Annotated in this window: 51 protein-coding genes, 1 rRNA gene and 3 other annotated features (1 of these 55 running past the window's edge); of the genes, 14 read left to right on the forward strand and 38 right to left on the reverse strand. The window is 34.7% G+C overall.

Annotation, left to right across the window (positions count from 1 at the left end; genetic code table 11):
* The 9 genes from HLK68_RS01260 to HLK68_RS01300 all read right to left on the reverse strand — a co-directional run.
* A 16S ribosomal RNA gene (locus tag HLK68_RS01260) occupies positions 1-614 on the reverse strand (it extends 902 nt beyond the left edge of the window).
* A gap of 318 nt (positions 615-932) precedes the next feature.
* Positions 933-1,634: an N-acetylmuramoyl-L-alanine amidase gene (locus HLK68_RS01265; RefSeq protein WP_006784152.1), complete on the reverse strand. Its 702-nt coding sequence runs from the start codon at positions 1,632-1,634 to the stop codon at positions 933-935.
* Between the two features lie 84 nt (positions 1,635-1,718).
* Positions 1,719-2,222 carry a serine O-acetyltransferase gene (gene cysE / locus HLK68_RS01270; RefSeq protein ID WP_009606588.1) on the reverse strand — a complete coding sequence of 168 codons (504 nt, stop codon included), beginning with the start codon at positions 2,220-2,222 and terminating at the stop codon, positions 1,719-1,721.
* A gap of 425 nt (positions 2,223-2,647) precedes the next feature.
* Positions 2,648-3,487 carry a hypothetical protein gene (locus HLK68_RS01275; protein WP_055166494.1) on the reverse strand — a complete coding sequence of 280 codons (840 nt, stop codon included), beginning with the start codon at positions 3,485-3,487 and terminating at the stop codon, positions 2,648-2,650.
* 391 nt (positions 3,488-3,878) lie between these two features.
* A complete protein-coding gene (locus HLK68_RS01280) occupies positions 3,879-5,231 on the reverse strand; it encodes a glucose-6-phosphate isomerase (RefSeq protein WP_006784149.1) in 1,353 nt (450 codons plus the stop codon).
* 4 nt (positions 5,232-5,235) lie between these two features.
* Entirely contained in the window at positions 5,236-5,607 is a 372-nt protein-coding gene (locus HLK68_RS01285; protein WP_006784148.1) for a CvfD/Ygs/GSP13 family RNA-binding post-transcriptional regulator, read from the reverse strand.
* A gap of 245 nt (positions 5,608-5,852) precedes the next feature.
* Complete coding sequence (locus HLK68_RS01290) at positions 5,853-6,842, reverse strand: NAD(P)/FAD-dependent oxidoreductase (RefSeq protein WP_006784147.1); 990 nt, start codon at positions 6,840-6,842, stop codon at positions 5,853-5,855.
* An 81-nt stretch (positions 6,843-6,923) separates the two neighbouring features.
* Positions 6,924-7,388, reverse strand: a complete 465-nt coding sequence (locus HLK68_RS01295) for a divergent PAP2 family protein (RefSeq protein ID WP_006784146.1) — start codon at positions 7,386-7,388, stop codon at positions 6,924-6,926.
* A gap of 28 nt (positions 7,389-7,416) precedes the next feature.
* Entirely contained in the window at positions 7,417-7,920 is a 504-nt protein-coding gene (locus tag HLK68_RS01300; RefSeq protein WP_006784145.1) for a phosphatidylglycerophosphatase A family protein, read from the reverse strand.
* A 91-nt stretch (positions 7,921-8,011) separates the two neighbouring features.
* Here HLK68_RS01300 and HLK68_RS01305 point away from each other — a divergent pair, with 91 nt between their 5' ends.
* On the forward strand, positions 8,012-8,932 hold the full coding sequence (locus tag HLK68_RS01305; RefSeq protein ID WP_006784144.1) for a hypothetical protein: 921 nt from the start codon (positions 8,012-8,014) through the stop codon (positions 8,930-8,932).
* Between the two features lie 58 nt (positions 8,933-8,990).
* Here the strand turns inward: HLK68_RS01305 and HLK68_RS01310 are convergent, their stop codons facing one another.
* Positions 8,991-9,227 carry a NifU family protein gene (locus tag HLK68_RS01310; RefSeq protein ID WP_006784143.1) on the reverse strand — a complete coding sequence of 79 codons (237 nt, stop codon included), beginning with the start codon at positions 9,225-9,227 and terminating at the stop codon, positions 8,991-8,993.
* Between the two features lie 82 nt (positions 9,228-9,309).
* On the opposite strand from HLK68_RS01310, the gene dapF reads away from it, so the two are divergent.
* On the forward strand, positions 9,310-10,143 hold the full coding sequence (gene dapF / locus HLK68_RS01315) for a diaminopimelate epimerase (RefSeq protein WP_006784142.1): 834 nt from the start codon (positions 9,310-9,312) through the stop codon (positions 10,141-10,143).
* Positions 10,144-10,166: 23 nt separating this feature from the next.
* On the opposite strand, the gene HLK68_RS01320 is transcribed toward dapF, so the two are convergent.
* The 3 genes from HLK68_RS01320 to yunB form a co-directional block, all read right to left on the reverse strand.
* Positions 10,167-10,925: a TIGR01457 family HAD-type hydrolase gene (locus tag HLK68_RS01320; protein WP_006784141.1), complete on the reverse strand. Its 759-nt coding sequence runs from the start codon at positions 10,923-10,925 to the stop codon at positions 10,167-10,169.
* A gap of 29 nt (positions 10,926-10,954) precedes the next feature.
* Positions 10,955-11,251: a YutD family protein gene (locus HLK68_RS01325; RefSeq protein WP_006784140.1), complete on the reverse strand. Its 297-nt coding sequence runs from the start codon at positions 11,249-11,251 to the stop codon at positions 10,955-10,957.
* A gap of 110 nt (positions 11,252-11,361) precedes the next feature.
* Positions 11,362-12,204 carry a sporulation protein YunB gene (gene yunB, locus HLK68_RS01330; protein WP_006784139.1) on the reverse strand — a complete coding sequence of 281 codons (843 nt, stop codon included), beginning with the start codon at positions 12,202-12,204 and terminating at the stop codon, positions 11,362-11,364.
* Between the two features lie 259 nt (positions 12,205-12,463).
* Between yunB and HLK68_RS01335 the strand changes: the two genes are divergently transcribed.
* The 3 genes from HLK68_RS01335 (at position 12,464) to HLK68_RS01345 (ending at position 16,745) form a co-directional block, all read left to right on the forward strand.
* Positions 12,464-14,314: a glycoside hydrolase family 13 protein gene (locus HLK68_RS01335; protein ID WP_006784138.1), complete on the forward strand. Its 1,851-nt coding sequence runs from the start codon at positions 12,464-12,466 to the stop codon at positions 14,312-14,314.
* Positions 14,315-14,338: 24 nt separating this feature from the next.
* The gene (locus HLK68_RS01340) at positions 14,339-15,670 is read left to right on the forward strand and encodes an MATE family efflux transporter (protein ID WP_132943010.1); all 1,332 of its coding nucleotides are present in this window, start codon (positions 14,339-14,341) and stop codon (positions 15,668-15,670) included.
* 94 nt (positions 15,671-15,764) lie between these two features.
* A complete protein-coding gene (locus tag HLK68_RS01345) occupies positions 15,765-16,745 on the forward strand; it encodes a LacI family DNA-binding transcriptional regulator (protein WP_238526649.1) in 981 nt (326 codons plus the stop codon).
* 38 nt (positions 16,746-16,783) lie between these two features.
* On the opposite strand, the gene HLK68_RS01350 is transcribed toward HLK68_RS01345, so the two are convergent.
* From HLK68_RS01350 to HLK68_RS01375, 6 genes are all read right to left on the reverse strand, one after another.
* Positions 16,784-18,457, reverse strand: a complete 1,674-nt coding sequence (locus HLK68_RS01350) for a M14 family metallopeptidase (RefSeq protein ID WP_055164886.1) — start codon at positions 18,455-18,457, stop codon at positions 16,784-16,786.
* Between the two features lie 10 nt (positions 18,458-18,467).
* The gene (locus tag HLK68_RS01355; protein WP_009606816.1) at positions 18,468-19,190 is read right to left on the reverse strand and encodes an amino acid ABC transporter ATP-binding protein; all 723 of its coding nucleotides are present in this window, start codon (positions 19,188-19,190) and stop codon (positions 18,468-18,470) included.
* Positions 19,183-19,845: an amino acid ABC transporter permease gene (locus tag HLK68_RS01360; RefSeq protein WP_006784133.1), complete on the reverse strand. Its 663-nt coding sequence runs from the start codon at positions 19,843-19,845 to the stop codon at positions 19,183-19,185. The genes HLK68_RS01355 and HLK68_RS01360 overlap by 8 nt, the downstream gene beginning before the upstream one ends.
* A gap of 26 nt (positions 19,846-19,871) precedes the next feature.
* Complete coding sequence (locus HLK68_RS01365; RefSeq protein ID WP_006784132.1) at positions 19,872-20,702, reverse strand: transporter substrate-binding domain-containing protein; 831 nt, start codon at positions 20,700-20,702, stop codon at positions 19,872-19,874.
* 87 nt (positions 20,703-20,789) lie between these two features.
* Positions 20,790-21,005: a binding site (T-box leader), on the reverse strand.
* 102 nt (positions 21,006-21,107) lie between these two features.
* Positions 21,108-21,320 (reverse strand) — a binding site (T-box leader).
* Positions 21,321-21,513: 193 nt separating this feature from the next.
* Positions 21,514-22,614: an ABC transporter ATP-binding protein gene (locus HLK68_RS01370; protein WP_006784131.1), complete on the reverse strand. Its 1,101-nt coding sequence runs from the start codon at positions 22,612-22,614 to the stop codon at positions 21,514-21,516.
* A gap of 285 nt (positions 22,615-22,899) precedes the next feature.
* The gene (locus tag HLK68_RS01375; protein ID WP_006784130.1) at positions 22,900-23,775 is read right to left on the reverse strand and encodes a helix-turn-helix domain-containing protein; all 876 of its coding nucleotides are present in this window, start codon (positions 23,773-23,775) and stop codon (positions 22,900-22,902) included.
* 132 nt (positions 23,776-23,907) lie between these two features.
* Between HLK68_RS01375 and HLK68_RS01380 the strand changes: the two genes are divergently transcribed.
* Positions 23,908-24,207, forward strand: coding sequence for a rhodanese-like domain-containing protein (locus HLK68_RS01380; protein ID WP_040763862.1), 300 nt, complete (start codon positions 23,908-23,910; stop codon positions 24,205-24,207).
* 47 nt (positions 24,208-24,254) lie between these two features.
* Here HLK68_RS01380 and HLK68_RS01385 read toward each other — a convergent pair whose 3' ends face one another.
* The 5 genes from HLK68_RS01385 to HLK68_RS01405 all read right to left on the reverse strand — a co-directional run bounded on the left by HLK68_RS01385 (position 24,255) and on the right by HLK68_RS01405 (position 28,175).
* Complete coding sequence (locus tag HLK68_RS01385; protein ID WP_129821811.1) at positions 24,255-25,145, reverse strand: IS3 family transposase; 891 nt, start codon at positions 25,143-25,145, stop codon at positions 24,255-24,257.
* The gene (locus tag HLK68_RS01390) at positions 25,100-25,633 is read right to left on the reverse strand and encodes a helix-turn-helix domain-containing protein (RefSeq protein WP_170837656.1); all 534 of its coding nucleotides are present in this window, start codon (positions 25,631-25,633) and stop codon (positions 25,100-25,102) included. Before HLK68_RS01390 ends, HLK68_RS01385 begins: the two co-directional genes overlap by 46 nt.
* A gap of 58 nt (positions 25,634-25,691) precedes the next feature.
* On the reverse strand, positions 25,692-26,585 hold the full coding sequence (locus tag HLK68_RS01395; protein ID WP_132942874.1) for an RluA family pseudouridine synthase: 894 nt from the start codon (positions 26,583-26,585) through the stop codon (positions 25,692-25,694).
* A gap of 110 nt (positions 26,586-26,695) precedes the next feature.
* The gene (locus tag HLK68_RS01400) at positions 26,696-27,481 is read right to left on the reverse strand and encodes an NAD kinase (RefSeq protein WP_006783748.1); all 786 of its coding nucleotides are present in this window, start codon (positions 27,479-27,481) and stop codon (positions 26,696-26,698) included.
* A 1-nt stretch (position 27,482) separates the two neighbouring features.
* A complete protein-coding gene (locus HLK68_RS01405; protein WP_006783749.1) occupies positions 27,483-28,175 on the reverse strand; it encodes a GTP pyrophosphokinase in 693 nt (230 codons plus the stop codon).
* Positions 28,176-28,319: 144 nt separating this feature from the next.
* Here HLK68_RS01405 and HLK68_RS01410 point away from each other — a divergent pair, with 144 nt between their 5' ends.
* Positions 28,320-28,904 (forward strand): CYTH domain-containing protein, encoded by a 585-nt coding sequence (locus HLK68_RS01410; RefSeq protein WP_006783750.1) that lies wholly within the window; start codon positions 28,320-28,322, stop codon positions 28,902-28,904.
* A 7-nt stretch (positions 28,905-28,911) separates the two neighbouring features.
* On the opposite strand, the gene HLK68_RS01415 is transcribed toward HLK68_RS01410, so the two are convergent.
* From HLK68_RS01415 to HLK68_RS01450, 8 genes are all read right to left on the reverse strand, one after another.
* On the reverse strand, positions 28,912-30,042 hold the full coding sequence (locus HLK68_RS01415) for a competence protein CoiA (protein ID WP_006783751.1): 1,131 nt from the start codon (positions 30,040-30,042) through the stop codon (positions 28,912-28,914).
* Between the two features lie 45 nt (positions 30,043-30,087).
* The gene (locus HLK68_RS01420; RefSeq protein WP_006783752.1) at positions 30,088-30,903 is read right to left on the reverse strand and encodes a DUF4037 domain-containing protein; all 816 of its coding nucleotides are present in this window, start codon (positions 30,901-30,903) and stop codon (positions 30,088-30,090) included.
* 218 nt (positions 30,904-31,121) lie between these two features.
* A complete protein-coding gene (locus HLK68_RS01425; RefSeq protein WP_006784306.1) occupies positions 31,122-31,583 on the reverse strand; it encodes a Spx/MgsR family RNA polymerase-binding regulatory protein in 462 nt (153 codons plus the stop codon).
* A gap of 640 nt (positions 31,584-32,223) precedes the next feature.
* The gene (locus HLK68_RS01430) at positions 32,224-33,156 is read right to left on the reverse strand and encodes an ABC transporter ATP-binding protein (RefSeq protein WP_006784305.1); all 933 of its coding nucleotides are present in this window, start codon (positions 33,154-33,156) and stop codon (positions 32,224-32,226) included.
* Positions 33,149-34,198, reverse strand: coding sequence for an ABC transporter ATP-binding protein (locus HLK68_RS01435; protein WP_006784304.1), 1,050 nt, complete (start codon positions 34,196-34,198; stop codon positions 33,149-33,151). The genes HLK68_RS01430 and HLK68_RS01435 overlap by 8 nt, the downstream gene beginning before the upstream one ends.
* A gap of 20 nt (positions 34,199-34,218) precedes the next feature.
* Complete coding sequence (locus tag HLK68_RS01440; protein ID WP_006784303.1) at positions 34,219-35,658, reverse strand: ABC transporter permease; 1,440 nt, start codon at positions 35,656-35,658, stop codon at positions 34,219-34,221.
* Positions 35,658-36,617: an ABC transporter permease gene (locus HLK68_RS01445; RefSeq protein WP_006784302.1), complete on the reverse strand. Its 960-nt coding sequence runs from the start codon at positions 36,615-36,617 to the stop codon at positions 35,658-35,660. The genes HLK68_RS01440 and HLK68_RS01445 overlap by 1 nt, the downstream gene beginning before the upstream one ends.
* 297 nt (positions 36,618-36,914) lie before the next feature.
* Positions 36,915-38,870, reverse strand: a complete 1,956-nt coding sequence (locus HLK68_RS01450; RefSeq protein ID WP_009606821.1) for a peptide ABC transporter substrate-binding protein — start codon at positions 38,868-38,870, stop codon at positions 36,915-36,917.
* Positions 38,871-39,158: 288 nt separating this feature from the next.
* Between HLK68_RS01450 and HLK68_RS01455 the strand changes: the two genes are divergently transcribed.
* Positions 39,159-39,683: a DUF3899 domain-containing protein gene (locus tag HLK68_RS01455; protein ID WP_006784300.1), complete on the forward strand. Its 525-nt coding sequence runs from the start codon at positions 39,159-39,161 to the stop codon at positions 39,681-39,683.
* A 204-nt stretch (positions 39,684-39,887) separates the two neighbouring features.
* Here HLK68_RS01455 and HLK68_RS01460 read toward each other — a convergent pair whose 3' ends face one another.
* The 4 genes from HLK68_RS01460 to clpB form a co-directional block, all read right to left on the reverse strand.
* A complete protein-coding gene (locus HLK68_RS01460; protein WP_132942875.1) occupies positions 39,888-41,693 on the reverse strand; it encodes an ABC transporter ATP-binding protein in 1,806 nt (601 codons plus the stop codon).
* A gap of 2 nt (positions 41,694-41,695) precedes the next feature.
* Complete coding sequence (locus tag HLK68_RS01465) at positions 41,696-43,501, reverse strand: ABC transporter ATP-binding protein (RefSeq protein WP_009606834.1); 1,806 nt, start codon at positions 43,499-43,501, stop codon at positions 41,696-41,698.
* Positions 43,502-43,756: 255 nt separating this feature from the next.
* The gene (locus HLK68_RS01470; protein ID WP_055164896.1) at positions 43,757-44,128 is read right to left on the reverse strand and encodes a hypothetical protein; all 372 of its coding nucleotides are present in this window, start codon (positions 44,126-44,128) and stop codon (positions 43,757-43,759) included.
* Positions 44,129-44,416: 288 nt separating this feature from the next.
* Positions 44,417-47,002, reverse strand: a complete 2,586-nt coding sequence (clpB, locus tag HLK68_RS01475; protein WP_006784296.1) for an ATP-dependent chaperone ClpB — start codon at positions 47,000-47,002, stop codon at positions 44,417-44,419.
* Positions 47,003-47,234: 232 nt separating this feature from the next.
* Here clpB and HLK68_RS01480 point away from each other — a divergent pair, with 232 nt between their 5' ends.
* Positions 47,235-48,053: a Cof-type HAD-IIB family hydrolase gene (locus HLK68_RS01480; protein ID WP_006784295.1), complete on the forward strand. Its 819-nt coding sequence runs from the start codon at positions 47,235-47,237 to the stop codon at positions 48,051-48,053.
* Positions 48,054-48,229: 176 nt separating this feature from the next.
* On the opposite strand, the gene leuS is transcribed toward HLK68_RS01480, so the two are convergent.
* Positions 48,230-50,665 carry a leucine--tRNA ligase gene (gene leuS / locus HLK68_RS01485; protein WP_006783417.1) on the reverse strand — a complete coding sequence of 812 codons (2,436 nt, stop codon included), beginning with the start codon at positions 50,663-50,665 and terminating at the stop codon, positions 48,230-48,232.
* Between the two features lie 262 nt (positions 50,666-50,927).
* Positions 50,928-51,142, reverse strand: a binding site (T-box leader).
* A gap of 224 nt (positions 51,143-51,366) precedes the next feature.
* On the opposite strand from leuS, the gene HLK68_RS01490 reads away from it, so the two are divergent.
* Entirely contained in the window at positions 51,367-52,320 is a 954-nt protein-coding gene (locus HLK68_RS01490; RefSeq protein ID WP_006783418.1) for a TIGR01212 family radical SAM protein, read from the forward strand.
* Positions 52,320-52,883, forward strand: coding sequence for a tRNA (mnm(5)s(2)U34)-methyltransferase (locus HLK68_RS01495; protein WP_006783419.1), 564 nt, complete (start codon positions 52,320-52,322; stop codon positions 52,881-52,883). Before HLK68_RS01490 ends, HLK68_RS01495 begins: the two co-directional genes overlap by 1 nt.
* A gap of 10 nt (positions 52,884-52,893) precedes the next feature.
* Here the strand turns inward: HLK68_RS01495 and HLK68_RS01500 are convergent, their stop codons facing one another.
* Positions 52,894-53,931, reverse strand: a complete 1,038-nt coding sequence (locus HLK68_RS01500; RefSeq protein WP_129821483.1) for a DUF2600 family protein — start codon at positions 53,929-53,931, stop codon at positions 52,894-52,896.
* Positions 53,932-54,336: 405 nt separating this feature from the next.
* On the opposite strand from HLK68_RS01500, the gene HLK68_RS01505 reads away from it, so the two are divergent.
* The 3 genes from HLK68_RS01505 to HLK68_RS01515 all read left to right on the forward strand — a co-directional run bounded on the left by HLK68_RS01505 (position 54,337) and on the right by HLK68_RS01515 (position 57,525).
* Entirely contained in the window at positions 54,337-56,463 is a 2,127-nt protein-coding gene (locus HLK68_RS01505; RefSeq protein WP_006783421.1) for an alpha-amylase family protein, read from the forward strand.
* Positions 56,464-56,527: 64 nt separating this feature from the next.
* Entirely contained in the window at positions 56,528-56,944 is a 417-nt protein-coding gene (locus tag HLK68_RS01510) for a YrvL family regulatory protein (RefSeq protein ID WP_006783422.1), read from the forward strand.
* A 122-nt stretch (positions 56,945-57,066) separates the two neighbouring features.
* A complete protein-coding gene (locus HLK68_RS01515; RefSeq protein WP_006783423.1) occupies positions 57,067-57,525 on the forward strand; it encodes a universal stress protein in 459 nt (152 codons plus the stop codon).
* Positions 57,526-57,671: the final 146 nt, after the last annotated feature.

The following is a 57,671-nucleotide window of genomic DNA, read 5'->3' on the forward strand; positions in this document are numbered from 1 at the left end:
CAATGACCCTCCACGGTTAAGCCGTGGGCTTTCACATCAGACTTAATCAACCACCTGCGCGCTCTTTACGCCCAATAATTCCGGATAACGCTCGCCACCTACGTATTACCGCGGCTGCTGGCACGTAGTTAGCCGTGGCTTTCTCATAAGGTACCGTCACACTCTAGCCATTTCCTACTAGAGCCATTCTTCCCTTATAACAGAATTTTACAACCCGAAGGCCTTCATCATTCACGCGGCGTTGCTCGGTCAGGCTTTCGCCCATTGCCGAAGATTCCCTACTGCTGCCTCCCGTAGGAGTCTGGGCCGTGTCTCAGTCCCAGTGTGGCCGTTCACCCTCTCAGGTCGGCTACGCATCGTCGCCTTGGTAGGCCTTTACCCTACCAACTAGCTAATGCGCCGCAGGCTCATCCATCAGTGGTGCCGAAGCACCTTTAAACTTTCGTCCTATCCGGTATTAGCGATCGTTTCCAATCGTTGTCCCCGTCTGATGGGCAGATAACCTACGTGTTACTCACCCGTTCGCCGCTCACCACCGAAGTGGTTCGCTCGACTTGCATGTATTAGGCACGCCGCCAGCGTTCATCCTGAGCCAGGATCAAACTCTCCATAATAGTTTGTTTATATCCTAAGCTTCTTTTAAGAAACTTATTTTCTTAAAGTAATGTTTGTTGACGTTCTGTTTAGTTTTCAAAGAACTTCTTTGTCACTTGTTTTAGCGACTTAATTATCTTATCATGTTTAACTCTTTCTGTCAAACACTTTTTTGAAGTTTTTTTCGAATTCTTTCGATTTCAAGTTGTCATCCCTGACGACTTCTTAATATTAACATATCTGTCGAAACATGTCAAATACATTTTTGTTTTTTTTTATTTATTCTATTACAAATAAAAAAAGACTTGGTTTAACCAAATCTTTAATAAATCTATTCACTACTCAACAATCATATTAGGATTATCAATATAATATAATATTCCTTCATAAATGGAATAGGCAATTTGATCTTGATAACTTTCAGTATTCAGCAAATCCGCCTCTTCAGGATTAGAAAGGAACCCAATCTCTACTAATGCAGTAGGAATATTTGAGTTTTTTAAAATAAATAAACTCGAAATTGATTTTGGTTCACGAGTCGTTGTTCCTTCTAAATTAGACTTCATACTCATCATAATGGCAGTTGCCAATTTTTTATTTTCAACCTTTTTCGGATCATAAAAGGTTTGAGCCCCAGTCCACTTACTATTTGTAATAGCATTAGCATGAATTGAAATAGCAATGGCATTTGAATTTTCATTCATAATTTGAACTCTTTTATTCAAATCTTGTTGCTTACGCTTCTTAGCATCGGTAGCAGCCAAATCATAATCTCCATCTCTGGTTAGAATAACATTAAATCCTTGCAATTTCAAATAGTCTTCGACCTTTTTTGTAACAGATAGTACAATTTCTTTTTCAACTATACCGCTAGCAGACAATGCTCCTCCATCTTTCCCACCATGTCCCGCATCCAAAATAATGGTTAGTTTCCCTTCACTTCCTCCATCAATATCACTATTATACTTCCCCATTATGACTGGAATAAAACTTAGAAATAAAACTAGTATAAAGAGCATTAGTAAAATACTTTTCTTCATCCTCATCACCTTTACTATTTTTTTAAAATTCTATGAGGACTTTTTTTAAAATATAATACAAAGATCAAATTTAGCTGTTTATTCCTATTTTTTGATAACACTTGGAATTCCAACTGAAGTCGAATAAGGTGGTACATCTTTTAACACAACAGCATTCGCTCCTATAATACATCCTTCTCCTAATGTAATATCACCTAAAATTTTAGCACCTGCCCCAATTGTTACACCATCTTCAACCGTTGGATGCCTTTTTCCATTAATCCCTCCTCGTCCGACTCCTCCTAATGTTACTCCATGATACATTGTCACGTCATTTCCAATTATACTTGTAGCTCCAATTACCACGCCCGTTCCATGATCAATAAACAATCTTTTTCCAATTATTGCAGCTGGATGAATCTCAATGTTTATCGTACATCTTACACAAAACATAATCCATTCCGCTACTAATTTAAAGTGATGCGTATATATGAAATGAGCAATTCGATACCAAAAAACTGCATGAACACCCGGATAAGTCAAAATAATTTGCAAAATGTTTCTTGCCGCTGGATCTCGCTTCTTAATTGACTGAAAATACTCCCTCATACTTTCTATCCCTCCTATGCTTAAGAAGATACCATAATCTATTATTATCTTATGCCTAAAATAAAAATACGTTCTGTTCTAATCTGGATAACAAACGTTATATTATTTTATAATCTTTATATAAAAAGAAATAAGCTAATTTAGATTACGTCCCTTTAAAGATAATTCTCTTTTCAGTTTTCAAAATGATGATGTTTAAAAATAAACTATGAAAAATAGGTGTACGAATTACTTAAAACCTCAAAGTTTCAAAATAAATTTCACTCATAGATATCTGCTTATTTGGAAAGGTCACCTTCTCAATTCCTATTTTAAACTTTCTCTAAATGTTCAGATATTTTACATACAATAATCAATAATAAAAAAATGATACAAACGGTATTATTCACATAAATAATGTCGTTTGTATCACTGTTTTATAGCTTCTATTTTTTACGATTTGATAGTTCAATAATTTGTTGATATTGTTGTTCTACTTGTTGCTTTAACTTTTGATTATCTTTTATTAACTTTTCAGTCACTTCATTTAATTTTTCAATCTCATGATTTTGTTGTTCTATCATTTGCTTCACTTGTTCACGATGATCTGAATCTACTAAAGCAGCTAACGCTTCTTTTAAATTATCCGCTCTCTGATTTTCTAGATACCAAACAACGTCTTTCGCACGCACTCTATAAATGTCTGGAAGAACTGTTTTTTCATCTAATAAAACTTCAAGTTGTTGGATTTTTAGTTCTAACTGTTTCATTTCTTGTTTGATATGTTTTGCGATTAATGAATCAGAAATGTGAAGATATTCCGTACTCGTTTTAACTTCCGCTATAACCTCATCTAAAGTCGATAATGGTTTTGGTTTTTTGGCTTTCAAATAATATTTGATAATTTGATCATAAATTAGGTATACCAGTATAGGAACAGTAATCCAAAATAACATGACGTACATTAATTTTACATCTTGCATAATAAATAAATATCCCAACAAGATGCAAATAATTAAATCAATCAAAATTACAATCCCTTTTAAATGTTTCATACGATCAATTAAATCATCATAGGTTTGATGTGCTTGATATAATTCACTTTTCGTATAGTTTTCTTTAACAGTTTTCAAATATTCTTGTTCTGTTGATTGGATAGTGGATTCAAGTGAAACCCTTTTTTTCTCGATTTCATCTTTGATAATCTCTATTTCGCTCATAATTTCATCAGTTAACCATAAATTCGAAATTAACTCATCTTTTGTTAATGTTGTTGGATCTACCATGTATATCTCTCCCTTCTCTAAAAAAATCGACAAAATACGCTATTGTTGGAATTATAACAATGTTTGAATTAGAATTCAACATTTGAAAACCTAACTTATTCATCCTCATTTTACGCTTTTATTTATAATATGGTTTTTTCTTATAATTTATAAACAGACGTTTTACATTATATCAAAACCATTACTAACCTAGCTACTAAATCCCAATTTTGGTTATTTCATCACTTCAATATCTAGAGTGACTATAAAAAATTTCTGCGTACGCCTTTCATTTGCGAATTAGTGGCTTTGCATCACTTATGAGGTAATCCAATAAAACTTTCTACTTATAGGAGCTTATAAAGACAAAAAAAACTTAGGGATAACATGACCCCTAAGTTTGAAAGTTTGATTATTTTAAACGAGCTTCTAACTGAGCTTTTAATTCTTCGTTACCTGGTTTTCCGAGTAAAGCAAACATATTTTTCTTGTACGCTTCTACTCCTGGTTGATCAAATGGATTAACACCTAAGATATATCCACTCATTGCACAAGCTTTTTCAAAGAAGTAAACTAAGTATCCAAAACTATATGCTGATAATTCAGGAACATCAACAATTAAATTTGGAACTCCACCATCAACATGAGCTAATAATGTTCCTTGGAATGCTTTTTTATTAACGAAGTCGATTGTTTTTCCTGATAAATAGTTTAATCCATCTAAATCTGTTTCTTCAGCTTCAAGTGTTACTTCAAATTTCGGCTTAGCAACATTGATAACTGTTTCAAAGATATCGCGACGTCCTTCTTGAATATATTGTCCCATTGAATGTAAATCTGTTGAGAATGACGCTGCAGCAGGGAAAATACCTTTTTGATCTTTACCTTCAGATTCTCCGAATAATTGTTTCCACCATTCATTGAAGTATAATAATGATGGTTCATAGTTAATTAACATCTCAATTGTTTTACCTTTTGAGTATAATGCATTACGAATAACAGCATATTGATATGCTTCATTTTCAGCTAAATTTGGATTAGCATATTCAACACGCGCATCATTTGCTCCACGCATCATTTCTTCAATGTTAACACCACTTACAGCAATTGGTAATAAACCTACAGCTGTTAAAACTGAGAAACGTCCACCAACATTATCTGGAACGATGAATGACTCATATCCTTCGCTCGTCGCTAAAGTTTTTAAAGCACCTTTAGCTGCATCAGTTGTTGCGTAAATACGCTTATTTGCTTCTTCACGTCCAACTTTTTCAATTAATAATTTTTTAAATACGCGGAAAGCGATAGCAGGTTCAGTTGTTGTACCAGATTTAGAAATAACATTAATTGAGAAAGTTTTATCTTGTAAGTAATCCACTAACTCTTGAACATACGTTGAAGAAATATGATGTCCAACAAAAATGATTTGTGGAGCTTTACGTTCTTCTTTATTTTGTAAATTATAGAAATGGTTGTTTAATGCTTCAATTGCAGCGCGCGCTCCAAGGTAAGATCCACCGATTCCGATAACTAATAAAACATCTGAATCAGATTGAATTTTAGCTGCTGCTTGTTGAATACGAGCAAACTCATCTTTATCATAATTTTCAGGTAAGTCAACCCATCCTAAAAAATCATTTCCTGCACCTGTTTGTTCATGAATACGATTGTGTAATACTTGTACTAATTCTTTTGCATATTCTAATTCATGTGATGCAACGAATGAAGATGCATTTTCATAGTTAAATGATAAGAATTTTCCCATTGTGCTAATCCTCCTTGTTAACCCTTGCAATTTTCTCGAGTGAATCTCGAATCCAAATGGGTAATTGTTGTGCTAGTGGTGCAAATCCATTTGATGTCTCAAAGTCAGATGCCTTCATACGATTATACCGGTAATTATTATTAGCAACACCTCTTAAACTTAATCGTGCTTGTAAAGATTCAGAATTAAATTTAAGAACTTTTACATCAATAAATTCCCCAATATGAACAAAATCACGAATATCTTTAACATATCCGTCCGACAACTCCGAGATATGAATTAAACCATTACAATCTTCACTCAATTGAACGAACGCTCCATAAGGCTGGATACCTGTAACTTTTCCTCGTACGATACTCCCTTCCTTGATTTTCATCATTTACACCTCAGTTCATACATACCCTTACATTATATCATAAACTTTTTTCCAGAAAATCGCTTTGTGAAATTTTTTAAATGAAAAGGACAAAAAAATATTCAATAAAATTAAAAATCTCTACTAACCCATGACAACATTCAAAAAATCTTATATATTGATAATAATTTGAATGATTATTAATTTTTTGTCTATCACCCCTATCATCTAATTAAATAAAAAAAACGTCCAATCGGACGTTTTTTTTATTTAACAAGAGCTGAGCTATGTTTATGACGATGAACTTTTTCTGGATAAGCATATTGGATAGCAGCATTAATAGCAACTACCATTTCGCCAAATCCAGTGGTAATCATTTTAATTTTTCCATCGAACGTACAAGCATCTCCCGCTGCATAAATTCCTGAAACACTTGTCTGCTGACGATGATTAACACATAAAGCATTTTTATCAAGTTCTAAATCCCAATCTTTAATTGGTCCAAGTGACGAAATAAATCCAAATAAAACAATGACTTCATTTGCATTTACTTTTTCTGTTGCATTTGTTGTCAAGTTTGTTAACTCAACAGCAGTTACTTGATTATTTTCACCTAGTAAACTTTTTGCAACATATGGCGTTAAAATCTCAACCGTAGATGATTTTAATCGATCAACACTAGCAGCATGGGCTCTAAAATCATCACGACGGTGTACAATTTTTACTGTTTTTGCAACACCCTCAAGCATTAAGGCCCAATCTACTGCCGAATCGCCACCACCAAAAATGATGACATCTTTCCCTTTAAAACGATCCATACTTGAAACAAAATAATGAATATTATTAAAATCATCTGCATTTGGTACATCTAATTGACGTGGTGTAAAGGCTCCGTTTCCAGCTGTGATAATCACAGAGCGTGAATAATGGCACTCTTGATTCGTACAAATTTTAAATGTTCCATCTTCTAATTTTTCAACTGTTTCTACTGTCGTGTTTGTTACAATATCAATTTTATCTTGGTATTGATTCATCTGAGTTAATAATTGTTCTACCATTTCTCCTGCTTTAATTTTAGGATGACCTGGTAAATCATAGATGTATTTTTCAGGATATAATGCCGCTAATTGCCCCCCAAGCTCAGGAAGTGCATCTATAATTTTAATGCTCATTCCATGCATCCCAGCATAAAAGGCTCCATAAATTCCAACCGGTCCTCCACCGATAATTGTTAAATCAAAAATTTGTTCTGCCATCTGATTCACCTCTCTTTTAAAATCGTACTTAAATTATAACTAAAAGTTGTGTCACAAACAACTTTTATACAAATTATTTTATTAAATAATACCTATCATCATAGCGTATACAAAAGCAATAAAAATCCCAAATAATGTTCCCGCAAATGTTTCAAGAGGCTCATGTCCCAGTAACTCTTTGAATCTTTTTTGGTAACTTGGATTTTGAAAAATTGAAAAATCACCATTTTTCATTAAATCATCTAATAACTGATTTAACATAGCAGCATGTTGACCCGCATGGCGACGAATTCCCATGGCATCAAAAATAACCACAGCTGCAAAACAAAATGAGATAGCAAATGTTGTGGAATGTATACCGTCTGTCACTCCAACTGCCGTTGCTAAGGCAGACACAAATGCTGAATGTGAACTTGGCATACCACCTGTTGAGATTAATAAGCGTGGACTCCATTCTTTTTTCGTAAGAACACGAATTGGTACTTTGACGATTTGTGCCAATAAATTAGCTAATATGGCTGCTTCGAGTGCATAATTGAACCACACAATAATCTCTCCCCTCTAAATCAATTGATTATTCAACTTCAGCTTTTCCTACCCGACGATGCGCGATACGACTAGCCGCTGCCGCTGCAATCGCTCCTATTAAATCATCCATAAATGTTTGACAACATCCTTCACCTTTTCCCTTAGCATCAATTTCTCCTAAAATACCTGGTTTTAATTTATCAATATATCCATAATTAGTAAAACCAATTGAACCATAGACATTTAAAATAGAGAAGGCTAAAATTTCATCAATTCCGTACAAGGAGTAATCTGTATCAACCATTTCTTGTAGCGGTCCTTCTAATAATTTCATCTCTGCTAATTCATCTAGACGAATTCCTGTTAAAACAGCGTTTTGAACTTCACGTTTTCCTAAAACAGCCTTAACATTTTCAAGACATTCTTCTAATGTTAATTCTTTACAGTAAGAGACTTGTAAAAAGTGTGTAAGCTCTGCAATTTGTTCTAATGTAACGCCTCTATCTTTAATTCTTTGAATAGTTAAATCTGTTAATTGTTTTTGATCCATTTTATTTTCATCCCTTCAATTATCATATTTATATATCACACTAGCATAGATATAGATTAGATACCTATCTTAAAATTAGAGGATGATTCGAATGAAGGAGCTAATTAATTGGTACTATCAACTCCATATCGATCATTTAGAACAGTTGAATGATATCTATTATACAAACTTTGGTGACCGATATATATATATTATATCAGTTGGAAAAGAGAAGAATACAGTTTTTTTCCATCTTCTACAACTTTTACAATATAGTTCAACTCAACGTGTGCTACTCTCTAAAGAAAATACAACGACTGTTCTATTTGAAAATCAGCATTACTATGTCTTAGAATCTATGACACCCTTACATGAATATGTCGATATTAAAACATTGAATATTCCTGTCATTTATCCTAAACCCTATCCATTAGCGAGCGAATTAAAGCAAAGGTGGTTAGCCAAAACACAACTTCATGAAGAACAACTAAATGTTTTAATTGATCAGCTACCACCTGAGAATCGCTCTTTATTTTTTGATTTAGCTACGTATTATATTCATTTAAATGAGCAAGCTTATACTTTTATAAATGAAATCGCAACAACAGAATATTTGGTTTCGCTTTGCCATATGCGTCTCACACCGACAACCTATAAATATGAATTTTTTTCTCCACAGTTAGTGACACTTGATAATAAGGCAAGATGCTATTGCGAATATATTCGTCATCTTTACTTAATGAATCTCGATTTGAATCAAGTTCGTACCTTTGTTCAAATTATAAATCAGGTTAATCCATTGACTAAAGAAGAATGGCAACTTCTTTATGCACGGCTTTATTTTCCGACTCAGTTTTATGACGCCCTGTATAACCTAAGAGCCGATGAAGAAATTGATGTTCCGGCCTTATATGAGCAAGCCATGCAATATAGTAAACTTCTCTATCAACTTCCTTATGAGGTTTACCAAAGTACACTCATCGAACTAAGGGTACCAGAATGGGTGCAACGTGAAGCAAAATATTCAAATTAATGTAAAAAAGAGGCCCCTATTGAATAAGAATAATAGAGGACCTCTTTTTTATATTGAATTAAAATTCATCTACATTTTCAACGCCGATAACACCAGGAACTTCTTCTAATAAAATTTGCTCAATTCCATCTTTTAATGTTGAATCCATTGAAGCACATCCAACACATGCTCCTAGCATTCGAACATAAACGATTCCATCTTCAAATTTAATGTATTCAACATCGCCACCATCACGTTGTAAATAGGGTCTTAACTTTTCAAGAATCTCAACGATTTGTTTTTCTGTTTCGTTCACTGCTATCACCTCATTATGAATTAGTTAAATTATAAAACGGGTAAGTGAAAAAGTAAACAGATATACTTAAGGAGGAATCAATTTGGCTACCTTTTTTTTTACTAAGCTATCTACACTAGGTAATAACTACCTCATTATCAACCTGCTAGAACAACCTAAAAGTAATATGGACTGGTCACAATTAGCACTTAAAATAACGGATGCAAGTACCGGAATTTTATCGGACGGTATCATCATTTTAACCCCCTCTGATATAGCAGATGTAAAAATGATGATTTATAATAAAGATGGATCTAGAGCTAAAACATGCGGAAATGGATTACGGCTCATAGGTCGATATTTAATGGAAATTGACCGTTTTAATCAAGATCAAATCTTAGTCGAAACAGATGCTAATATTTCCACGTTAACACATGATAAAGATGTCATCACAGTAGACTTAGGACTTGCACATATGTTAACTGAACCTTATGAACCACTGAGCCTTAAAAGTGATGTCACAAAGTATTGTAAAGAAATTGAAACATCATTCGGCATTTGGATGGTGGATATGATTTCGATGGGAAATCCTCATTTTATTATATACACGGATGAAGATCATCATACCTTTTACGAGGAAATGGGGCGCTTATCAAAGCGTTACGATGTCAATGTTGGAATGTTAACTGTCATAAATGATCACGAATTAAAATTAACAACTTATGAGCGTGGAGCTGGTTTTACAGGCGCGTGTGGAACGAATACGGCTGCTGCGGTTGCGAGTGCCGTTGTTAGACGACAAGTGCTTCCTAATGAAATCATCAAGGTGTACTTACCTGGTGGAATTTTAGAAGTTAAGTGGGATTTAAACGATCATCTTTTGGCATCAGGAAAAACAACGAAGGTCTGCTGTGGAACTTATTTTGATGAAGACTAAAAAAAAGGCCCTTGGGCCTTTTTTTAAATATTAAATTCTGATAGGTCTTTTAAAATATGGGTTGGCTTAGCGTCGTAACTCATGACTTCTTCACGAAGTGAAACGCCCCCTTCAATATAGATGGTTGGAATATTAGCATTAATTCCAGCTAAAATGTCTGTAAAATAGTTATCACCAATCATGGCCACTTCTTGCCTTGGAACCTTAATCATCTCAAGGGCTTTTTCCATGATGATACGCTCTGGCTTCCCAATAAAAATAGGATCAACACCCGTAGAAACGGTAATAACAGATGTTAAGGCACCATTACCTGGCATCAATCCACGCTCAGTTGGAATGGCAACATCGCCATTCGTTGAAATGAAGGTTGCCCCTTGTCGAATTCCAAGACAAGCTAATCCATACTTTTCATAGTTAATGTCACGATCAAGTCCAATAACAACATAGTCTGGTTGCTCAGATGTTAACGTCAGTCCTTTTTCAAGCAAAGCTGTTTCAAGACCAATTTCACCAATCATATAAACCTTGGCATTTGGATTTTGCTCATAAATATATTGAGCCGTTGCCATAGATGGTGTGTAAATCTGCTCTTTTGTGACAGGATAACCATGTTTTTGTAAGACGTCTGCCACCATGTCTGGTGTTTTAGAACTGTTATTTGTTAAAAATAAATACGGAATTTGCTTTTCATGAAGTTTTTTTACAAATTGTAACGTTTCGTTTATGACCTCACATCCTCGGTAAGCTGTTCCATCTAAGTCGATTAAATATCCTTTATACATGCTATCTTCCTCGTTGTCTATCTCATTTATTATTCAGTTGCAGTTTCAGGTTGAACGGTGATTTTTTCTAATACATAATAGGGGCATCCATAAACGCAATATTCTGTTAAATATTCTGGAATCGTGATACATTTTAATTCCAGTGGAACATTTTTGCGCTCGTTATAATAGAAGCCTTTTAAACGTAATTGGCCTCCTGAAAAATCCCCCACAATTACATCGTATTTTTCTAAAATTTCAGTTAATTTTTGATAAAATAATTCTTCTTCAAATTCCACTAGATGGGATTTCACTAATTTATAACGATATCGGCTCACTTTTTTCACCTCACTACCTCCTAGTCTATTAATAGTTATTTTATCATAAATCATGATTAAAGTTAATTTTTATGTCAGAAGCCGTATTTTTTCAGTTTAAAAATACGGCTTTTGTTAGGTTATTCTAATAAAAGGTTTTCCATTCCCTCTGCTACACTTTGTTCAGGTGATGGATTTGGTACTGGTGTTTGCGTATTTGAGTTGCTAGATGAAGTATCTGTACTACCCGAAATTGGATTCATTGGTGATGCCGAACTATTTCCAATGTAATAGTATTGTGGTGTTTGTCCCGTAATCATTTTTAATACCAGTGGACTTGAAACTGAGACAGTGACTTCATCCGATTTAAACGGTAATAAGACCTCTAATTTGACATCTACTTTTAATAAAATTTCAAGTAAGGCATTATTGATTCCGTATGGTTTAACTTCTGTTACAATGTCAGTTACAGTACTTCCATTTAGCTTAACACTCACCGGAAAACTTGGACCAATATCATGAAACAGCGACAAATTAAAGGCCGCCGCCCATGGAATATTAATCAAGACGCCATCTTCATAAGGTCCCCCATAGATAGCATCCAAACCAAGTTCAGTTAAGTCACCACTCTCCACGAGCAGTAATTTCTCTTCTATTTGCTGGGTAGTTGAAACGAGCAAGCGATTCAAAACAGGTGTATTGACGATGATGCTACTGACGAGTCCCTCATCATTTTCTTTAAATTTAATGACTTCATCTATTTTGAAGTTGACGAGTTCGCTTTGCGCAATGCCTTCCTTAATAATTAAGGTGGCGATATTTGTCGTTTGAGCCTTCGCATAAGTCATGACAACGGGATATAGATTCTGATACATAAAGGTTAAACTAACATAAATTCCCCATCCAACTAAAACCGCGATGCCTATTCTTCTCCATTTTTTTAGATTAATATAATATCGTTTTCTTCTTCGACGTCGCCTCATATTTTACTTCTTTTCCTCCCTTAGTTCATTGTGTCGTTAATTGTCACTTCCTGAATTTTATTGTTTCCAATTTAGAAAACCGGTTACACAGGTGAAACGTTTCAAAAACTCATTGAAATTCAATTGCTAAGGTGGCATAATGAAAACGTAGCCAATAAAATGGATGCGATTTAATAACTGAATTCAATGATTATTAAATATATATTCAATTGAGGGGATAACATTGAACAGTTTTATAATAAAAAGGAGTGAAATTTTAATGAACTATCATGCAATTTATCATCGACCAAAACAAAACTATGCTTACGCATACGATAAAAAGACCATTCACCTTCGTATTCGTACGGCTAAAGATGAAGTAGAACGCGCAGAGGTTATTTTCGGAGATCCTTATCACTGGGTTGCTGGTGGTGGTGGCGGAAACTTAAACGCTGAAGGTGCTAGTGGTTGGATGTCAAAAACCGTTGAAATGAAAAAAGAAGCATCAACTGAATTATTTGATTATTGGATTGCGGCTGTCAGCCCAGAGTTTAGACGTATGCGTTATGCTTTCGTTTTAGAGTCAGATAAAGAACAAATTTTATTTGGGGAAAAGAAAATTGTTAATTTAACTAATAAAGCAAAAGATTCAGATATGACTGAGGAAAAAACACACTTTGAAAACTTAGGAAACTTCTTCTGCTTCCCATTCTTAAATGGTATTGATGTTTTCAATGCTCCTGCTTGGGTAAAAGAAACCGTATGGTATCAAATCTTCCCTGAACGTTTTGCAAATGGAGATGCTTCAATTGATCCTAAAAATGTAGTCGAATGGGGATCTGTTGATCCAAAATACGATACGTTCTTTGGAGGCGATATTCAAGGAATTATCGATCACTTAGATCATATTGAGGATTTAGGAATTACAGGAATCTACTTCTGCCCGATTTTTAAATCACCATCAACTCACAAATATGATACGGAAGATTACTTTGAAATTGATCCTCAATTTGGAACAAAAGAATTATTCAAACAATTTGTTGAGTTAGCACATGCCCGTGGGATTCGTATTATGTTAGATGCTGTCTTCAATCACTGCGGTTGGAATTTCCCACAATGGCAAGATGTTGTGAAAAATGGTGAAAAATCAGAATACAAAGACTGGTTCCATATTCGTAAGTTCCCATTAATTGAAGAAGATTTTGATGAAATTTTACAACCTAATGGATTAAATTATGATGCTTTCGCATTTTGTGAGAATATGCCAAAGTTAAATACAGAAAATCCAGAAGTGTTAGATTATTTCTTAGAAGTTGGGCGTTATTGGGTTCGTGAATTTGACATTGATGGATGGCGTTTAGATGTGTCTAATGAAGTCGATCATGCATTCTGGCGTGAATTTAGAAAAGCGGTTCGTGAAATCAAGGATGATGTCTATATCTTAGGTGAGATTTGGCATGATTCTCAACCTTGGTTAAATGGTGATCAATTTGATGCCGTTATGAATTATCCATTAACAGACGCGATGCTCGAGTTTATTGCAAAAGATCGAATGAAGCCATCTGAGTTTAAAGTAGCGATTAATAAGATTTATACAGACTACGCTCACAATGTAAATGAAGTGGCTTTTAATTTACTAGATAGTCACGATACAACGCGTTTATTAACGACTTGCGAAGGTAATAAAGCAAAAGCGTTATTAGCTTATACCTTCCAAATGACACAAACCGGTTCACCTTGTATTTATTATGGTGGCGAAATTGGTTTAGATGGTGGAGCGGATCCACTATGCCGTCGTTGTATGATTTGGGATGAAGAAAAACAAGATCGTGAAATGTATGATTATTTAAAACAATTAATTCGCATTCGTAAAAACTATCCGGCGATGCGTTCTCATGAATTACAGTGGATTGAAACAAATGATAAAGAGAATGTGATCATCTTCAAAAAAGTTTTCAAAGACGAAGAAATCTATGTGATTTTAAATAATCAAGATGAGGCAAAATCAGTTAGTGTTCCAACTACGATGAATCAAATGTATCGTAACCTTATGACTGATGAGGAAATGATCATTAAAAATAGGGTAAAAATAGCACCTCTTTCTGCCCTATTATTAGTGCCAGTTAAATAGTAACTGGCTTTAGGGGGGAAAGTTATGTCATTTGAAAAAAAATCATTATTTCAATTATCGTGGCCTATTTTCATTGAGTTGACACTGTTCATGCTTATGGGAATGGTCGATACCTTCATGTTAAGCGCCTATTCGGATAATGCAGTAGCCGCTGTTGGAATGTCGAATCAAGTCATTAACTTGATTGGGGTGATGTTCAACTTTGTGGCAGCGGGAACGATTATCTTAGTATCACAAAATTTAGGAGCCAAAAATCAAACGAAGGCATGCGAGGTCTCAATCGTTTCGATTGGGGCCAACTTTTTGATTGGTATTATTTTAAGTGTTGTGATGATTACGTGTTCAAAATATATTTTAACATTCATGAATACGCCACTTGAAATTATGGATATAACGCTTAATTATACGAAAATTATTGGAAGCTTTTTATTTTTAATGGCCATTCAACCGGTCTTAAGTGGCATCTTACGAAGCTTTGGGTATACGAAACATTCCATGATTATTACGTTAATTGCCAATCTGATTAATATTTGTGGGAATGCCCTATTTATCTATGGATTGTTTGGGGTCCCAGAACTAGGACCGGTTGGAGTCGCTATTTCAACGGTATTTAGTCGATTCGTAACGGTTGTCTTGATTGCTGTGATTATTTATCGTAAAATTGAGTTCAAATTTTCAACACACTTCTTCAAATCTTGGCCACTTCAAGATGTTAAAAATATTTTAAAAATCGGAGTCCCATCAGCTCTTGAACAACTTGCTTATTCAACATCACAAGTCATTATTATTTCCTTTGTTTCCATGCTTGGAACACTAGCGATTACAACGCGTGTTTATACGGGGAATATTTCGATGTTTGTTTATTTATTCAGTTTAGCAATTGCTCAAGGAAATCAAGTGTTAGTAGGCTATTTGATTGGTGAGAAAAAAACAGATGAGGTTTCGCATCAGACATTTAAAACGCAGAGATTAGCCGTATCCGTCTCACTTGGACTTTCAATTATTTGTTACTTAGGCAGTGATTTTTTATTTGGAATTTTTACAAGTGATGCAAATATTCTAAGTCTTGGACACACGCTTTTATTAATTAATGTATTCTTAGAAATTGGTCGTGCAACAAATCTTGTCTTAACGAATGCTTTAAAAGCAGCGGGAGATATTAATTATCCATTTATTTTAGGGATTGTTGGGATGTGGGTCATTTGTATTCCAGTCGCTTATGTTCTTGGGATTTGGTTTGGTCTTGGATTAGCTGGTATTTGGATTGCATTTGCAGTGGATGAGTGTTTCCGAGGACTGGTCTTCACCATTCGTTGGAAGTCCCAAAAATGGGTAAATAAGTCGTTTATTTCCTAATTTTAGCGTTTTACATCGAGACGATGATTGACATTAACAGCTCACGTCTTTATAATTAAGGGATAGGTTAACGATTACATAAATAGTTTTAGGGGTGGCAAATTTGGCAAATATTAAAGACGTAGCAAAGCTTGCGAATGTATCAGTCGCGACCGTTTCTCGTGTTATTAATAGTAAAGGTTACGTTAATGAACATACAAAAGAGCTTGTAATGAAGGCAATCGAAGAATTAAATTACGTTCCAAATGAAATTGCCCGTTCACTTTATCGAAAATCATCAAAAATTATTGGAGTTATTATTCCTGATTTAAAGAATGAATTTTTCAACGACATGATTTCAGGGATGGAAGAGGTTATTTTACATCATGGCTATAAAACAATGCTATGTACTTCAAAGGAGAGTATTGATCGTGAAAAAGAATATTTACAAATATTCTCAACCAATAAAATTGATGGTCTAATTTTATGCTCAAATTCACCGGATATCGCTTCTTATACTAATTTAGATATTCCAATTGTCGCACTGGATCGTATTATCAGTAAAGATATCCCATCTGTTACAGCCGATAATTATATGGGAGGAATTTTAGCAGCCAATCGACTCATGTCACTCGGATGTAAAAATATCGTTCAATTCCGAGGTCCATCAACAGTTGCACCTGCGAATGAACGTTGTAATGGCTTTTTAGAGACGATGAACCGTGATCCCTATATTCGTGTCCATACGGTAGAGCTTGATTTTTCAACAGATAATACCTCAGAAATTTATAAATTTTTAATTACGCATCCTCAAATTGATGGAATCTTTGCTGGAAGTGACATCATTGCAGCGCGTGCGATGCGTTGTTTAAAAAAATTAGGACGTTCAGTCCCAGAAGATGTTCAAATTGTTGGATATGATAACATCAGCATCTGTGAATTTACCGATCCAACGATTACAACTATTGCCCAACCGATTCAATCAATGGGAGAAATCGCTGCTGAAACCTTATTTAAGTTAATTAAAAAGGAACCGATTGAACAATTACATATTACATTACCTGTTGAACTCATCGAACGTGAGTCAACAAAATAAAAAATACCGTGAGGCGCTGCTTCACGGTATTTTTTATTCTATAAGGACATGCTTTTTTCAATTCGTCCTGCTTTAGGTTGAGTAGCTATTAAGGTAACGGTGGTCCCTGTCTTAGCTTGAATCAACCACGTTACTTTTTTCAAAATAGGGGCATGATTCTCGGTCTGAATTCCATCATAGCTATACTCTGTTTTAATTCCTGAAAATCCTTCTAGATGGCCGATGGTCTGAGTTTCTTCACTGTTTATCAATTTAACTTCTCCAACACATGAAACAGTGACTGGTTGATCAACTTTCACCGTTTTAGCTTGTTCACAAACATAGGTTGGAAGATAGCCTTGATTTGAAACAACGACTTCCATTTGATAAAGATTGGGAGCTACTTGAATCACCTCTACAGATGCAAAAACTAATTTTGGAAGCGTCGCAATTTGACGCAACATAAATTTGGTGTTGTTTTCTATCTCGGTCTGAAGTAGATGTGGCGGACAGTTTTGCATCGTATATTTGAAATCACATCCACCTATTTCAACTTCACCGAGTTGCGGATGATTAATCTTTGTCCATTCCTTAAATCCTGCTTCTTTTGAAACATTCGTATCAATCCACGCCAGTTGCTTTTTATAATCTTCCAGCTCTTTTTCAACCTCTTGATGGGCAATGCGTGGCCAAGTATGGGAAATTCCGGCGTGCTTTTTCATATCCCATAGTTCAACGGTATAAGTTAAAATTCCTTGGGTAAAGTAGCACCAATCATCAAAGGCACCTGATGAATAATTAACAGTATCTGTCAAGAAAGCATCAAAAATGTTGTAGCATGGATACGTTGTTTCATCTGTTCCCATTTTTCCAATCGTTTTATATAACTTCATATCAAAGGGATGAGCTTTTTTTTCAGGATGTATCCCAGGTGGATAGATAATCATTCCTCCACTCGTATGAAGCGTTGAAGCTAAGCTAATATTCGAATGGTTAATAATAAAGTCAGCCACCGCTTTATTTTCAGGATTTGAAAGTGGATATTTCCCTGAACCCGGTTGACGGGCATCTGGGAACCATCCAAATGGATAATTTCGATTAAAATCAAGCCCCCATTTATTTTTAGCTAGTTTAATATTGATCCCATCAAATCCAACAATTTCCCCTTCAGGATAAACGTTATAAAAATCTCCATTCACCTCATCCGGCTGGCGCTTAATCATGATTCGTGAATCATCACTTGAAATTTTCCAAGCACCATACGGTGATTTAACACGCATTAAACGAATGACACCATCACCATCTAGATCACTAGGATGCAATCCCGCTTCTTTTTCCTCATACGGATAATTTCGATTCACTGAGCGAAGTTTCTCTGCACTGGTTAAATAGGCTTCCGCTCCATCTGGTGACATACGTGGAATAACATATACCGTATAATCATTTAGTAATGGGCTTTCATTTGTCACTAGATAATCAATCGTATGCATCGCGGCCATGGAACCTGTTACTTCACCTGCATGATGATTACCATCCATATAAAAGGCAGGCTTCGTATGTGGCGCCCCTGTGTTTTGATTCGTGAGCGTCACGGCAAAGACTTGTTTTTGTTCATCTGTTTCACAAATGGATTCGACACTCATTAAATGAGGATATTTATCTTGTAATATCTTAAGACAATCTTTTAATTCATCATATAAATAATAATGATCATATTTAAACGTCGTTAACATTAAATCCCCCCTATAGCACTTTACTTAAAAAGGCTTGCGTACGTGGATGTTGTGGGTTATCAAAAATTTGCTGTGGCGTTCCTTGTTCGCAAATATTGCCCCCATCCATAAATAGCACACGATCACTAATTTGTTTAGCAAATCCCATCTCATGCGTCACAATGACAATCGTCATTCCATTCACGGCTAAATCTTTAATCACCTCAAGGACTTCTTTTACCATCTCAGGATCGAGTGCACTCGTTGGTTCATCAAATAAAATGACATCTGGGTCCATCGCAAGGGCACGAACAATTGCTAGACGTTGTTTTTGTCCCCCTGATAATTTTCGTGGGTATTCATTTGCTTTTTCTTCAAGCCCAACTTTTTTTAATAATCCTAATGCTTTGGCTTCAATTTCTGCTTTTGGAACTTTCTTTTCAAGCCTTGGCGTAATCGTAATATTTTCAAGGACAGTTAAATGAGGAAAGACGTTAAAATGTTGAAAGACCATCCCAATTTTTTGACGGTGTAAATCGATGTTTACTTTTTTATCTGTTATATCGGTTCCTTCAAAGATAACGCGCCCACTACTCGGCTTTTCAAGTAGATTTAAGCAACGTAAAAATGTACTTTTTCCACTGCCGCTCGGACCTATGATGGATACCACTTCCCCTTGATGAATTTCTTCGGTAATTTCATCTAATACTTTTAAATCTCCAAATGATTTACTTAATTTTTCAACTTTAATCACTGACACTCAATCTCCCTTCCATCGCTTTAACTACTTTTGATAAGCTAAATGTGACAATAAAATAGATGACCGCGGTAATCATAAGTGGTGCAATCGGTTTGAATGTGGCCGATTTTATCATTTGATACGAGGTCATTAAATCGTTGATAAAGAAGACTGATGCGAGTGATGTTTCTTTGACCATCATGATAAATTCATTCCCAAGCGCTGGTAAAATATTTTTAACGGCTTGTGGGAAGATGATGCGAGTCATCATATGGACATCACTCATTCCAAGACTTTTAGCAGCCTCCATCTGTCCTTTGTCAACCGCTTGAATTCCGGCACGGATAATTTCGGCAACATAGGCACTGCTGTTAATAACTAAGGCAATGACAATACAAGTCCAATCTGAGATTTCAAATGGTAAGTATTTCGGCAAAAATAACCAAAAGAAATAAAGTTGTAACAGTAAAGGTGTTCCCCTAATAATTTCGATATAAGCGGTTGAAATGAATTGAACAATTTTTGATTTTGATAACTTAATGATGGCAAGAACTGCCCCGAAAATCATTCCAAAGAAAACCGTGATAGCAGCTAGACTTAACGTTCCCCCTAGCCCTTCTAAAAAGACATACCAGTACTGATCTAAAATTTTAATCATATCTTGAACCATGTTCTCACACTCCTCCTTAATGCGTCTTATTCAATTCCTAAGCTTTTAGCATAGGCTATATACGCCTCTTCCCATTGTTGATATAATCCTTGTTCTTTTACCTCTTGGATGATTTCATTGATGGCTTCGACTAATTCTGTTTCCCCTTTAACAATTCCAATCATGGTTCCTTCTGAATCATTTCCTTCAAACAAGACAGAACTCATGACTAAATCTTTATTGGCGTTCACATACTGCTCTCCTGTTGAATATGAGATAGCTAACGCGTCTGACTTTCCACTTTGAACACGTAAGACACCATCTGAAAGAGAGGCAATGGTATTAATTTGGGCATTTGGTAATTGGTCTTTAACATATCCTTCTTGTAATGAAGCACTTTGAGCTGCAATACTAACTCCATTAAAATCTTCTAATGTTTTATATTTTTCGACATCTTCTGCACGAATTAAAAATCCATCACCGTCTCCATCTTCAGATGTATTATAGGCCTCACTAAACTCCATTGCTTCTGCACGTTCAGGCTTATATCCTAGTCCTGAAATCGCCATATCAGCTTTTCCCTCACTAATGGCAGCTAAAACAGCACTAAAATCCATAATCTTCAATTCTAATTCAACACCTAATTTTTGTGCGATATATTTTCCAAGTTCAATGTCTGCTCCTACATATTGTTCCGATCCTGACTTTGTTGGATCAATAAATTCATAAGGTGCATAATCTGGGCTTGTCGCCATGGTTATTTTTTTAGTTTCTTTTATTTTATCGAATCGACTCGTTTCATTTGAACTTTGTGCACATCCACCCAGTACTGATAAGCATATTCCTATAAAGACTAAACCTTTAATCATTTTTTTCATTGTTCATCTCTCCCTTAAGTTCATCTTTTTGTTTTTTTATCTTCAGGGCCCTTGAAGAATAAAAAAAATCGTCTCTAGACTATTAATTCTAGAGACGATTAAGACCGCGGTACCACTCCAGTTAAACATATAACAAAATATGTTTCCCTTTAACCTTTAACGCAGGCAGGCGTCTTATCCTACTTTTTGGTTCAGATAAGCTCTCACAAGTGCGCTTCAGAATAGATGTTCCTGTAGGCTTTCACCATTCCCTACTCGCTGTTAAGTTCCCTCTACCCTTACTCTCTTGATCATCGATTTTTTTAAGTTATTACTAACATACAGGATTCACCTCTGTTTGTCAACCAAATATTTCCATTTGTTGTTTTATTAATAAAATAAAAAAAACGCCTCTAGACTATTAATTCTAGAGACGATTAAGACCGCGGTACCACTCCAGTTAAACATATAACAAAATATGTTTCCCTCTAACCCTTAACGCAGGTAGGCGTCTTATCCTACTCTTAGTTCAGATAAACTCTCACAAGTGCGCTTCAAAATAGAATCACTTTTAGGCTCTCATCCCCCTACTCGCTGTTAGATATGCTCTACTTCTACTCTCTTGATCATTGATTATTTTAAGTTAATAATAATGTACAAGATAAATCAATCAAATTCTCCCACCATTTTCTAATCAAAACTTCATTCTATCAGAAGATATTTTCAATCCTTTAAAAGTCCGATTAGATTTAGGATGAAGAGACAAAAAAAGCTGTATCTTATTCAAGATACAGCTTTAAAGTGTGTGTATATATTATTTTTTAAACTTCGATTAACGAATAGCTTTTTCAGTGTCAACATCGAAGAAGTGACATTTGTTCATATCTAAAGCAACTTCTAATTTATCTCCCATACGGATATCTGAACGAGCATCTACTTTAGCAACTAATTGTTGTCCCGCTAAATTAGTGTAAAGGATTGATTCATGTCCAAGTAACTCAGCAACTTCGATTTCAGCAATATATTTTGCTTCTTCGTAAGTATCAGTTACGATTGGCTCATCATGAATATCTTCTGGACGAATACCGAAGATGATTTCTTTATTATCGTATCCTTTTTGTTTTAACATATTGTATTTTCCTTCAGGAATACGGAATTTTTGGTTGTCAGCTACGAAATATCCGTTAGCTACTTTACCGTGGATGAAGTTCATAGCAGGTGAACCGATGAATCCTCCAACGAATACAGTTGCTGGGTTATCGTAGATTTCTTTTGGAGAACCGATTTGTTGGATAACTCCGTCTTTCATAACAACGATACGAGACGCCATTGTCATCGCTTCTGTTTGGTCATGTGTTACGTAGATAGTAGTTGTTGCTAAACGCTCATGTAATTTAATGATTTCTGAACGCATGGCAACACGTAATTTAGCATCTAAGTTTGATAATGGCTCATCCATTAAGAATACTTTTGCATCACGAACGATTGCACGCCCTAAAGCAACACGTTGACGTTGTCCCCCTGATAACGCCTTTGGTTTACGATCTAAATATTGTTCAAGACCTAAGATTCGAGCAGCATCTTTAACTCGACGGTCGATTTCATCTTTAGGAATTTTACGTAATTTTAATCCGAATGCCATGTTATCATATACATTCATATGTGGATATAACGCGTAAGATTGGAATACCATCGCGATATCACGATCTTTTGGTGCTACGTCATTCATTAACACACCATCAATATAGAATTCCCCTTTAGAAATTTCTTCTAACCCTGCGATCATACGTAAAGTAGTAGATTTCCCACATCCAGATGGTCCAACGAATACGATAAATTCGCGGTCCGCGATATCTAAATTGAAGTCAGTTACCGATGGATTTGGATTGTTCTCATAGATTTTGTAAATATTTTTTAATTTAATTTCAGCCATTTTTAATTCCTCCCTCATGTGATAGTTAAATTATAGAATGAAAACGATTTTTTATCAATAAACAAACTGCACATAAAACGCATACATAAATTGTGCAAAGTGTATAAGGGGCTCTAAACCTTTAATTTTACATCGCAAATTAAAAGCTAAGCTATTCCTTGATGTCGTCGAACACACTATTAAATCTCGATTCTATGATCTATGACATCAACGGGATTCTAGACAACTAAAAGCTTCTCATCTACTCCAAATTTGATGAAAAAAACCGTCATACAAGATGACAGTTTAAGTGTTTTTTTCCATTTGATTAATGATGACATAGGCAATCAAAGCATCATGGAATTCTTTAATATTGAGTCCACTTAATTGGATAAATCGTTCAAGTTTGTTCATGAACGTATTGCGATGCATATAGATCATCTTGGCACCAACGGATATATTAAAGTTGTTTTCCATATAAACTTTAGCAACTTCTAATAAGTCATAGGGGATTTTGTTAAACTTCTCGACAAAATGGGAATAGCCTTCGTATAGATTTAAATTTTGAATCATATATTGTAGTAGTAAATCGTGTGAACTAACCGTCAACTTAGTCGTATTTCGATATTTTTTATAAAGTTCATATTCATTCAAAAAGGCCTGCGAAATGTTTGAATCAACTAAATAACAGTCTGATTGATAAAAATTAATGTTGTGATAGAAGTCTTGTTGAATCGCTTGTGCGAGTTCTTCTAGATTATGTTCTTCTTTTGTTTGAAAATCGATAATGACACCAAACTCACGGCTTAAAAAGAGGACAATACATTTTTCATTTAATTCTTTGATAAGTTCATCAAACTCTAGTTTAGTATCACCATCAAAATGGTGGGCAAAGAAGATAAATCTAATTTCATTTCCGTCTTTTTGAATCATGTCTAATAAACTTTTTTTATTGTGTAACAGTAATTCTAGCCACAATAATTTGATTTGTTGATTAAAATCAACGCCTACAACCTCTTCAAGCATAACCCCTAGTAATTTTTTCTCTTGTTTTGAGATCCCTTTTTTGATACCGATGAGGTGATTTTGATCATCTTTATACCAATAATAGTCATTTGGATAGTCTGGAATTTCGTCAACGATACATTGTTCCCCGTATAATTGTTTTAATTGTAAAAGCATATGACACCCTCACCCTTCCCCTCATAATATATACAGTAAGTATATCATTTTTTAAATTCCTATAAAATAGCAGTTTAACGGATGAGGGTATTAAAAAAGATTTACTAGAAACTTATAAAGGAGGATAAAAAGATGCCTAAAATAATTAGTCCTAGTCAGCTTTCTCAACTTATGGGTAGTAGTAAGCAAAAACCAATTGTCATTGATATAAGATCTCCCTATGAATTTTCGGAGTTTCATATTCCTGGTGCAGTTAATATTCCATATCAATCGATTGTCATGTACCCCGAAAAATTTTTAACGCTGAATTCAACCTACTTTTTAATTTGCGATAGTGGGAGTGAAAGTTATCGAGCCTGTATGATGCTAGAACCTTTGGGGTACCGGGTAGTCTCTGTGCAAGGTGGTTATGCTAATATGCGATTCAGATAAAAAAAGGGACAAGAGTGTGTAGTGACCCCAAAAAGTTGAACTAAATATTAAGCAGCCAATTGGCTGGTATGAATTCGGTATTGAACTGGACTCATGCCAGCCAATTTTCTTTTGATTCGTTTATGATTATAGTAGTCAATATATTCTTCAATTGCTTCTTTTAGCTCCTCATATGTTTTGAATGTTTTACCATAATATTTTTCTTGTTTAAGAATCCCGAAGAAATTTTCCATAGGAGAATGATCTAAACAGTTTCCTTTACGAGACATACTTTGAAATATGTTATTCTGTTTTAATGTTTGAACCCATTGTCTATGTTGATAGTGCCAACCTTGATCAGAATGAATCGTTGTTCGATATTTAGCTTGTTCAAGAATTGGAAGAACTTGATATAATGATTCCATGACAAAGTTTAAATCAGGTTTATGGCTAATTGAAAAAGATAAAATTTCACCCGTTGCCATATCCATTATAGGGCTCAAATATAATTTCTTTCCTTCTTGTGTTTTAAACTCCGTCACATCTGTTGTTAACTTTTGATAAGGATACGGTGTATTAAAACGGCGATTAATTCGATTCTTAGCCACTGTTCCAACAGTCCCTTTGTATGAGCGATATTGACGTGATTTACGACCAAACTTGACACACATTATCCCAAGCTTTTTCATGAGACGATATACTTTTTTATGATTGATTCTAATTCCTCTATTATAAAGCTCATCTTGAATTCGACGATAGCCGTAAGTCTCATCACTCTCTTTAAAAATAATTAAAATCAGCTCTTCAAGCTCTTGATCAGGATTTACTTGTTTCATCTTATTGACCCAATAGTGATAGGTTGATTTAGGAAACTTTGTGACCTTTAAAATGTCACTTAATTTAAAATTAGCCGTTAATTCTTGGATGATTCTTGTTTCGATTTGATTCTTTGGCTCCATGGCGTAATTCCATGGGCGTGACACTTTTTTAAGTATTCATTCTCGATTCTCAATAATTTAAGTTCTTCTTCTAATTGTTGTTCACGAGTTAAAGTTTTTGGTTGTTTAGATGCTTTTAATTTAGTCATAGGATTTTGAGGCCTTCCTTTCGATTTAAAGAATGCCCCTGCACCGTCTTTTAGAAAGTCTGCCTTCCAATTGGCAATCGTTCCTATCTCTGATAATCCAAAATGGATAGCAGTTTGACTATATGAAGCACCTGTTGTTTTCATATAGTTTAATACATTTAATTTAAATTCTCCAGTATATTCTTGTTTTTCTTTTCGTTGAACTCCACTTCTTCCAGTTTGTTTATATTGTCTAACCCACGTTTCAATTTGTGATTTACTTGGTATGTGATATTTTTTAGCGAGCAAACGGTAACCTAAAGTTCCCTGCAAATACTCGTTAACAACATGCAACTTAAATTCTGAGCTATATTTAGCCATAGAAAAACACCCCTAACATTAGATTTTTAAGTCTAACATTTGGGGTGCACTACAGTGTTTAACATTCTTGTCCCTTTTTTAAGGCTTTAAAACGTTTAGGTAAATCTGTTTGAAAAAGATGTCTCTCTTTTGTAATCGGATGAGTAAAGCTTAGTTCATAGCTATGTAAGAGATGTCCCTCTTCTAGCTCTAACGCGAATTCATCATACAGTGTATCCCCAACTAAGGGATGACCTAAATAATTCATATGGACCCGAATTTGATGTGTTCGTCCTGTTTCAAGTTCACACTCGACAAGCGTCGATTTTTCCCATACTTCAAGCACCTGATAATGGGTAATTGAATCATCACCATCTGCACGAACACAACGTCGCACATTTCCTTCGGATTCTCTTGCAATCGGCGCATGAACAGTCCCTGAATTTTTTCCCATCACTCCCTTGACAAGCGTATAATACTTGCGCTTAATCTGCTTCACATCTTTCGTTAGCAAATGGTGAATGTGGCGGTACTTAGCGACCATTAAAAGCCCGGACGTATCACGGTCTAACCGATTGACAAAGTGAATCGTCGAGGCAATCTCATGCTCATTGTAATAATGAATGAGAGCGTTGGCGAGCGTTTTTTCTGGGTGACGTAAAGAGGGTATCGTTGGAATGCCTGCTGGTTTGTTGATGACCAGTAAATACTCGTCTTCGTACACTACATCAAGCGGCATCTCATACGGAGTCAGCCCTGTACTTCTCTCTTCTTCAGGAAATGTAATCACTAAGACATCTCCCTCTTTTAAAAGATAGCGAACATTTTGATGCTCACCATTCACTTCCATATTTCCACCACGATGTTTCGTCGCAACAATGGCTTTTTTAGAAATGTCTTGTTTTTTCAAAAAATTAAGCAGTAAGGTTTGATCATCTGCTGCTTTGATTTCATAGGTTAATGTTAAACTCATAGATTCCACCTTAACTTTTAATTCTGATAGATAAGTCCAGATAAATTTTATCAAGACTTTTTAATATCTGCCCCAATATTGAAAGGTCCTTTCAAAACATTTCAATTTTTCTATAGAAAATGATCTTTTACACGTCCCCAAAATGGTACATCATGACGTTTAATAAATTTGACGTTACGATCAGAAAGCGTCACTTTAACACGATTAATATGCTTATAAGTGGCATACAAATGATCTCTTGTAATTGTAATATCCTCAAAGTTTTCTGACTCTAAGATGACCATTTGTTCTTTTGGAATAATCAACGGTGATCCAATCGTACGATACACATTATTATTAATTGATCCAATCTCTGTCATTTGAAAAGCAGATAAACTCGGATATAAAATAGCTCCCCCTAATGATTTATTATAGGCGGTACTTCCGGTTGGTGTTGAAAGACAGAGACCAGTCCCTCTAAATGATTCAAAAAACAAATCACCAATCGTGACGTTAAAGTGTTGAGTTCGAAACGCATTTAAGATCGTCATCTCATTAAACGCATATAACTGATGACAGTCCCTTTCATCATAGCAGAGTTTAATTGACAGTAATGGGTATTCACTAATTTTTTGTGCATCTTGATGGATAAAGGTAATTAAATCATCTAATTCTGTTGGCAGCCAGTCCGTGTAATATCCAAGGTGCCCCGTATGAATTCCAATAAATTTAACTGTTTCAATTAAGTATAAATAATGATGGACGGCATGTAAAACCGTTCCATCTCCACCAATGGTAAAGACGATATCTGGATACTCATCATCTATTTCAACCGAAGCAGCTTGAAGCCTTTTTAAAAGCTGTGCTTTTACTTCTTGAGAATTTTCGCGTTCATTTGCGTAAATCGAAACTTTCATATTAGTCACCTTTTTGTTGTTTAATTACATAGTCTTCATTCACATTGACAAGACTTGTGGGTGGTTCAATAATACGGTATTCATCTGTTTTTCGTTTTTCAAATGTTTTCTGTGCTTCAGCGATTTCATCGCGAATCTCTGACATTTGTCGATCAAGCCATCCAGCTGCTTCAGCCGCTTGTTTTAAGCGATCTTTAATTTGATCTGGAATTTGACCATCGTATTTATAGTTTAAAGAATGCTCAATACTTGCCCAGAAATTCATCGCAAGCGTTCGAATTTGGAACTCAACTAATACTTTTTTCATCCCATCAATGGTTTCTAGATGATAGTAAGCATGAATGTGATACGAGCGATAACCGCTGTCGCGTTGATTTAAAATGTAATCTCTCGTTTCTACAATTTCAAGATCGTGACGTTTTGTCAATAAATCGACGACCATGTAAATATCTTCGACAAACTGACAGTTAATTCGAATTCCCGCAATATCATACACTTCATCTATTGCATTAATAGATAACCCCATTCGTTCAAGCTTATCTAAAATACTTGAGATAGTTTTAACCCTCCCATCGACAAATTCAATGGGTGAATGGAGCCCTTTTGTTTTATATTGTTGCCTAATTCCCCTTAAATTGATTTTTAATTCTTGTAATGCTAATTCATAAGGCTCAAAAAAACTTAACCAATCCATTAAACATTCACCTCTAATTCCTCTCTTTTACGTTTACTTTCAAATGGTTTTCATATACTTTTTTTCAAGTTAGTGACAATTATAACTATCTATTATTGATTATAACACGAGGATACGTCATAATAAAATATAGAGGTGATTTTAATGGCAACAAATCTTGAAATTGAGTTCAAGAATATGCTAACTGAACAAGAATATCAACAACTTTTAAATAAGTTTTCGATTAACGAAGAACAACTGTGGACGCAAAAAAATGTGTACTTTGATACGCCGACAGGACAGTTAAAAAAACTTGAAGCGGCTCTTCGTATCCGTGTTAAAAACAGTACTTATGAATTAACCTTAAAAACAAAACAAGCCGTCGGTTTACTTGAAACGAATCAAATGATTACCAAACAAGATTATCAAGCTTTAAAATACGATAAAGTTTTAGTGAAAGGTCCCGTGTATGAGGCCTTACAATCTTTATCCGTTGATGTTAATCATCTTCTAGTCATCACTGACTTAACAACCAAACGTGCTGAAGTGCCTTATAAAGAAGGTCTTCTTGTGTTAGATAAGAGCTTTTACTCTGATGTGATTGACTATGAATTAGAATATGAAGTCACTGACTATGAAGTGGGATTACGTCATTTCAATGACCTTTTAAAACAATATCATATCCCAACGCGTGAAACTGAAAATAAAATTAAACGTGCAACCAATGCGATGAATAAAAAGAAAAACTAGCCTAAGGCTAGTTTTTTTGTTTTAATAAATTGCCAACTTTTCTATCCTCTTCTAACACTTCTTCTAACTGATGATAAACACGGGGATACTTTAACACTTCATAATACCCCTTGTGATTGGATATAATCTGTAAACGAGCTAAAATCAAAAGATAAGCCTTCAAAGCTTTAATGGCATATTGATCAATTTTTAAGTGATAGTGACCTTTTAATCTATTAACTAAATCCGTCAGGTTAAAAAAACTTCCAATCTCTTTCGACATAATGAAACCAATTAAGACATACGCTTGCCAAATAAAAAGTGGTTTGGTAAATCCCTGATGATTCGCAATGGGCCATCCAACTTCAGATGGCATAAGCGAGAGTGTTAGACGATGCCCATAGCAAAGTCTAACCAACTCTCTTTCACTTTTGATGTATTGTTGCCATTTAATACATCTAAATTCTTTTTTTATCGCTAACCATTGTGTTAAATTAACACCTTCACACGCTTCTTGATCATTTAGCAAATCGGTCATCTGTAAATTTTTTAAATATACTCGATTTGCCTGTGCTTTAACCTCTTTTGGGTTAAGCCAAATAATTTGATTAAAGAGAGTAACTTCTTCGGTCATAATATTTAGATGAATCAGTGGATGATGTTTATTTAAAGCCATGACTTTATTTATTAAATAGGTTTGAGGCTTTTCCTTCAAATCTCCAATAAAAACCCATAGGACCTCAATTCCTTTTGAACGATAGTCTTGAACTCGCGATTCAAACAAGCTTTGACTTATAGCACTTTTTTGAATTTCAATAACATAAGCTTGATGATTCCATTCAAAATAAAGATCGGCAATTCGTAAGATATCTTGAAATCTTTTTTCAATCCTGATAGAGGTTGCCCCTTGACGTTCTAGGTACGAGGCAAGTAAAAATTTTGAAATTCTATGCTCCTCACTTTCAGATTCAGAACATTGATATTCACATGGCACTTTATGAGCAAAATGAGCTCTTTTTTTCATCCCATACTTTAATATCATGTCCCCCTCGCAATGTGGGCATATGTAAGGTAAGTGGTTTTGATGCTTTTGTATAATTTCGTTTCGACTAAGTCCTGTTAAATCAATGAGTTGATTGTTTAATTTTGCTGTTAACATGTTATCACCTAACATGATATACGCTTATTTTAACGATTATCTTTTTCAAGAAGCAGTATTTTGCTCATTTAAAACTTCTTCAAGTCCTCTAATCATCTCATCCATGATATCTAAAAATTGAATATCACCTTGTGCGGCATAGCCCATTAGTTGTTTAACTTTTTCATTCAAATTGGTCGGATAAATATCGCAACTATCTTCCATGATTTGAATAAGACGCTTTTCCCCCGGATGATAAACTTCATTTATCGCAAAAATGATATCAAAATAACTCGCTAAAAACTTGCTGACTCTTGGTGGAATACTCAACGTGTCTTGGCGAATAATCGCTTGTTCAAGTTGATGATAATAAGAAGAGAAACTATCTTTTAATAGAGGAAAATTTAAATCAATAATATTTTCCTTTAGTTGCTTGGGATAAGTAGTTGCGTACTTTTCATACAACGCTTTTAGGCGTCCCCCTTTATCAAACAAAATGGTGGAATCCATAAAATTACGAATAAAACACGTCGTATAGCCTACCTTTGCTACATGACGTTCCATTACATCATATAATTCCTGCTCAAGTTCTGACAAAATAATAAACGAAACCGTAATCTCAACTGGAAAATCACTCAAGAGAAAATGATCACTTGTGACGAAGGATGGATAATTCATCTCTATTTTTGTCGCATATTTTAAAATTATTTGTCGTCTTTTTTCTTCCGTCAAAGGATTTACTAAATAAACATCTAAATTAATATCCGATAAATCATCTTGTAAACTTGCTGCTTTAGAACCAGCCATCGTTAAACCAACAACTTCTCCTAATTCAGAATAGTCGGCAACAAGTCGATGCAGTATTTCATTTAAATTAATCATCTCTTCCCCTCCATCACTTTGATTTAGATACCCTGACATCTCTTAACATTCATTTTGTTTCTTATAAAAAAACAACTAGTTTCAAGTAGCTGTTTGGATTATTAGTCATTGTAAGAACTCAATTCATTCTATTCTTTATTCCTACTCTTTATGTCCATTTTTGTTTTTTTGCATAAAAAAAAAACAGTATTGAAGTAGAATGCTACTTCAATACTGTTTTACTTAACTTCTGTTTGTTCAATAAAATTATCACTTAACGCACGTTCTAATGCTTTGACATATGAACAATTACAGTTATCACAATTATTACAATACATGACATTGCGTAACTCACGCGGTAAGAAACAACGAATTTCTTCATCGTTATATCCAATTTGAAGACGATGTTTATCGACAATAATCGGGCGTCTTAAAACACTTGGATTCGCAACGATAAAATCTAATAACTCATTAATTGTCATTTCATCTGCATCTAAATTGTTTTCTTTAAATGCTTTTGAGCGAGTTGAAATAATATCTTCAAAACCATTTTCCGTTTTTTCTAAAATATTTTTTATATCTTCTCTTGTAATCTTTGTGACAAAAAGATTTTTTTCAATATATTTAATCCCGTATTCATCTAGCCATTTTTTAGCTTTACGGCATGAAGAACAACTTGGCGATGTATAAATTTCAATCATTTATTATCCCTCCACGATAGTCAAGCACTATCTTCTCTATTGTACAATACACATTAAAGACTGACAACGTATAATATTTAATATTATTAGTTTTACTCCAGCTAGAACTGTTATACATGTCCTATTTCTACCTATTTGTCAAATGATATGATTTATTTCTTTAAAATTGTATCGAACTCATAAGGAAAATACAAGTAAAATATAAAAAATAAATTTAGTTATAAAATAATAAATATTGTTAATCCACATCAAACAACATTTTTCCCAGATAAATACAATTCAACGAACTAAAAAAGGATACATCGATTGTTCTAGATAAGTTTTTCACATTTAGAAAACTTTTACTTTACCTAGCAATTGCCTGTGGCAATCTACGCTTCAACTACTAGATTCATCCACAAAACATCGGATTTCTTCCTTTATATCCAAACAGTTGAGAAAAGTTCAGAGCTCGTTTTACTCGCTACTTAACCTCCGAATCTAATGTCCATCCTTTTATCATGATGCGTTAAAACTCCTTAAAAGGGGCACCATCTACTAATGGCTTGAAGACTAAGTCTGATTATAAAATGATGACGCTTTTCCCGTTTGTATATAGTAAAAAGATGTATCTAATTCGATACATCTTTTTATGATTAAGTTATCGTTCGTTTTGCCAAGTTTTAATTTCTTCAGCTGTTCCAAGGACAAAGTGTCCAGGACTAACTTCTGTCCACTCTCCTGCATAGTAATCCACTTTAGATTTATCATAGACAATACGTTGACGATTACGTTCATAATTTGGATCTGGTAAAGGAATTGCTGATAATAATGAACGAGTATAGGGATGAATCGCACGCTCATAAATATCTTCTGCACTTCCAAGTTCAACTAAGCGTCCTAAGTGCATAACACCAATACGGTCTGAAATATATTTAACCATTGATAGGTCATGCGCAATAAATAAATACGTTAATCCAAATTCTTTTTTAAGCAAGTTCATTAAGTTAACAACCTGTGCTTGAATTGAAACGTCAAGCGCTGAAATTGGCTCATCCGCAATAATAAACTCTGGATTTGTCACTAAGGCACGAGCAATCCCAATACGTTGACGTTGCCCACCTGAAAATTCATGAGGATAACGTCCAGCATGATCTTTACTTAATCCAACTGCTTCTAAAATTCGATAAACTTTTTCTTCACGTTCTTGTTTTGTTTTAGCTAATTTATGAATGTCAATTCCCTCGGCAATAATGTCGATCACACGCATACGAGGATTTAAACATGCCATTGGATCCTGAAAAATCATTTGCATTTTTTGACATACTTCAGCTTTCTCAGCTTTCGATAATTTTTTTGCAATGTTTTTTCCTTTAAAGATAACTTCTCCAGCTGTTGGTTGATATAAACGAATAATACTACGTCCAGTTGTTGATTTTCCTGAACCTGATTCTCCAACTAAACCAAATGTTTCACCTTTATAAATTTTAAATGAAATATCATCAATGGCTTTAACTGTGATATGACGATTAATTTTAAAATACTGTTTTAAATTTTTAACTTCTAATAAAACTTCACGTTCTTGATTACTCATGATCATATCCCCCTTTAGCACGAAGACGTAAAACAGCAGCTGGTGGTGTTACTTTAGGAGCTTGTTCATGTAATAACCAAGTTGCTGCATAATGAGTATCACTTACTTTAAACATGGGTGGTTGTTCCTCAAAATCAATCTTTAAAGCATACTCACTACGAAGTGCAAAAGCATCTCCCTTTGGCGGCGTTAAAAGGTTAGGAGGTGTTCCTGGAATGGCGTATAATAACTCCTCTTTTGTATCTAAATCAGGCATTGACGCCAATAATCCCCAAGTATATGGGTGACAAGAATTATAGAAAATTTCATCACTAGTTCCAATTTCACAAACACGTCCTGCATACATAACAGCGACACGGTCTGCTACATTCGCCACCACTCCTAAGTCGTGCGTGATGAAAATAACAGCAACATTTGTTTTAGCTTGAATTTCTTTAATCAATTCTAAAATCTGTGCTTGGATGGTTACATCAAGAGCTGTGGTTGGCTCATCACAGATTAAAATACGAGGATTACATGCTAAGGCAACTGCAATAACGATACGTTGACGCATCCCTCCTGAGAATTGATGAGGATATTGCTTCATACGCTTGTCTGCATCACTAATTCCAACTAAACTAATTAATTCTTCTGCACGTTTTTTTGCCTCTGCTTTCGAACATTTTTGATGTTTAATAATCGGTTCCATGATTTGTTTTCCAATCGTCATCGTTGGATTTAATGACGTCATTGGATCTTGGAATACCATGGCAATCTCTTTACCACGAACTTGATGATATTCACGCTCTGTTAATTTGGCTAAATCAATTTGTTCCCCTGATTCTTTTGTATATAAGATCGATCCATCTGTTACTTTACCATTTTCAGCAAGAATCCCCATAATGGCTTTTGATGCAACTGATTTCCCTGATCCTGATTCTCCAACGATCGCTAGAGTTTCGCCCTCATGTAGAGTAAAACTCACACCACGAACTGCAGAGACAGGACCTGCAAATGTATCGAATGTAATAGTTAAATCTTCAACATCTAAGATTTTCTTCATGTATTCGTCACCGTCCCTTTCTATTTACCGCGTAAACGTGGGTCTAACGCATCGCGAAGACCATTCGCTAATAAGTTAATCGCAAGCATTAAATACACCATAAAGAATGATGGAATAATCATTAAATATGGATAACTTGTCATAACTTTATTACCGTTACTTAATAATACCCCAAGTGATGACATTGGAATTGGAAGACCTAAACCAATGAATGATAACATCGCCTCAGTTGCAATAGCTCCTGGAATCGAGAAAGTTGCCATAACAACTAATTGTCCGATAATATTTGGGAATAGGTGTTTGAAAATAATACGAGTACTACTTGCTCCAAGTGTTGTTGAAGCCATAACGAACTCTTGATCTTTTAATTTTAAATATTGAGCACGAACGACACGAGCAACTGAAATCCATCCTGTTAAACTCATGGCGATAATTAACGTAATAAATGATGCCTGTACATTAGATAATTTTAAATGTAATAAGCTCTCTATCCCATCAATGAATGGATCTCGAATGGTAATAAAGATAATTAAAACAACGGTTGTTGGAATACTTCCCAAAATTTCTGTAATACGCATCATAACGTTATCAATAGCAGTTCCTCCATAGAATCCAGCGATTGATCCGTATAAAATACCAATTGTAAAGTCAATAATTAATGATAAGAATCCAATTAATAAAGAAACTTGAACCCCTGTCCATAAACGAGTCCAAACATCAAAGCCTAACTCATCTGTACCAAAATAGAAGTATAAATGTTCAATATTGTTTTTAACATAGACATTGACTTTAACTTTTAGCATCTGAACACCATATTGGTCAACGCTACTACTAATAAATTCAAATGAATCTAAATCACTGTACGAAGAGTATTCACTCATTAACTCACTAACAGGTACCGTTTCAGTTGTGCTTGACCCCGTTAACTGAATGGTTACTTCTTTATTTTCTCCCTCACCTGTCCATGAAATAATTTGATAATCATATGGATGATATTTAATTCCTAAGGCTTCAACAAACTCAGCTTTTGTTAAAGGTGAATTTAATTTACTAATGTCTTCAGGTAAATTACTTCCGACCATTAATTCTAGGTTTGTTAAGTCTTTTTTCATTGTTCCATCCGCAATTCCAAGTTTTTCAATTCCTGGAATACGAGGCGGTAAATAATTCAAACGACCTTTTTCAATTGCAACGCCAGTCGATTCTTCAATAATGATTGGAGTTTGATCATAACGAACAGCATTTCCATTTGAGTGTTTTGGTCCAATCATTTGTGCTAAGAATGAAACAACAACTAAAAGAATAATCGCATATAAAGAAATAATTGATGGCTTATTTTGGCGTAAACGGCGGAAAGCATCTTGCCAGAAGTTTAAACTTTCTGTCTTGATTTCATCCCCTTTTGCATGATTTAACTGCGCACGCTCAAATAATTCTGGATCAAATTTCTTAGAAATCATTATTTTCCACCTCCTGCAAGACGAATACGAGGGTCAATAATTCCGTATAAAATATCGATAATTAAGATGACAACAACGTATAAGAAACTATAGAAGAAAGCAATTCCAAGTGTTAAGAAATAGTCATTCATTGTAACCGCATCTAACATTAACTTACTTAATCCTGGTACTCCAAAGAATTGTTCAATAACTAAACTTCCTGTCATAATCGAAATTAACATCGGTCCAATAACTGTAATAACCGGAATTAAGGCATTACGTAAAGCATGACGTGTAATGACTTGTGATTTTGTTAATCCTTTTGCACGTGCTAAAAGAATATAATCTGTATTTAATACTTCAATTAATTCACTTCGCATATATCGCATTAATGATGCAATAACTGGTACTGCTAACGATAAGGATGGTAAAATTAATGATTTAAATTCTGCTAAACGTGTTACCCCACGAATTGGGTCGTATGATTGGTAAAGATAAGGTAACCAACCAAGTTTATTACAAATAAAATATTGTAAGAAAGATGCTAAAACGAAGGATGGAATCGAAACCCCTAGTACAGCAATAATCGTAATTAAATGATCCCAAACCGTGTTTCGGTTCATTGCGGCAATGGCTCCAAGGATAATTCCGACTGTTACCCCAACTACTAAGGCAATAGCCCCTGGTTTAATCGTATATGGAATACGAGATAAAACTAAATCCGATACTTCTTGGTTCTGTAACTTGAATGATGTCCCAAAATCTCCTTTTAACACACCTGTCATATAGCGTGTATATTGCACTGGAACTGGATCATTTAATCCGTATTTATTTTCAAGAATTGTCTTTTGTGCATCTGATAACTTTGGATCTTCAAAAGGTCCACCAGGCATCAGCTGTAATAACAGGAAGTTAACCGTTAAAACTAAAAATAGTGTGATGACGATATAACCAATACGTTTAATAATATATTTAAACATATTTTAACTCTCCCCTTTCTTTTTTAAGTTCAATATGTCTCCCACAACTAGCTATCATAATTTTTTGATTCTTATTAAAAAATAGATTTAAAAAGATTAATACGCATTAACTTTTTTTTAAATCTATTTTTTAAGCTAATTGATTTTAAATAAGCATAAGACTAAATGATTAGCCTTATGCTTGCTATTTGCTATTGAATAAATAGAATTTTTCATTTATTCAATAGCTGTTTTCATGTTTTAAAACTTAAAATTTAATTCACTGAGCTAGAATGATGACTTTTTTAAGCGTCATTTTTACTCAGCAATATCTGTCCACTTGAAGAAGTAGTCAGGTCCTACTTGTTGTGGCCAGTAATTTAATAATTTAGGATCGCGTAATCCAACACTTCCTCGTTGATATAAAGGAATGAAGGCTTGATCTTCACCTAATAAGATTTCTTCTGCATCTGCTAATGCTTTAAAACGTGCTTCTAAATCAGTTACTAAATCACCTGTTTTAGCTGCAGCGATTAATGCATCATATTCTTCATTAGAATAACCTAATTTATTTTGACCATTTCCAGTTGTAAACATATCTAAGAATGTCATTGGATCTGCATAATCAGGAGACCATCCAGACCATACCATATGGTAATCACCTGAAGTCGAACGAGCTAACTTTTCAGCAAATGGTAAAACTGATAACTTGATTGTTAAGTTCTCGTCACCTAAATTAGCCTCTAAGTCATTTTTAATAGCTGCCCCAACTTGAGCGGCACTATCACCTTCGAAGATAATGATTTCTAATTCTAATGCTTGTGTAACCCCTGTCGCTTCACGAGCTGCTGCCCATAATTTTGCTGCTTCTTCAGGATTATAAGAGTTGTATCCATTTGCATTTTCTTCATTTACATTACGGAAATCTACACCTTCATAAGCTGTATCTGCTGGTCCGTAAACAAAGTTTTTAGGTACAAAGTAATCTGCTGGTAATGAACCATTTGCGAATACATTGTCTGTGATAAATGCTTTGTTAATTGCCATATTAATTGCTTTACGAGCATCAGTGTTAGCAAGTAATGTTTTCTCAGGAGTCATAGCACCTTTACCGTTGTTAACTTCTAAGTAGAACATTCCAGTGTCCCCATAAGCAACGGCATCTGGACGTGAACCATAAGTTTGAACGTTAGCACCTGATAAACCAATTGATTGGATTGATCCTTCTAAGTATAATCCAACCGCTGTATTGTTATCGATACCTGGTACAACACGGAAATCTACACCATCTAATGCTACATTTTCACTATCCCAGTAGTTAACATTTTTCTCAATGTAGAAACGTTCAGAAATTTTCCAATCTTTAAATACAAATGGACCATTGTAAATAAAGTTATTAACATTTGTACCAAATTTATCTTCAGTTACTTCATTAACGAACGCTTCATTTACTGGATAGAATGAAGGGAATGCCATTAATGATAAGAAGTATGGCGTTGGAGTTTCTAACTCTACTTTTAATGTGTACTCATCAACTGCCGTTACACCTAATGCATCAATTAATTCAGACATATCAGTACGTGCTGCATCAACTGATGCAAAACCTAATGCTAAAATTGCTTCTTCAGCTGAAGCCATTTTCACTTCTAAGTCAGCTTTAGCTTCATCATATTGAGCTTGTGCTGTTTGTGTATCATTATCTTTATAATCGCTTAATTTTAAAGCTTCTAAATCTGATTTATATGTATCGTAAGATACGATTGATTCTGCTAATCCTAAAGCATCATTAGCTCCTTTGATTCCTGCAGTTTGAATCATGAAGTTATATTGAGCACCACTTGTTGGGTCAATTAGTTTTTTCCAAGAATAAACAAAGTCATTTGCTGTTACAGGAGCATAAACTGATCCATCAGCTTTAACCCAATTTGAATCTTCACGTAATTTGAATGTGTAAGTTAAACCGTCTTCAGAGATTTCCCAAGACTCTGCAGCTCCCGGTTCAATTGATCCGTTTTCTCCAAATACTACTAATCCTTCTAAGATATTTCCAAGCATTAAGAATGAAGCTGAATCTGTTGCAGCCCATGGTACTAATGATGGAATGTTAGAAGTTTGTAATAGTTTTAACACTTTTTTAGACGTTGAGTCTGTTGTTTGTGATTGAGTCGTACTCTCAGTACTCGGTGTTTCAGTTGCATTTTTATCAGATGAACATGCAACTAATCCGAAGGCACAGAAAGCAGCAGCAAACACAGTTAATAATTTCTTATTCATGTTACTTCCCCCTTCAATTTTGTTTCCAAAATTGGAATATTTTGTACCATATTTTGATACTTGTTACTATTTTATAATCGACTCCCCCATTTGTAAATCCCTTTTTCTGGTTTGAAAGCGTTATTTGTTAATAAAAAATAAATATACTGTATAAATTCACTAAAAATACCCAAAATATAAGTTTAAATTTTATAAATTAAATAAAAATGTCCTGAGTTATCTTTACTTTCATACACATTACTGTAAATATCTGTTATAATAGTCTAAAAATTTCAGAGGTGATGAGCTATGACACAAAGATATTCAGTATTTTTTAAATCCATTGCATGGATGCTTGGCATAACGACCTTCTTCTTAATGACACAAAGCATCGTGCGTTTTAACATTTTGGGGGAAATTAAAAGTTTATTTAATCATTTTTCAGTAACAGACTTATCGTTAATTTTCAAACAATTTGTTAGCCACTTTTCACTAATCAATATGATTAACACATTATTCCTAGTTGCACTACTATTTTTCTGCATCTACTGCTTTAAATGGATTTTAGATCAAGGTGCTTTCTATACGTTCCAATATTCATGGCAAAAAACAAAACGTTATGTCCTCTTTTTCTTACCAAAATATTGGCCAACGAAAAAAAATATCGATAAACAAAACGACTATGATGAAGAAACGGGTGAAAAAATTTTTCATACCTTCGAAGAATTCTATGAACATAAACAGGCCTCAAAATGGGAAGACATCAATCAACTCCTTCTTTCCTCAATCGTTTTAGTTATTTTTACAACTATCATTTCATTCATGATTATCTAAAATCACCACAAATAGCGTTACAACTCGACAAAACTTTTTGTTTTAGAATAAGTTCAGATAGATTTTCATGTTTGAATAACTCTTTCTTCACATATGTCTTCAAGGATAGGAGACCCAGTATTAAATATTAAATTGATTGACATTAAAGACATTTCTATTTCCATATAAAAAAGGTGAAGCGACATTAATCGCTTCACCTTTTTACTATTTTATTTTTTCAAATTGTCCCATATAAAGTTGATAGTAATCACCTTTTTGTGCAATCAACTGTGCATGCGTTCCTTTTTCAGAAATCTCACCATTTTTAAGTAATAAGATTTCATCCGCATTGACAATCGTTGATAAACGATGGGCAATAATGAAACTTGTTCGATCTTTTAGTAAAGTCTGAATCGCATCTTGAATAAGCTTTTCTGTTTCAATATCAATTGAAGCTGTCGTCTCGTCTAAGATTAAAATGGCTGGATCAGCAATCAAGGCTCTAGCAAATGAAATTAATTGTTTTTGCCCCGTTGATAAACCTGAACCGCCCTCACCAATGACAGTGTCATAACCATCAGCTGACTCCATAATAAACTCATGTGCATTGACAAGTTTTGCTGCTTCAATGATTTCTTCATCTGTTGCATCCAGCTTTCCATAACGAATATTTTCTTTAATACTTCCACTAAATAGTTGTGGCGTTTGTAGCACATATCCTAAATGAGAATGTAGCCATTCTTGAGATCTTTCGCGATAATCGACACCATCAATTAAAATTTGACCACTCGTTGGTTCATAGAAACGGCAAATCAAGTTAACGATCGTACTTTTTCCAGCACCTGTGGGTCCAACAATCGCTACACTGCTACCAGCTTTCACCTTAAGATTCATATGTTCCATTACTGTTTCACCAGATTTATATTTAAATCCAACATCAATCAGTTCAATATCTCCGTGAAGGGGTTCCCAGTTTTCTTTTTTTAGATTTCCAATTTGCCCATATTTTTTGATAACATCAGGTCGATCAATAATATCAGAGTCCGTGTTAATTAATGAGATAACACGCTCAGCTGATGCTTGAGCATCTTGAAAACGAGTTAATAAGTTGGCAAGTGTTCGAATCGGATCATAAAACAACGTTGAGTAAGAAATAAAGATGACTAAATCTCCGTATGACAATTTTCCATTAAACACGTCGAACCCACCTTTATATAAAATCAAGGCAATTCCTACGCTACCAAGAGCCACGATAATTGGATAATAAACTGCATTAATGATTGACGCTCTAACAGAACCATCGCGCATCTCTTTTGTCAAATGACTAAACTCATCTAAGTTATCATCTTCCGTTACTAATGTTTTCGTTGTCACCGCTCCCGTAATTCCCTCATTAAACGCACCCGTAATTTTAGAGTTCATTTTACGAACACGGCGATATTGTTTTAAAATGCGTGTTTGAAAGAAGTAACTCACAAGCGCTAGAATTGGTAACACGGCAATCGTAATAAGTGCTAATTGCCAGTTCATAATAAACATCGCAATCATGACGAAAATCATGACCATAGTTCCCCAAACAGCGTCCGTTAACCCCCAAGATAAAATTCCGCCAATTCGATTTGTATCTGAAGTTAAACGAGACATCAGCCATCCCACAGATGACGTGTCATAAAATGAAAAAGATAACTCCTGTAATTTCTTAAACGCATCTTGACGAATTCGATAACTAATATGTAATTGTAATCGGTCAGATAACATAATAAATGACCAAACAATAAATCCAAATAGCATAATGACAAGTAAATATAAAATTCCAAATCCTTTTAATCCATCTAAATTCCCCGTTAAAACATATTCATCAATCACCATCCCATTTAATTGAGGAATGGTTGTATCTAAAACAGCAAGTGTAATTGCCGTGATGAATAACAAGATGACATCTCGCTTCGCATCACTCATGTATGAGAGGACCTGTTTCCACGTTTTAAAATCGGCCTTTGTATACTCAGCTTCTTCAAACTCTTTCGCCATTATTACACCCCACTTTCTTCATTCATCAAGTTCAGAACTTCAGCTTCTTTTTGATTTTGAATTTCCCAGAAAGTTTGATATAAGCCTTCTTGATGAATAAGTTCTTCATGTGTTCCTCGTTGAATAATGTGTCCCTTATCTAGCACAATAATTTGATCGGCATCTTTTACCGTGCTGACACGATGCGCAATAATAAAAGTCGTCACATCTTTTGATCGCTCATTTAAGGCGCGACGAATTTCAATATCAGTTTCGGTATCGACTGCACTTAATGAATCATCGAAGATTAAAATAGGACATTCATTAATTAAAGCACGTGCAATTCCAACACGTTGTTTTTGTCCCCCTGATAAAGTAACCCCACGCTCTCCAACGATGGTATCATATCCATTTTCAAAATCTTCAATGACGTGATGAACAGATGCCAGTTTGGCAACGGATTGAATTTCATCTTCATGTGCATCTTTTTTAGCAATGGCAATATTTTGTTTAATTGTTTTTGAATATAAGAATAACTCCTGTAAAACAGCCCCAATATGAGCACGCATCCATTTATGATCGATTTTTTTTAGTTCAACGCCATCAATTTTAATTGAACCTTCCGTATAATCATATAAGCGTAACAATAAGTTCATTAGCGTTGTTTTTCCTGAACCTGTTCGCCCAATAATCGCAATAGTCTGACCTTTTTCGACTTTAAAGCTAATATCTTTTAAAATACGGTCATGATCTTCATATTCAAATCCAACGTGATCAAATTCGATAGATCCCGTGATTTGAGGTTTTTGAAGACCTTCTTCAAATTCAATCGGCTCATTTAATACTTCATTAATCCTTTTGACCGATATCGTCGTTTTTCCAAGATCGGTTAACACGCGTCCAAGTTGTCGAACCGGCCAAATAATCATCGATTCATACGAGATAAAGGCTTGGAGTGTCCCGAGGGTAATTTCACCTTTGATTGTAATATATGCTCCATAGATAATGACGACAGCAATTTGTAAGAAACTTAAAAAGTCTGAACTTGACCAAAAGAGTGCATTTAGTTTGGTCATGACGTAGCTTTTCTCTTTTAACTCTTGATTACGTTTTTCAAATTGTTTAATTTCATATTCTTGGTTGCAGTAAGCTCTGACCACTCGAACCCCCGTTAAGTTTTCTTGTAACGTCGTTGAAAGTCTCGCTTCCGATTCATCGGCTTCTTTAAATGATTGCTTTACTTTTTTAAAGAAGATAAAGCAAAATCCAAATAAAACTGGCGTTAAGCAGACACTGACTAACGCAAACTTGACATTTAAAGATAACATAAACGAGAAGATAATAATAAAAATTAAAACGGCATATCCCATCTCCACAAGTTGAGAGGATAAAAATAGGCGTATCGTGTCAATATCTGATGTACAACGTTGAATTAAGTCCCCTGTTTCAACGCGCTTATGATACATAAAAGATAATTGTTGGATATGATGATACATTTTATCTTTTAAATTTTTCGCTAAATTTTCTGAAGCTTCTGCTGACCATTTTGCCTTTAAAAAGTTAAATAAGGCATTAATCACTGTAAATATCATAATTAAAGCTCCACACATTAATAACTGTCCTTTAAAACTTGAGACAGATAAAACAATATCCGATATAAAGGTTGGATTCCCTTCAGTTGTTTGTTTAATAACCATGTCAATCGCTGTTTGGCTGACCAGTGGAATTAACGTTGAAAACACAATTCCAAATGCAGTTGCCATTAAGGCTCCGACTACTTTTAGTCGTTGCCCTTCCATCCATTTAAAAATACTTTTAAACTCTTGCATCTTCCTCACCTGACTTTCTTAAACTACTTATGCAAGACTCCCTCTAAACTTTTAATGTAAAACCACTTTAAAATCATTTAATTTATTCATTATGATCGCCCCTTAATTATTCAAAATAACCATCATTTACCCATTATACACACTTTACTAAAATATGGAAGATGTTAATTCAAACATTTTCATTATTTTTAAAATCACATAGATTAAACAAAAAAAAGAGGTCTCAGAAGACCTCCTTTAATTATCATTTCTATTTTATTGTTCTAACATAATATCTTGAGTTTCTACAACGACCTCTGCTGTTTCAATTTCGTCATTTTCTACTAATGGCGTGACTTCCTCAATCAATTGTGAAGGCATTGGCACCGTATTAACAAAAGCGCACACTTTTTGAATTAAAAAACCAAGTCCCCCTAGACAACTTGCGTAAAAAGCATATGGTGTGACATTTGCCATATAATAATTCACAACATCTGATAAACTATCAGATATCACAAATCCCTGCTCCACAATTGAAGCCACATAAGCATAACAAGCATACACTTGATAAGCTCCAAATCCAAGCATAATAATCGCTAATAAATATAAGACAACTGACACCTTCGAAACTTTTTTAATATTTTTCATTGTATAAAACCCTTCTTATATTTTTGCTACCCCTTAAGACTCTATTCTATATAAGTCCAGATAAGTTTTTCACACTTGTAAAAATTTTAACTGGACTATAGTGACGCCTAAGTGTCAAAAAGACTTCAGTACTAATACTGAGACTCATTTATAATAGTGAAATACATTTCTGTTTGTATATATATAACGAACTATTTTTTAGTATACGTGATAACCCTTAAATTTATCTTAAAGTTTAAATAATGAAAAAACTCATAAAATCAATTTGATTTCATGAGTTTTTTGAATTTATTTTTCGAATTTTAAAACAATTTCTCCATCTTGTACATCAACAACCACCGTTGTATCCATTTCAATCTGACCTGCGATTAAAGCACGTGCTAATTTTGTTTCAATCGTACGTTGAATGAATCGTTTTAATGGACGTGCTCCGTACACAGAGTCAAATCCAGCACTTGCAACATACTCATGAGCAGCATCCGTTAACACGACATGAATTCGTTGCTCTGTTAAACGGGCATTTAACTGTGCAATAAATTTATCCACGATTTGATAAATAATAGATGATGATAATGGATTAAATGTAATGATTTCATCAATTCGGTTTAATAATTCTGGTTTAAAGTATTCACGTAAAACGTCAAGCACTTGTTCTTGAGCCTGTTCAAAGTCAGGATTTTCAAGCAAGATATGTGATCCAATATTTGATGTCATAATAATGATTGTATTTTTAAAGTCAACTGTTCGTCCTTGTGAGTCTGTAATACGTCCATCGTCAAGGATTTGAAGAAGAATATTGAAGACATCTGGATGTGCTTTTTCAATTTCATCAAGTAAAACAATTGAATAAGGTTTACGACGAACTGCTTCTGTTAATTGTCCACCTTCTTCATAACCAACATAACCTGGAGGAGCTCCGACTAAACGAGAGACAGCATGTTTTTCCATGTATTCACTCATATCAATTCGCACAATATGCTCTTCACTATCAAATAAGAATTCAGCTAAAGCTTTTGCAATCTCAGTTTTACCAACCCCAGTAGGTCCAAGGAATAAGAATGAACCGATTGGACGATGTGGATCTTTGATTCCGGCACGCGCACGAATAATGGCATCTCCTACTAAATCAATCGCCGCATCTTGTCCCATAACACGACGTCTTAAATCCTCTTTTAAATTTAATAATTTTTCACGTTCTCCTTGCACAAGTTTCGCAACTGGAATACCTGTCCAACGAGAAATAATTTCACCAATCTCTTCTTCTGTGACATTTTCACGAAGTAATCGATTTTCTTTTCCAGCCTCATCTTGTTGCATGGCTTCTACTTCAGCAATTTGTTTTTCAAGTCCTGGAATTTTACCATATTGTAATTCCGCTGCTTTTTCATATTCACCACGAGCTTGAGCATCTTCTAATTGACGGCGAGCAAGTTCAAGTTCTTTTTTCAAATCGGCAACCCCATGAATCGCTTGTTTTTCTTTTTCCCATTGTAATTTTAAAACATTTAATTCATCTTTTAAGTCCGCTAATTCTTTTTGAAGGGTATGAAGACGTTGTTTACTGAATTCGTCTGTTTCTTTTTTTAACGCTGCTTCTTCAATTTCTAACTGCATGACACGACGGTTAATGCGATCAAGTTCTTCTGGTAATGAGTCAATCTCAGTACGAATTGTTGCACAAGCCTCATCAATTAAATCAATTGCTTTATCTGGTAAAAAGCGGTCAGTTATGTAACGATCTGATAGCGTAGCGGCTGCTACAATAGCACGGTCTGAAATACTCACACGATGATGTACTTCAAAACGATCTTTTAATCCACGTAAAATCGAAACAGTATCTTCAACCGTTGGTTCATTAACTTGAACTTTTTGGAATCGGCGTTCAAGTGCCGGATCTTTTTCGATGTATTCACGATATTCTTTTAATGTTGTCGCCCCAATGCAGTGTAATTCACCACGAGCAAGTAATGGTTTTAATAAATTTCCTGCATCCATTGCTCCATCTGTACGACCTGCACCGACAATGGTATGAATTTCATCAATAAATAAAATGATACGTCCATCGCTATTTTTCACTTCATTTAAGACAGCTTTTAAACGTTCCTCAAACTCACCACGGTACTTAGCTCCCGCTACTAAGGCAGCTAAATCAAGTTCAAAAATCACTTTATCTTTTAAACTTTCGGGAACATCTTGGCGAACAATACGTTGAGCAAGACCTTCGACAATTGCTGTTTTCCCAACCCCAGGTTCACCAATTAAAACTGGGTTATTTTTAGTTTTACGAGAAAGAATACGAATCGCACGACGAATTTCTTCATCACGTCCAATAACCGGATCAATTTTTCCTGATTTCACATCTTCAACTAAATCGCGTCCGTATTTTTCTAACACTTCATAAGTTGCTTCTGGATTTTGTGTCATCACTCGTGAATTCCCCCTTATCTGTGAAATAACTTCTTTTAATTGTTTTTCATTTAAATTATATTTTTTAATGAGCTGTTTCATCTCATAATCTTTCGATTCAAGCATTGCTAGTAACACATGTTCAACTGATAAATAATCATCTTTCCATGCACGAGCATAATCATCTGCTTTTAAAAGAGCGCGATTCAAATCAGCTGATACATACGGTTCGGCTGAACTTCCTGTTACACTTGGTTTTTTATTTAAAATCTGTTTTAAATCTTTTACAATCTCTTGAACGGGATACCCTAGCTTCACAAATACACGTGAGGCTAACCCTTCAGAATCTTGTAATAAAGAACTTAGTAAATGCGCTGTATCAATCTCTTGGTGGTTTAATGAAGTTGCAAGAGACTGAGCATTAACTAAACCCTGTTGTAACTTTTCAGTCATTTTATTAATATTCATAATTCTTCACTCCATTCTTCATAGTCATTATATGCTGACATCATTATCATATCACAACTTTAGCACTCGTTCAATAAGAGTGCTAATAATTTTATGCGTTATGTTTAGGAATTTATGTATACTAAAGGATAAAACTTCATAATTTAGGAAAAGTGGCTGATGATGAAACCTACTGTCGTTTTGAAATTCGATTAATCTATGCTATTATATTAACTAAGCCGGAGGTGTTAAAATGGAGAACAAAAAATTAATCGTAACAGATTTGGATGGGACTGCTTTACAAAGCTGGGAATCACTCGATCCTAAAACAAAAGAAGCTTTAATGAAAGCTAAAGAAGAAGGTCATATCGTTGTCATTGCAACAGGACGACCAGCTCGTGCTTCATTACATTTTTATAAAGAATTAGGTCTCGATACACCTATTATTAACTTTAATGGAGCATATATACATCATCCTGAAGATGATTCATTTGAAGATATCTTAGCTCAAATTCCAACAGAAGTTATTATTACATTATTCGATTCAGAATTACAAAATTACATCGTCAATGCATTTTGTGAATACAAAGATCACTTATATGTTTTACATCAAGGTGATACAATCCGTGATTGGTTCCATATTGACACCTGTACGTCAGTTAAATTTGGACCATTTAAAGAAACATTAGATGAGCATCCAAATGGCTTCTTACTTGAAACGAAAAAAGGAATGGCAGAAGAAGTCATGGCCTTTTTACGTGAACATTACTCTGATATCATTACATGCCGTAACTGGGACGGAGACAATGATAATATTATCGAAGTCTTTAAATCAGATACGAATAAAGCAACAGCAATTGAAAAACTAGCAAAATATTATAATATTGAGCCAAAAGATATCATCGCCTTTGGAGATGGAGATAACGATATTGAAATGTTAATGTATGCCGGAGTTGGGGTTGCCATGGACAATGCCATTGACAAATTAAAAGAAGCAGCCAATACCACAACCAAATCAAACAAAGAGAGTGGTGTTGCTCACTATTTAGAACAATACATCTTAACAAAATAACAAAAAAAGCATTCTCAATTTTGATGAGAATGCTTTTTTATTATAATATCTATCTAGTTTTAATATTTTATTCAAGCTGACATACTATGCGATAATCTATCATCATTTTTGGCAACTCAAACCCAATATAAAAAATCCCTCCAACGAAATAGTCTTCAGAGGGATTTTAAATTTCATTATTTTACAACAATATTGACTAATTTTCCTGGTACCGCGATTACTTTCACGATTTCTTTTCCAGAAATAAAGTTTTGAACATTTTCGTTTGCCATTGCTACTTCTTGCATTTCTTCTTTAGAAATCGTAGCCGGCACTTCGATACGTCCACGTAATTTACCGTTAACTTGCGCGATAATTGTAATCGTATCAGAAACTAATTTTGCTTCGTCATATGTTGGCCATGCTTCATATGTCATTGTCTCTTCATGTCCTAAAACTGACCAGATTTCTTCTGTCATATGCGGAGCGATTGGATTTAATAATTTGACGAATCCTTCTACATATTCACGAGGAATACTTGTTGCTTTATATGATTCGTTAATGAAGATCATCATTTGAGCGATAGCTGTATTGAAGCTTAATTTTTCATAATCTTCTGTGACTTTCTTAACTGTTTCATTGTAAACTTTATCTAATTTACCATCATTTTCAGCCACTACTTTTTCAGCTAATGTGTGCTCAGGAGTCACGAATAAACGCCAAACTCGATCTAAGAATCGACGGCTTCCATCTAACCCTTCTGTTGACCAGGCAATCGCAGCATCAAGTGGTCCCATGAACATTTCATATAAACGTAATGTATCTGCACCATGTGATTCTACGATATCATCTGGGTTTACAACGTTTCCTTTAGATTTAGACATTTTTTCATTATTTTCACCTAAAATCATTCCTTGGTTGAATAAACGTTGGAATGGTTCTTTCGTTTCAACAATTCCTAAATCGTATAATACTTTATGCCAGAAACGTGCGTATAATAAGTGTAAAACGGCATGCTCTGCTCCACCAATGTATAAATCAACTGGTAACCATTCTTTTAATAATTGTTTTGCTTCTTCTGTATTTAATCCCACATAGTCATTTTCTTGTTTTAAGATATATCCGATGTAGTACCAGCAGCTTCCTGCCCATTGTGGCATAGTATTTGTTTCACGACGACCTTTAACTCCGTCTTCACGTACAACTTCTAACCATCCTTTCGCATTTGCAAGTGGAGATTCTCCAGTTCCAGATGGTTTAATGTTATCCATAACCGGTAACTCGAGTGGTAATTGGTCTGCCTCTAAAACTGACATTGTTCCATCTTCCCACATAATAACTGGGAATGGTTCTCCCCAATAACGTTGACGAGAGAATAACCAGTCACGTAATTTATAGTTAACTTTACGAGATCCTTTTTGATTTTCTTCTAACCAATTAATGACAGCAGCTTTTGCATCTGTATTGTTCATTCCATTGATAAAGTCAGAATTAATGTGTGCAGCATCTCCTGTGAAGGCACCTTCTGTCATATCACCTTCTAAAACAGCTTTCATTGGTAAATCATATTTTTTAGCAAATTCAAAATCACGTTCATCATGTGCAGGGACCGCCATAACAGCTCCTGTACCGTAGCTTGCTAATACGTAATCTCCAATCCAGATTGGAACTAAATCTCCTGTGATTGGGTGAATCGCATAAGCACCTGTTGCAACACCTGATTTTTCTTTATTTAATTCTGTACGCTCTAAATCTGATTTTGCTTTAGATGCTTCTTGGTACGCTTCAACTGATGCACGGCACTCATCGCTTGTAATCACTGATACTAATGGATGTTCTGGTGCTAATACCACATAAGTCACACCAAATACTGTATCCGGGCGAGTTGTAAATACATCGAATGATTCTTCGTGACCCTCAATTTTAAAGTTAATTAAAGCCCCTTCACTTTTCCCGATCCAGTTGCGTTGCATATCTTTAATGCTTTCAGTCCAATCAAGACCATCTAAATCTTCAAGTAAACGCTCAGCGTAGTGTGTAATTTTAAGAACCCATTGTTTCATAGGCTTTTTGATGACTGGATGCTCTCCACGTTCAGACACCATTTTACCATCGACATTTAAAACTTCTTCATTTGCTAAAACAGTTCCTAACCCTTCACACCAGTTAACTTCGATATCTTTAATCTCAGCTAATCCCATATTATATAATTGAGTAAAAATCCATTGTGTCCATTTGTAGTATTTTGGATCTGTTGTATTTAACTCTTTATCCCAATCATATGAGAAGCCTAATGATTGAATTTGGTTACGGAATGTATTGATATTGATATCTGTAAATTCACGAGGATCATTTCCTGTGTTTAATGCATATTGCTCAGCAGGTAAACCGAATGCATCCCATCCCATTGGATGTAAAACGCGGTATCCTTGCATACGTTTCATACGAGATACGATATCAGTCGCTGTATATCCTTCAGGGTGACCAACATGTAACCCTGCTCCTGATGGATATGGGAACATATCTAATGCATAAAATTTAGGTTTTGACTTGTCTTCAGACGTTTTGAATGTCTTATTTTCAAGCCAATAGTTTTGCCACTTTTTCTCGATTTGTTTGTGTTCAAATGCCATGACGAATTCCTCCTGTGGGCTCATCCGTTGAAAAAAGATTCTCTTCTTTAAAGACTTTCTCCAGTTTTTGAGCAAATTTTTATTGTAGTCTAAATTTGACTTTTTAAAAGCAAATTCAGATGAACGATAACCTGTTCAATGCATAACTTATAATCCCAATTATTAGAAATAACTCCTAATAATTTGTGTCTATTACTTTTTTTTATACCTTAATAAAGGAAAGGTCTTCATTTTAAGGCATAAAAAAAAGTACCCTGAAAGTTCTAAGGACGTCATAAACGCGGTACCACCTTAGTTGTAAGACAAAAAACCAGTCTTACCTCTCCATTCTTTTAACGCAAGAAATACGGCAGCCATTACTAAAGTTTCACAACTGCAACTCCAAGGTGAGTTCACAAGTGTTCTGTGCGAATTTCCACCAACCATTCGCTCTCTAAAACAGACATCCTTACTACTAGTCCTCTTCATAGCTTTATAAGTTATTATAAGAAAGATTATATCAAAACTTTCATAAAATACAACATTTTTTAATAATTCTACGATAAAAACCGTGTTAAATTTCAAAGATTTTGTTCAGTATGATAAAATAATGAAAGAGAGATGACTAAATGCCTAATAAATCTGATCCTTCACTCTAGATTGACTTAGGCTAAGATTCATAAACATACGACGATATATTAGATTAGATAGGAGACGTTATCATGGATAATCCTTTTCAATATTCTTATTCAGACAAACGATATCACACGTTAAATTATCATTTACGTGAAAAATATAATCAAAAAATCTTTAAGGTTATGATCAATGCTGGATTTACATGTCCGAATATTGATGGTACTGTCAAGTACGGTGGATGTACGTTTTGTAGTACAAAAGGAAGTGGAGACTTCGCCGGAAAACCTGAAGATGATTTAAAAACACAATTTAATTCAGTGCGCGAAATGATGCATCAAAAATGGCCTGAAGCGGGATATATCGCCTACTTCCAAGCTTTTACCAATACTCATGCTCCCGTTGAGGTGTTAAAACGAAAATACGAAGCCGTTTTAGAATGTGATCCGAATATTGTCGGACTTTCAATCGGAACGCGTCCAGATTGTTTACCAGATGATGTGGTTGAGTATCTAGGTGAGTTAAATCAACGCGTGAATTTATGGGTTGAACTGGGGCTTCAAACGATGCACGATCAAACTGGAAAATTAATTAATCGCGGGCATGATTTTAAAACGCTTGTCGAGGGAGTTGAAAAACTTCGCAAACATAACATCGATGTGATTATCCATATTATTAATGGATTACCAGGAGAAACACGTGAAATGATGCTTGAAACAGCAAAAGCTGTTGCGAAACTTGACGTTCAAGGAATTAAGATTCACTTACTCCATGTCATCGATGGAACACCAATGCACAAAATGCTTGATAAAGGAATGCTTCAATTGATGGATAAAGATGAATACATCGATTTAGTCGTCGATCAATTAGAAATTCTACCACCTGAAATGGTCATTCATCGCTTAACGGGCGATGCCGTACGTGAAGAATTAATTGGTCCAATGTGGAGTTTAAAAAAATGGGAAGTCTTAAATGCGATTGATGCTCGTTTGAAAGAACGTCATACATACCAAGGACGTCTGTATAAGAAGGAGGAAGTGTAATGGCTCTAACACTTGAACGCGTCTTACCTTTCTCAAAGTCTCTATTGGAAAAAATTGTCTCTGCCGGAGAAACAGTAATCGACGCCACAGCTGGTAATGGATACGACACCTTATTTTTGGCAAAACTTGTTGGGGAGTCTGGTAAAGTATTTAGTTTTGATGTCCAACAAGAGGCCATCGATAGTACGAAGGCAAAACTTGAGGAAGCAAAACTTGAGAATGTTTCATTAATCCTTGATGGGCATCAACATGTTTTAAATTATGTCACGGAAGAAATCAGTGCAGCCATCTTCAACTTAGGGTATTTACCTGGTAGCGATCAATCGATTACAACGACTGGTGAAACAACGTGGAAAGCTGTGACTGATATGTTATCGCTACTTAAGAAAAATGGACTGATTATTTTAGTGATTTATCACGGACATGAAGAAGGAAAAGTTGAACGTCATTTTTTAGAAGACTGCTTAGCCACACTTGATTCAGGAACGACACAAGTTTTACAGTATCAGTTTGTCAATCGCCCTACTGCCCCATTTATTGTAGCCATTGAAAAAGTGCGATAAAGTCATTGCTTTATCGCACAAATTTAGATGCTTGATAATATAAAAACTTTCCTCTAAACCCAAGAGGCTTTAATAATTGTTTTTGAACCGACTGTAGTTTCGGTTCTTTTTTTATACCTTCTGCTAAGTATAAGGCGAAAAGACCATCGTTAATCGTCTGATGAAACTTAACCTCTGGTAAAGCTTTAACACTTCTTTGAGCACTCTGATACGTTTTTAAAAGGGTGTCTATTCCTTCTTCATATGTATCATAGTAGGAGAAGAAATTGAGTTCTCCGTCTCGGATATCTTCATTTAAATCGATCAAATAATCCATCATGATGTGTAATTGTTGAACGTATGGAAAACTACAATTGAAAATCACCTCAGGACGAACGTTGTATTTTGACTGATTCATTGCATAAGCAACCATCGTAAAAATCCCAAGTGTTGAGCCACAAGCCGCACTAAATTCATACCAAGTTAGATCCCCTCTTAATCTCTTTTGTGTCGCAACAAGTTGTTTAAGCTTGATTTCACGCTCATTGACATGTAGGTGTTTGTAAACTTGTAAATCAACATAAAGAGCAGCTAATTTAGTTAACCAAGCTGCATATAGGTCATAGTGAGGAATTTGATGCAAACATTTGCGACACATTCGAACGAGTCCAATAAGATATCCTCCATCGAGTTGTTGCGTTTGATATTGATAATAATTTAGTGTTGGTTCACTTATTTTAAACACATCTATCAAGGCTTGATGTAATCGTCTAAAGTTCGTTTCATTAATGAGTTTCGTTTGATCGACGAGGTTATCAAGATAATCACAGATTGTCTGATAGGCAGTCATAAATTTTAAATATTCAAATTGAGATTCAGTTGAAACTAAAGAGGCATAAAAAGAAGCCCCATAACAATGAAATGCTTTACTCTCTAAACTAGCCAGTGCCTCTTTTTTTAAGGTTGGATCGGTAATCTGTTCCGCCTGTTTTTTATAAAATTCTAATAGTTGTTTCGTCTTGGGTTGATAGCTTTTAAAAAATCTTGAAATCAAGATTGGATAGATCATCTAACTCACCTCACCATCAAAAATGATTCTTTCTATATAAATAAACGTGATTTTTGTATTTTAAAATCAATTCCGTACTCTAGCTTTTGGATCCAAAGAGATTTCAGGTTCAAAAGCAAAAGTTTTCCAAGTTTGAAAAACTAATCTAGACTTATATAGTTTAGGACGATTGCTAACATTTCAAACAAGAAAATTAGACATTTTCTTAAAACCTTCATTATATTTTACATATTCTGATGTTTCCTTACAAAAGACTACAGTTTCAACTCTTCCAATTCAAACTCAATCGTTTCACTTCAAATGGGTAATCGGTTACAAGATTGTTTGAAATCGCTTATATTTATACTTTTTTTTACATGTAGATGCTATAATGAGACGTATAAATGGAGACAAGGAGGAATAGTAATGGCGCAACCAGCAAAAGAGGGAAGCAAATTAAAACAATTACTCGATATTCTAAAAAATCAAATAAACAATGTATCAGTTTATAATTATGTGGTTCCAGATTTATGGAATGCATGGAATTATGATGGGGACGAAGTGGTGCGCACAAGTTGGGGGGAAATTATGGTTAATCCATATAATTTCTATAGTCGCGTCATTGAATCATATATCTTACCAAAAGCTGAAGAAGGCGTTAATTATAATCAATCATTAAGCCAATTACATCATTCTTTCGTAGATAAACCAGGATATTTAGGTGGAGATTGGATTAAAAAAGCAACTGTTTATTCGATGATGGTTCGTACTTCAACATCATGGGATCATGATCGCAGTGGTGATTTAGAAAGTCAAAACATTTATGGATTAAAAGAGACAGGTACATTCGTTAAATCATTAGCCCTTTTACCACTACTTAAAAAAATGGGTGTTAATACAGTTTATATGTTACCTATTTCAAAATTCTCTTTAAAAGATAAAAAAGGTGAACTGGGTTCTCCTTATGGGGTATGTAACTTCTTTGAACTAGATCCTAGTTTAAAAGATCCAATGACAGGTTCAAATATGACAGTCGAAGAAGAATTCCAAGCTTTCGTTGAAGCTTGCCATATCTTAGATATGAAAGTCATGATTGATATTATTCCACGTACTAACTCGGTTGAAAGTGACTTAATTGTTGAACATCCAGATTGGTTCTATTGGGTATACACGGATACATTCCATGAGTATTATCCACCTTACGTACCAGGTCTTGGAGATACGTTAACACCAAAACCAGAATTTTTACCATATGTTTATCAATCAGAACAAGTATGGAATCATATTCGCAAATTCTCATACGCTCCAAATATAATCGATTCAGAGAAATGGGATCGTTTAGTTGAAGAATACAAACAAACAGAAGGTGCTTCTATTTTAGACCTAGTTAAACGTGACTTCGGATTAACAGTGGCTCCAGCCTTCTCAGATCATATCAATGACGTTCAACCACCATGGACTGATGTTACATTCTTCCGTATGTATATGGATCATCCAGTTGAAAGTCAAAAATATTTAGGTGGTGCAAATCCTGCTCCATACATTTTATTCGATACAATCAAATCAAACCTTTATAAAGGAAATGTGATTAATGAAGGCTTATGGGCAACATTATCAAACGTGATTCCATTCTATCAACAACAATACGGAATTGATGGAGCACGTATCGATATGGGACATGCTTTACCATCAGAACTTGTTGATCGTATTATTTCAAATGCTCGTGCAAATGATAAAGACTTCTGCTTCATTGCTGAAGAATTACAAGATGAAAATGCTTGGACATCTCGTAACATCGGTTATAACATGATCATCGGTTACGGATTCTACCAAGAACCACGTGTCAGAGAACACCGTACTCATAACTTTATGTATGAATCTCGTCACTTACCTTGCCCAGTATTCGCAGGTGGTGAAACACATGATACTCCACGTCTTGCAGCACGCGAAGGTGGACGTACATTATCTAAAATGTTAACGATTATGAATATGTTTATGCCGAATGGAGTTCCTTTTATCAACTCTGGTCAAGAGGTTTATGAAACACAACCTATGAACACTGGACTCGATTGTCGTGATAATGAGCAATACATGTTACCAGCAGGAGACCGTTACTTCGGTAAATTAGCCTTATTTGATAAATTTGCACTTCATTACTTAAATCATATGCGTTGGGATATTCCTGATACATTAGACGCTATCTCAAAAATCCGTAATGAGCATTTAGAAACCTTCACTAATGTTGAAAACTTCATTGGACTTGGATTTGATCGTCTGTCTGATCCTGCTATTGGATTCGGTTATATCGAAGACGGAAAACGTGGACACTTCAACAATAATCTTTTCATTATTGTCGCTAGTACAAACATGTACTCTCCAATCGATGTAACCGTTCATATTGAAGATTTACGTTATCAATCAGGTAACAACTGGTTAACAGGACGTTTACTGTATTCAACACATGAATGGGGACGCGAAGTTCATGAATTTGATTTAAATGGAAATTTAAGAGTTCATTTACAACCAGGTGAAGTTAAAATTATCAAACTATAAGAATCATGCTATAATTAAAGGTAACATCAACAGATGTTACCTTTTTTATATGGAGGAGTATGAAGTGAAAATCTTAAAAAATATTCTGGGCTATAGTGCTGGAATTTTGCTCTTAGGGGCTGCCATGGTTCTTCCGATTCTTGGACTGTTATGGTTTTCTGGTATCAAATATAATTCTATCTGGGCATTATTTTCTTATTTAGCTCTTATTATGTTATTAAGCTTTCCAATCGAAGCTCTCGAAAAATTTGTAACCCATGCACTCAGTACTGGACTGAATCTCTCAAAACAAAATATGATGCGTTTGGATCGTACACTTGATTTCTTGACATCACTTTGGATCATTCATTTTGTAGATGAATGGATGCCTCATGTGGTTATTTCAACAACTGGAGAAATTATTTTTGCGGTGTTATTGATTTTATTTACGATTTTTTTGGAGAAGAAAAACAAGGAATTAGACGAATCATTGAATGAATAATCCTCCTAATAAGGAATATACTAGTTATATACCATATATAGGTAAATAATGATAGCGTTTTACTTTATTTTGGTGTATAATAATAGTAGATTAGGAAGTTCCTATCGAAAGGAGGATACAGCATGTATCGTAATATCTTAGTGGCCGTTGATGATAGTGAAAAGTCAAAATTAGCCCTCAACTCTGCTATACATTCTGCTGTTGTATTTAATTCAAAATTGACGATTTGTCATATTAAAAAAAATACCATTATCTATACTCCAATTGATCCAACTGGAATGTTATCAACCACTCATATTTTCAAACAAGATTTCTCAAATTACATGGATGAAGAATTAGAGAAATACAAAGAAATGGCTTTGAATCAAGGCGTTAAAGAGGTTGAGATTGTCCAAACGTATAGTTCATCACCAGGGCTTGCAATTGCTGAAGTTATTGCTCCGGGATATGAGGTAGACTTAATTGTATGTGGAGCAAGTAATAAATCTGGATTTGACCGTTTCTTACTTGGAAGCGTCTCATTCGATATTGTAAAGCATGCAAAATGCGATGTTAACATCATTCGTAATCACGAAAAATAATAAATAAAAAGATGCCATTTCTAACTAGAGGCATCTTTTTTATTTTTCATCTCTTGTTTTCTTAAATTCCCATCGTCATTTTATCATCATTTATACCATCTATTCTGTTATAACAGGACGTATTAATGCCTATCAATCAACCGGTA

It is taken from the genome of Turicibacter sanguinis, from assembly GCF_013046825.1.
Classification (GTDB): Bacteria; Bacillota_I; Bacilli_A; order MOL361; family Turicibacteraceae; genus Turicibacter; species Turicibacter sanguinis.

What these genes read in the sequence shown, in the direction of transcription:
- HLK68_RS01265 (WP_006784152.1), bottom strand. Translation starts at nt 1,634, where the DNA reads ATGAAGAAAAGTATTTTACTAATGCTCTTTATACTAGTTTTATTTCTA.
- HLK68_RS01425 (WP_006784306.1), bottom strand. Translation starts at nt 31,583, where the DNA reads ATGATTGAAATTTATACATCGCCAAGTTGTTCTTCATGCCGTAAAGCT.
- HLK68_RS01280 (WP_006784149.1), bottom strand. Translation starts at nt 5,231, where the DNA reads ATGGGAAAATTCTTATCATTTAACTATGAAAATGCATCTTCATTCGTT.
- HLK68_RS01455 (WP_006784300.1), top strand. Translation starts at nt 39,159, where the DNA reads ATGACACAAAGATATTCAGTATTTTTTAAATCCATTGCATGGATGCTT.
- HLK68_RS01385 (WP_129821811.1), bottom strand. Translation starts at nt 25,145, where the DNA reads ATGGAGCCAAAGAATCAAATCGAAACAAGAATCATCCAAGAATTAACG.
- HLK68_RS01515 (WP_006783423.1), top strand. Translation starts at nt 57,067, where the DNA reads ATGTATCGTAATATCTTAGTGGCCGTTGATGATAGTGAAAAGTCAAAA.
- leuS (WP_006783417.1), bottom strand. Translation starts at nt 50,665, where the DNA reads ATGGCATTTGAACACAAACAAATCGAGAAAAAGTGGCAAAACTATTGG.
- HLK68_RS01505 (WP_006783421.1), top strand. Translation starts at nt 54,337, where the DNA reads ATGGCGCAACCAGCAAAAGAGGGAAGCAAATTAAAACAATTACTCGAT.
- clpB (WP_006784296.1), bottom strand. Translation starts at nt 47,002, where the DNA reads ATGAATATTAATAAAATGACTGAAAAGTTACAACAGGGTTTAGTTAAT.
- HLK68_RS01365 (WP_006784132.1), bottom strand. Translation starts at nt 20,702, where the DNA reads ATGAAAAAAATGATTAAAGGTTTAGTCTTTATAGGAATATGCTTATCA.
- HLK68_RS01440 (WP_006784303.1), bottom strand. Translation starts at nt 35,658, where the DNA reads ATGATTTCTAAGAAATTTGATCCAGAATTATTTGAGCGTGCGCAGTTA.
- HLK68_RS01290 (WP_006784147.1), bottom strand. Translation starts at nt 6,842, where the DNA reads ATGGCAGAACAAATTTTTGATTTAACAATTATCGGTGGAGGACCGGTT.
- HLK68_RS01430 (WP_006784305.1), bottom strand. Translation starts at nt 33,156, where the DNA reads ATGAGTAATCAAGAACGTGAAGTTTTATTAGAAGTTAAAAATTTAAAA.
- HLK68_RS01410 (WP_006783750.1), top strand. Translation starts at nt 28,320, where the DNA reads ATGGCAACAAATCTTGAAATTGAGTTCAAGAATATGCTAACTGAACAA.
- HLK68_RS01445 (WP_006784302.1), bottom strand. Translation starts at nt 36,617, where the DNA reads ATGTTTAAATATATTATTAAACGTATTGGTTATATCGTCATCACACTA.
- HLK68_RS01340 (WP_132943010.1), top strand. Translation starts at nt 14,339, where the DNA reads ATGTCATTTGAAAAAAAATCATTATTTCAATTATCGTGGCCTATTTTC.
- HLK68_RS01375 (WP_006784130.1), bottom strand. Translation starts at nt 23,775, where the DNA reads ATGCTTTTACAATTAAAACAATTATACGGGGAACAATGTATCGTTGAC.
- HLK68_RS01305 (WP_006784144.1), top strand. Translation starts at nt 8,012, where the DNA reads ATGAAGGAGCTAATTAATTGGTACTATCAACTCCATATCGATCATTTA.
- HLK68_RS01405 (WP_006783749.1), bottom strand. Translation starts at nt 28,175, where the DNA reads ATGGATTGGTTAAGTTTTTTTGAGCCTTATGAATTAGCATTACAAGAA.
- cysE (WP_009606588.1), bottom strand. Translation starts at nt 2,222, where the DNA reads ATGAGGGAGTATTTTCAGTCAATTAAGAAGCGAGATCCAGCGGCAAGA.
- HLK68_RS01500 (WP_129821483.1), bottom strand. Translation starts at nt 53,931, where the DNA reads ATGATCTATCCAATCTTGATTTCAAGATTTTTTAAAAGCTATCAACCC.
- HLK68_RS01415 (WP_006783751.1), bottom strand. Translation starts at nt 30,042, where the DNA reads ATGTTAACAGCAAAATTAAACAATCAACTCATTGATTTAACAGGACTT.
- HLK68_RS01335 (WP_006784138.1), top strand. Translation starts at nt 12,464, where the DNA reads ATGAACTATCATGCAATTTATCATCGACCAAAACAAAACTATGCTTAC.
- HLK68_RS01450 (WP_009606821.1), bottom strand. Translation starts at nt 38,870, where the DNA reads ATGAATAAGAAATTATTAACTGTGTTTGCTGCTGCTTTCTGTGCCTTC.
- HLK68_RS01435 (WP_006784304.1), bottom strand. Translation starts at nt 34,198, where the DNA reads ATGAAGAAAATCTTAGATGTTGAAGATTTAACTATTACATTCGATACA.
- HLK68_RS01495 (WP_006783419.1), top strand. Translation starts at nt 52,320, where the DNA reads ATGGCTCTAACACTTGAACGCGTCTTACCTTTCTCAAAGTCTCTATTG.
- HLK68_RS01285 (WP_006784148.1), bottom strand. Translation starts at nt 5,607, where the DNA reads ATGAAAATCAAGGAAGGGAGTATCGTACGAGGAAAAGTTACAGGTATC.
- yunB (WP_006784139.1), bottom strand. Translation starts at nt 12,204, where the DNA reads ATGAGGCGACGTCGAAGAAGAAAACGATATTATATTAATCTAAAAAAA.
- HLK68_RS01470 (WP_055164896.1), bottom strand. Translation starts at nt 44,128, where the DNA reads ATGAAAAATATTAAAAAAGTTTCGAAGGTGTCAGTTGTCTTATATTTA.
- HLK68_RS01300 (WP_006784145.1), bottom strand. Translation starts at nt 7,920, where the DNA reads ATGGATCAAAAACAATTAACAGATTTAACTATTCAAAGAATTAAAGAT.
- HLK68_RS01350 (WP_055164886.1), bottom strand. Translation starts at nt 18,457, where the DNA reads ATGTTAACGACGTTTAAATATGATCATTATTATTTATATGATGAATTA.
- HLK68_RS01370 (WP_006784131.1), bottom strand. Translation starts at nt 22,614, where the DNA reads ATGGCTGAAATTAAATTAAAAAATATTTACAAAATCTATGAGAACAAT.
- HLK68_RS01390 (WP_170837656.1), bottom strand. Translation starts at nt 25,633, where the DNA reads ATGGCTAAATATAGCTCAGAATTTAAGTTGCATGTTGTTAACGAGTAT.
- HLK68_RS01480 (WP_006784295.1), top strand. Translation starts at nt 47,235, where the DNA reads ATGGAGAACAAAAAATTAATCGTAACAGATTTGGATGGGACTGCTTTA.
- HLK68_RS01395 (WP_132942874.1), bottom strand. Translation starts at nt 26,585, where the DNA reads ATGAGTTTAACATTAACCTATGAAATCAAAGCAGCAGATGATCAAACC.
- HLK68_RS01460 (WP_132942875.1), bottom strand. Translation starts at nt 41,693, where the DNA reads ATGGCGAAAGAGTTTGAAGAAGCTGAGTATACAAAGGCCGATTTTAAA.
- HLK68_RS01400 (WP_006783748.1), bottom strand. Translation starts at nt 27,481, where the DNA reads ATGAAAGTTTCGATTTACGCAAATGAACGCGAAAATTCTCAAGAAGTA.
- HLK68_RS01420 (WP_006783752.1), bottom strand. Translation starts at nt 30,903, where the DNA reads ATGATTAATTTAAATGAAATACTGCATCGACTTGTTGCCGACTATTCT.
- HLK68_RS01380 (WP_040763862.1), top strand. Translation starts at nt 23,908, where the DNA reads ATGCCTAAAATAATTAGTCCTAGTCAGCTTTCTCAACTTATGGGTAGT.
- HLK68_RS01490 (WP_006783418.1), top strand. Translation starts at nt 51,367, where the DNA reads ATGGATAATCCTTTTCAATATTCTTATTCAGACAAACGATATCACACG.
- HLK68_RS01320 (WP_006784141.1), bottom strand. Translation starts at nt 10,925, where the DNA reads ATGTATAAAGGATATTTAATCGACTTAGATGGAACAGCTTACCGAGGA.
- HLK68_RS01275 (WP_055166494.1), bottom strand. Translation starts at nt 3,487, where the DNA reads ATGGTAGATCCAACAACATTAACAAAAGATGAGTTAATTTCGAATTTA.
- HLK68_RS01465 (WP_009606834.1), bottom strand. Translation starts at nt 43,501, where the DNA reads ATGCAAGAGTTTAAAAGTATTTTTAAATGGATGGAAGGGCAACGACTA.
- HLK68_RS01360 (WP_006784133.1), bottom strand. Translation starts at nt 19,845, where the DNA reads ATGGTTCAAGATATGATTAAAATTTTAGATCAGTACTGGTATGTCTTT.